Genomic DNA, 43,623 nt, shown 5'->3' with positions numbered 1-43,623 from the left:
CCTGGCCGGCGGCGCACGGCCCGCTGCGCCGCTGGTGGCAGCGCTGGCGCCGCTCAGGCGTCGAGGATGCCGCGCCGTAGCGCGATGGTGACGGCGTGGGTGCGGTCCCTGGCGCCCAGCTTGGCCAGGATGGTGCTCATGTGGGCCTTGACGGTTTCTTCCTTGATCTGCAGCAGGGCGCCCGTTTCGCGGTTGGAATTGCCTTGCGCGACCTGCTTGAGCACGTCCAGTTCGCGGTTCGACAGCACGTCGCTGCACGCATACAGCGCCAGTTCCGCCTCGATCTCGGGCGCGATGTGGCGCCGCCCCGCGTGCACGTTCTGTATCGCCGCCAGCAATTCGTGGCGCAGCGCGCTTTTCAGCACATAGCCGCACGCGCCCGCGCGGATGGCGCGCAGCACCTGCGTATCGCCCTTGTAGGTGGTCAGCACGATAATGCGCGCCTGCGGATGGCGCGCGCGGATGGCGCCGATGGCGTCAAGGCCGCTCATCAGCGGCATCTGCAAATCCATCAGCGTGACATCGGGCAGCAGCGCGTCGAATTGCTGCACCGCCTGCCGGCCATCGGTGGCCTGGCCCACCAGCGCCACGCCGGGAAAGGCGCGCAGCAGGGCCGTGATGCCGTCGAGCAGCAACTGGTGGTCGTCGGCGATGAGGACGCGTATCGGCGCCGTATCGCTGTGCATGATATTGCCTGGCAAAGAGGGGTTATCGATCAAGAGTCGTCGCAGCATGGTGAGCAAAAGGTATTTTACCGCAGCGCCCGCCCTCCTGCAGGAGGGATGCCGGGAGGCAACCTGCATGTCAGCCTATATTTAGATAGTGGTGCGGGCGCGCCGCCAGGCATACGATGCACGGCAGTACCCACTCAACCCCACTCTTCATGGATGACATCATGACCAATCCGAAACTGGAAGTCCTTACCCCCGACAATTGCCAGATCATTTTCATCGACCAGCAGCCGCAAATGGCGTTCGGCGTGCAGTCGATGGACCGCCAGGCGCTGAAAAACAATACCGTGGGCCTGGCCAAGGCCGCCAAGGTGTTCAACATCCCGACCATCATCACCACGGTGGAAACGGAAAGCTTCTCCGGCCACACCTATCCGGAACTGCTCGACGTCTTCCCCGGCAAGGATATCCTCGAGCGCAGCTCGATGAATTCGTGGGACGACCAGAAGGTGCGCGATGCGCTGGCTGCCAACGGCAAGAAGAAAGTCGTCGTCTCGGGCCTGTGGACGGAAGTGTGCAACAACAGCTTCGCCCTGTGCGCGATGCTCGAAGGCGATTACGAGATCTACATGGTGGCCGACGCCTCGGGCGGCACCTCGAAGGAAGCGCACGACTACGCCATGCAGCGCATGATCCAGGCCGGCGTGGTGCCCGTGACGTGGCAGCAGGTGCTGCTGGAATGGCAGCGCGACTGGGCCCACAAGGCGACCTATGACGCCGTCATGGCCATCGTGCGCGAGCATTCGGGCGCCTACGGCATGGGCGTCGACTACGCCTACACGATGGTGCACAAGGCGCCGCAGCGCATCCATGGCGAACACGCCACCCTGGCGCCGGTGCCGGCCAAGTAAACGCCGCGCGGCTGTGCCATGCGCCGCGCGCCTGACCGCGCGCGGCGTTTTTTTTCATCGAAAGGAATGCGCCATGAAGCTATATGTGATTTCGCTGGCCGTGGGCTTGCTGGTCGGCATCATCTACGCCGTCTTGCAGGTACGCTCGCCGGCGCCGCCCGCGATTGCCCTGATCGGCCTGCTGGGCATGCTGATCGGCGAGCAGATCGTCCCCAGCGTCAAGCGCCTGATGGCGGGCGAAGCCGTGACCGTGTCGTGGCTGCGCAGCGAATGCGTGCCGAAGATCAGCGGCGTGGACGCCAAGCCGACCTTGGCCAAGGCCGAGTCGCAGCAGCAGGAAGACAGCGCCGCCTGAACCCTGGCGGCCGGGTCCGGATAAATACGCTAGAACGCGCCCAGCAAGCCGCGCCGGGCGGCCACCGTGGCCGCCTCGGTGCGGCTTGATACGTTGAGCTTGGTCAAAATATTGTTTACGTGGAATTTGACGGTGCCCACCTCGATGCCGGCGCTGCGCGCGATCATCTTGTTGCTCTTGCCCGCGGACAGGTGCAGCAGGATGTCGTGCTCGCGTTTCGACAGGCGATTCGCCTCGATGCGGCCGGCCTGCTGCGCCGCCAGTTCCGGCGGCAGGTAGTGCCTGCCGCCGGCCACCTGGCCGATGCACTGCGTCAGTTGCAGGAAGCCTGAATCCTTCAGCAGGTAGCCGCGCGCGCCGGCGCGCAAGGCACGGTGCACGCTGTCCTCGCCCTGGTAGGTGGTGAGGATGACGATCTTCGCTTGCGCGTCGTCCGCGCAGATGCGTTCGATCGCCTCGACGCCATGCATTTCCGGCATGTTCAAATCCATCAGCACCACGTCGGGCCGCAGTTCACGGTATAGCTGCACGGCGGCGCGGCCCGTGCCGGCCTGGCCCAGCAGGCGCAAGCCTGGCAGGGATGCGATCAGCGAAGCCAGGCCGGCCAGGATCAGCGGGTGATCGTCGGCGATCAGCAGCGAGATAGGGGGAGCGTCGTCGTCGCGGGGCAGGGGCGTGTGCATGCTGGCTTTCATGGTGCTGGCAGGGTGAAGTGGAAGACGCTGCCGTGGGGCGCGCCGGGCGCATGCCACAGGCGGCCGCCATGCGCGTCGAGGATGCGGCGGCAGATGGCCAGGCCCATGCCCATGCCGTCCGGCTTGCTGGAATACAGGGCGTGGTACAGGCGCTCGGCCACTTGCGGCGCGATACCGGCGCCATTGTCGGCGATGCTGAAATGCTGCACGCCCGCATCCAGGCGCGAGGACAGCAGCACCGTGCGCGGCCGGCCGCTGGTGCCCTGCAGGGCTTCGATGGCGTTCATCAGCAGGTTCAGGATGACTTGCCGAAACTGCACCGGGTCGGCGCGCAACGGCGGGCGGCCCGGCGCCAGCTGCGTTTCCAAGTGAATGGCGTGGCGTTGCAGTGGCGCGCGCAGCAGCGGCAGCAGTTCCTGCACGGCGTCGTCGGCCACGAAATGAGCGTGGCTGCCCGGCGCATGGCAGGCCAGGCCATGCACGCTGCGCAGCACGGCGCTGGCATGGCTGCCGGCGCTGGCGACCAGGGCCAGCGCCGCGCGCGCCTCGTCGAGGCGGGGCGGATCGTGATCGAGCCAGCGCAAGGCGGCATCGGCATTGAGCGCGATGGCCGCCAGCGGCTGGCGCACCTCATGCGCGACCGATGCGGCGAATTCGCCGATGGCGCCCATGCCCTGCGCCTGCGCCAGGCCGGGGTCTTGCGTCTGAGGTAAATAATGCATGCTGGCCATCGCCGTGCTCCTGTCGCTGTCGCGGCGTATGCCGCATTGCAACAAGTATGCATGCCATCGCCGCCAGGGCACTTATACGAATGGGGGAGGCGGACGGTTTTTTTGCAAAGCAGGGGCGGGAAACACCGCCGGGCGGGCCGGCGGTGCGGGAAGCGAAGAGCGGATCAGGACTTGATAAAGGCCAGCAAATCTTCGTTCAGGCGGTCCTTGTGGGTGGCCGGCAAGCCGTGCGGCGCGCCTTCATAGATGACCAGCTTGGCGTTCTTGATGAGCTTGGCCGCGGCCTTGCCGGAAGCGTCGATCGGCACGATCTGGTCGTCGCCGCCGTGCACCACCAGGGTCGGCACGGAGATTTTCTTCAGGTCGGCCGTGAAGTCCGTCTCGGAAAACTGCTTGATGCAATCGTAGGCGTTCTTGATGCCGCACTGCATGCCCTGCAGCCAGAACGTATCGCGCATGCCTTGCGAGACCTTGTTGCCGGGACGGTTGGCGCCGAAGAACGGCACCGTCAGGTCCTTGAAGAATTGCGAACGGTCGGCCAGCACGCCGGCGCGGATGCCGTCAAACACGGACATCGGCAAGCCGCCGGGATTGGTGTCCGACTTGACCATCTGCGGCGGCACGGCGCCCACCAGCACGGCCTTGGCCACGCGCTTTTCGCCATGGCGGCCGATATAGCGCGCCACTTCGCCGCCGCCCGTCGAATGGCCGACCAGGGTCGCGCCCTTGATGTCGAGCGCGTCGAGCAAGGTGGCCAGGTCGTCGGCGTAGGTATCCATGTCATTGCCCTGCCATGGTTGGCTGGACAGGCCGTGGCCGCGGCGGTCGTGCGCGATCACGCGGTAGCCGTGGCTGGCCAGGAACATCATCTGGTCTTCCCAGGCGTCGCCCTGCAATGGCCAGCCGTGGCTGAAGACGACGGGCGTGCCTGTGCCCCAGTCCTTGAAATGGATGACGGTGCCATCCTTGACGGTGACGCTATTGACGGTGAGCTTGCCTGGCGCGGCGGCAGCGGCTGGCTTGGCGGCGGCGCTGGCGCCACCGGCGGCCAGCAGGCCCGCGCCGGCGGCGACACCGGCGACGCTGACGAGCAGCTTGCGGCGGGAGTTGACTTCTTCGGCTTCGATTTTTTTCGACATGATGCATTTCCTTCGGGGATGGGGGAGGGGCCGCTTACGGCCTGGACCAGTGATGGCAGCGGCCAGTCTAGGCCTTCGCGCGGGCCGGCGCCTCTGCCAAAAGACCAGTCGCGCGCGGGCATCCGCCTGCCTATGATGGCTATTTTCCCGGAGCGATCATGCATGTCAAAAAACTGATGGCGGCCCTGGCCGGACCTTTTACACCCGATGCGGGCCTGCTGTTCGCGCGCATCAGCGGCGCGCTGCTGGTGCTGCACGTGCACGGCTTGCCCAAGCTGCTGCATTTTTCCGACGAACTGGCGCACATCGACGACCCGCTGCACCTGGGCCGCGCCGTCACCCTGTACTGCGCCCTGTTCGCGGAAATCCTCTGCCCGTTGCTGGTCGCCGCCGGCTTGCTGACGCGCCTGGCCTGCCTGCCCCTGCTGTTCCTGCTGGGCGTGTCGATGCTGCTCGTGCACCCGGACTGGAGCATCGCCGACGGCCAGTTCGGCTGGCTGCTGATCATCGTCTTCGGCACCATTGCCATCAGTGGCGCGGGACGCCATTCGCTCGATGCGAAACTGCTGTCGCCATGAGATGACGCACTCCCGGCGCAGCGGCTGCATGGCTCACCGCCGCCGGGCATAAGCGCATGGGTGCGCTGTGCATCCCCGCCCACCCCACCAGGCCGGCGGGGATTGTTATTTCCGGCAGGAATTTAAGTCTGGTCTACAAGGTGAGCCAGCGCACGGTGGCGCGCGGTGCGTACGGTTAAGGTGGTGCCAACAGCTTGCTGCTGATCCAGAGTTTGATATGGCTCAGCCCGGCAGCGTTTAGCCGCTTCTTTTTCCCAGAAGCGAGGAGAATCATGATTCGGTCACGGCATCGAGCATGGTTGATTTATTCACCTTTGAAGGAAACCATCATGAACGCGATTGAAAAAACCAGCTCCGAGATGAACGGCACGGCCCAGGATACCCGCCAGGACTTGCACCGCACCATCGACAAGGTGGCAAGCCAGGCCCAGCCCCTGGCCGACAAGATGGCCACGCGCGCCCACGACGGCGTGGACCAGGTGGGCGACCGCATCGACCAGGTCAGCGACACCGTCAACAAGGCGTCCGAACGCCTGATGGCGCGCGGCAAGCAGTTGGGCGCCGCCTGCCAGCGCGCCGGCGAGACGGGCCGCGACTACGTGCGCGAACGTCCGGCCGTGTCCCTGCTGATTGCGGCAGCGGCCGGTTATGGCCTGTCGAAACTGCTGGCTTCGCGTAAATAAGTTTTACGCCTTTTTTGTAGGATTTGTCGTGGGCGCTGTTCCCGTCGCCGTGATGGCGGACCGGAGCCGCGCCCACGCACACAAGGTAGTAGCAAGCGGTAAAGGAGAGTGATGATGCGCTCCATTTTGTTGTGGTTGATTGGCATACCTATTCCCATCATTATTTTGATTGCCCTGTTCGTGCGCTGAATGAGGGAGTTGTAGCGTTCTCCCGGGGCAAATTACTCACAGGAGACGTAATGGCTACCAACAAGAAAACGCCGTCCACGGACGGTGCTGGTTCCGTATTGAGCAGCATGTCCGGCCCATCCGACAGCAATGCGCCGCACAGCCTGGGCGCGGACAATGACGTAACCCGCGCGCTGCTGCAAAAGACGGCCGCCGGGCAGCAATTGGCCGCCGCCATGGCCGTCAATCCCAAGGAAGCCGGCCAGTATGGCGAGGCGGCGCGCACGCCGATCGAAGGCGTGCATGTGGCGGCCGGCGAACCGCTGGCCACGGCCAGTACCACGGGCGAAACGCTAGCGTCGCCGAAGACGGGCGATGGCCAGCCCGCGCTGGGCGAGAATGCGCGCAACGCCTCGCTCGACGGCGCCCGCAGCGACGACAGCGGCTGCGTGCTGACGACCAACCAGGGCGTGCCCGTCGGCGACAACCAGAACTCGCTGAAGGCGGGCTTGCGCGGCCCCACCCTGATGGAAGATTTTATCTTGCGTGAAAAGCTCACGCATTTCGACCACGAGCGCATCCCCGAGCGCGTCGTGCATGCGCGCGGCTCGGCCGCCCACGGCTATTTCGAATGCTACAAGGAACAAAGCAAGCTGACGCGCGCCGCGCCGTTCGCCAAGGCGGGCAAGCGCACGCCCGTCTTCGTGCGCTTTTCCACGGTGGCCGGCGAGCGCGGCTCCACCGATACGGCGCGCGACGTGCGCGGCTTTGCCGTGAAGTTTTATACGGATGAGGGCAACTGGGACCTGGTCGGCAATAACATCCCCGTCTTCTTCATCCAGGATGCGATGAAATTTCCCGACGTGGTCCACGCCGTCAAGCCCGAGCCGCACAATGGCATGCCGCAGGCGGCCAGCGCGCACGACACCTTCTGGGATTTCGCCTCGCTGTCGCCGGAAATCACGCACATGCTGATGTGGGTCATGTCCGACCGCGCCATCCCGCGCAGCTATCGCATGATGCAGGGCTTCGGCGTGCATACCTTCCGCCTCGTGAACGCCAAGGGCCAGTCCGTATTCTGCAAATTCCACTGGTCGCCCATGGCCGGCACGCATTCGCTCGTCTGGGATGAAGCCGTCAAGATCAGCGGCGCCGATTCCGACTTCCACCGGCGCGACCTGTGGGAAGCCATCGAGTGCGGCGAGTATCCCGAGTACGAGCTGTCCTTCCAGGTCTTCACGGAAGCGCAGGCCGAAGCGTTTCCCTTCGACGTGCTCGACCCGACCAAGCTGATTCCCGAGGAGCTGGTGCCGCTGGTTCCGGTCGGCAAGATGGTCTTGAACCGCAATCCCGACAATTTTTTCGCCGAGACGGAGCAGGTGGCATTCTGTACGGCGCACATCGTGCCCGGCATCGACTTTTCCAACGACCCGCTGCTGCAGGGCCGCATCCATTCCTACATCGACACGCAGATCACGCGGCTGGGCGGCGCCAACTTCCATGAAATCCCCATCAATTCGCCGCTGGCGCCCGTGCACAACAACCAGCGCGACGGCATCCACCGCCAGGCCATCAACCGGGGCCGGGTCGCGTACGAGCCGAACTCGCTGGCGGGCGGCTGTCCGTTCCAGGCGGGGGCGAAGGGCTTTAACAGTTTTCCCGCCGCGACCGAAGGCGACAAGGTGCGCGGCAAGCCCGAGAAATTCGCCGAGCATTATGCGCAGGCGCGGCTGTTCTGGATCAGCCAGACGCCGGTCGAGCAAGACCATATCGTGCATGCGTTCCGCTTTGAGCTGAGCAAGGTGCAGACGGTGGCGATCCGCCAGCGCATCGTCGCCATGCTGCGCAATGTCGATGAGACGCTGGCGCAGCGCCTGGCCGACGCGCTGGGCCTGGCCTTGCCGCCGGCCATGCCGCTCGCCTCCATGCTGCCCATGCCCACGTATCCGCCATCGCCGGCGCTGTCGCTCTTTTTCCGCCCCGGCAAGACGGGCATCCATACCCTGCGCGTGGCCATCCTCGTCGGGCCGGGCAGCGATGGGGCGCAGGTGCGCAGCATCTATGCGTCCTTGCTGGCCGACGGCGCCGTGCCGCGCCTGGTGGGCAGCCACCTGGGGAAAGTCGACACCAGCGGCGGCGCGCCGCTCGACGTGGAAATCTCGCTCGAAACGGGACCGTCCGTGCTGTTCGACGCCGTCGTGGTGCCGGACGGCCTGGGCGCCGTGCAGCAGCTGGGCAGCGACGCGAATGCGCTCGACTTCCTGCGCCTGCAGTACCGCCACTGCAAGCCGATGCTGGCCATCGGCGCCGGCAAGGGCTTGCTGGACAAGGCCGGCGTGCCGACGACCTTGCCGGATGGGAAGCCTGATCCCGCCATCATCGTGGCGCCGTCCGCCGATGTCGTGAAAGCCGTGGCTGCCTTCAAGAAGCTGCTGGCCGCCCACCGCGCGTTCGCGCGCGAGACGGACCCGCCGCGGGTGTAAGCATCAACTGCAGCACAGGGGCCGGTTCCGCCGGCCCCGTTGCCTACCTCGTTTCCGCCACCTGTGCAACGCCATGCAACAATGTAAACAATAAAAACGTTCTGCGGTGATATGCTGCGCATGAGAACTGTTCATTTGCAACTGTTTGTATAACAGCAGCAAAGAACGGCTTCAGCAAACCGGATCGCGATTACCGCATGGACAAGTACACACCTCGCACCTGGGGGCCGGGCGAACGCCCGACCTTGCCCGGGTCGCCATCGATGCCCGAACATTCGACGCCCAAGCGTGTCGCGTATTTCATCGTCGGCCTGATCGTCGCGCTGACGGGAGGGCTCGGTAACGGCCTGGTGACGGCCAATTTGCTGAACCTGCAAGGTTCGCTGGCCGCCTATGCCTACCAGATGCAGTGGCTGCCGGCCGCCTACGTGATGACCATCGTGTCCATGAATCTGCTGCTGGTGAAGTTCCGCCAGCAATTCGGCCTGCGCCTGTTTACGGAAGCATTCCTGGTGCTGTATGCGCTGGTCACGTTCGCCCACCTGTATGCGAATACCCTGCCGTCGGCGATCGCCGTGCGCGCCGCGCATGGCATGGTGGGCGGCGCGCTGGGGGTGCTGGGGCTGTATTACACCCTGCAGGCGTTTCCCGCGCGGCACCGCCTGAAAGGCGTGGTGCTGGGCCTGGGTTTTGCCCAGCTGGCCTTGCCGCTGGCGCGCATCTTCACGTCAGAACTGCTGCAGATCGGCGAATGGCACGGCCTGTACTTGTTCGAACTGGGACTGGCCCTGCTGGCGCTGGGCTGCGTGCTGGCCCTGAAGCTGCCGCCCGGCGACCGCGTGCAGACGTTCGAGCCGCTCGATTTCCTCACCTTTATGTTGTTCGCGCCCGGCGTGGCCCTGCTGTGCGCCGTGCTGGCGCAGGGACGCACGGCGTGGTGGATGGAATCGGAGTGGGTGGGCGTGTGCCTGGCGTGCTCCATCGTGCTGATCGCCGCCTCGCTGGCCATCGAACATAACCGCGCGCGCCCGCTGCTCAACACGCGCTGGCTCACCACGGGCAAGATCGCCAAGCTGTTTTTATCGGTGCTGCTGTTTCGCATCGTGCTGTCCGAATCGACGGGCGCCGTGGGCTTTTTGCAGGCGCTGGGCCTGAACACGGACCAGATGCAGAACCTGTTCATCGTCGTGTTGCTGGGCAGCGTGGCAGGGTTGGTGGTCAGCGCGCTGACGATCAATCCCGCGACCCTGAACCGTTCGCTGATGTTCGCGCTGCTGCTGATCGCCTTTGGTGCCCTGATCGACGCGCACGCCACCAGCCAGACGCGCCCCGTCAACATGTATGTGAGCCAGTTCCTGCTGGCCTTTGGCGGCACGTATTTCCTCGGTCCCACCATGGTGGCCGGCATGGGCGCGGTGATCGCCGAACCGCGCAACCTGGTGAGTTTTTCCGTGATGTTTACCATGACGCAGAACCTGGGCGGCTTGCTCGGGTCGGCCATCGTCGGCACCATCCAGACGGCGCGCGAAAAATACCATTCCAGCTACCTGGTCGAGCACCTCACCATGCTCGATCCGCAGGTGGCCGCGCGCGTGCAGTCCGGTGCCGCAAGCTATGGCGGCGTGCTCATGGACCCCGCCCTGCGCAGCGCCCAGGGCGTGGCGCGCCTGGGCGCCGTCGCCACGCGCGAAGCCAATGTCCTCGCTTACAACGATGTCTTTTTGATGATCGCCGGCGTCGCCATCGCCACCCTGATCTGGATGCTGGTCAGCCAGTCCTGGACCCGCATCACCTCCGGCGCGCGCCGTCTGGTCGGCCCCGTGCGCGATGCGCAGACGGCCATGGCCATCGTCCCCATTACCAATTCGGAACCGAGCAATGACAGAAAATAACACCCCGCCGCCAGTACCTGCACCAGCTCCCGCACCCGCAGCGCCACCCGCGCCCGCGGCCAGCAGCACGCCACCGCAGCCGGACCGCCGCCACCAGTGGCTGTCCGCGCTGGCCTTTGCCGCCGTGGCCCTGGTGGGCGTGCTGATCGTGCTGTATGCGTGGCGTTTGCCGCCGTTCACCAGCCCCATCGTGACGACGGAAAACGCCACCGTGCGGGGGCAGGTGACCATCATCGGCACGCAGCTGTCGGGCTATGTGGTGGAAGTGACGGTGCAGGACTTCATGGACGTCAAGGAAGGCCAGCTGCTGGTGCGCATCGACGACCGCATCTACCAGCAGCGCTACGATCAGGCGCAGGCCCAGCTGGCCGCGCAGCAGGCGGCCCTGTCGAACTGGGCGCAGCAGAAGGCCAGCGCGCAGGCGGGCATTTCCGTCAGCGAGGCGGCGCTGGCCAACGCGGAAGCGCAGGCGAAAAAGGCCAGCGCTGACCTCAATCGCGTGGAGCAGCTGGTGGCCGACGGTTCGCTGTCGCAGCGCGAACACGACCAGTCGCGCGCCACGCAGGCGCAGATGGCGGCCGCGCTGGCGCAAGCCAGGGCCAATCTCGACATCGCCCAGCAAAGCGCGCATTCGGTGGTGGTCAACAAGCAGGCGCTGGAGGCTGCCGTGGCCAATGCGCAGGCGGCTGTCAAGGCGGCGAAGATCGACCTCGATAACACGCGCATCGTGGCACCGTCCGATGGCCAGCTGGGCCAGGTGACGGTGCGCCAGGGCGCCTACGTGAATTCGGGTGCGCAGCTGATGGCGCTGGTGCCACGCCAGATGTGGGTGATCGCCAATTTCAAGGAAACGCAGATGAACGGCGTGCAGGAAGGGCAAAGCGCCACCTTCCACGTCGACGCGCTCGACGGCGCCGTGCTGACGGGCCAGGTGGAGCGCATTTCGCCGGCCACGGGGTCCGAGTTTTCCGTGCTGCCGGCCGATAACGCGACGGGCAACTACCTCAAAATTGCCCAGCGCATTCCCGTGCGCATCCGCATCGATCCGGGTCAGGCGAATGCGCGCCGCCTGGTGCCGGGCATGTCGGTGGTGGTCAGCGTCGATACCTCCGCCGTGCTGAACGACTCGGCGGAGAATCCCGCGCCTGCGCCTGCGCCAAAGAAAGCCAAGCCATGACACGCCGCGCATTATTGATGGCCGCCGCGCTGGCGCTGGCAGGTTGCGCCGCCAAGGCGCCTTCGCAGCCCCCGTCATCTCTGCAGCTGCCGTCCGGCTGGCGCGCACAGGCCATCGGCGCACCGGCGGCAACGGGTGCCCATGTCGAGCAACTGTGGTGGCAAGCCTTCGGCGATCCGGTCTTGAGCGACCTGGTGGGCGAGGCGCTGGCGCGCAATGGCGACTTGCGCGTGGCGCGCGCACGGGTGCAGGAATACCGCGCGCGCCTGGCGCAGGCCGATGCGAACCGCGCGCCCAATTTGGCTTTCGACGGTTCGCCTACTCGCACGCGCACTTTGGCGTCCAGCGGCAAACCGTACGTGACGAATGTCTTCCAGGCCGAACTGCAGGCCAGCTATGAAATCGACGTGTGGGGCCGGCTGGCCAGTCTGAGCGACGCGGCCGCCGAGAGCTACCGCGCCGAGCAGGCCAGCCTCGATGCGGCGGCCCTGTCGATCGCCGCCAGCGTGGCGACAAGCTACCTGAATTTGCGCGGCCTCGACGCGCAGCTGGCGCTGGCGCAATCGACCCTGCAGCTGCGCGAACAGTCGCGCGAGCTGGCGCGCAAGCAGTTCGAGGTGGGCTACAGTTCGCGCCTGGAATGGCTGCAGGCGCAATCGGAATACCATGCGGCGGCCGAGCAGGTGCCGCAGCTGCAGCGGCAGATCTTCGAACAGGAAAATGCGCTGGCCGTCCTCGTCGGCGGCAATCCCGGCCCCATTGCGCGCGGCTTGCCGCTGGCCGAGCTGGCGGCGCCGGGCGTGCCGGCCGGCCTGCCGTCCGAACTGCTGCGCCGGCGGCCCGACATCGCGCGCGCGGAACACAACCTGACGGCCGCCAACGCCAGCCTGGCCGCCACGCGCGACCAGCTGCTGCCCTCGTTCAAGCTGACGGCGGCAGGGGGCGGGCAGGCGACGACCCTGACCGATTTCCTGCATGCGCCCACGGCCCTGTGGCGCCTGACGGCCTTGGCGGCCGGCCCCCTGTTCGATGGCGGCCGCGTGCAGGCGCAGACGGATGCGGCCGGCGCGCAGCGCGACCAGCTCGTGTACGCGTATGAAAACGTGGTGCGCAACGCCTTCGCGGAAACGGAGAACGGCCTGGGCGCCATCTACCGCCTCCAGCAGCAAGCCGTGGAAAACGATGCGCGCCGCGCCGCGGCGGCGGACACCCTGCGCATCGCGCACAACCGCTACCGCAATGGCTACGCCTCCTACCTGGAGGAACTCGACGCCCAGCGCACCCTGTACAGCGCCGACGTGGGACTGCTGCAGCTGAAGACGCGCATCCTCGTCGCTTCCGTCGACCTGTACCGCGCCATGGGCGGCGGCTGGTCGGCCAAGGCGCAATAGGCGCGTTTGCCCGGCGCTTTGCCGCCGCCAGTGTAATATTCTCACCGGGGAAAGCGGCGGCATGGTGCCAGCTGCTCCCGTCACGAACGAACGAGGTCGCAGCATGACGATTTTTGGCATAGGCATCCACATCCTGATCGCGGTATTTTTTGCGATCCACGTGGTGCGCAATGGGCAGCAGCTGTACTGGCTGCTCATTTTATTCATGTTCCCGCTGCTGGGCAGCGTGGTGTATTTCTTCGCCATCTACCTGCCCAATTCGCGCCTGCCGCAGGGCGCGCGCAAGGTCGTATCAAGCGCCGTGCAGGTGCTCGATCCGAACCGCGAATTGCGCGAAGCGAAGGCCGCTTTCGAGTACACGCCGACGGCGCAAAACCAGATGCGCCTGGCCAGCGCGCAGCTGGAGGCGGGCGACGCGAGGGAAGCGGCAGCGACGTACGAAGCCTGCCTGCGGGGCGCGTTTTCATCGGACCTGGAAATTCGCCTGGGCGCGGCGCGCGCCTATCTGGAATGCGCGCGCGGCGCCGAAGCGCTGACGCACCTGGAATTCATCCGCCGCAGCGACGTCCATTTCCGTCCCGAGATGGTGTCCCTGCTGACGGCGCGCGCGCTGGCGCAAAGCGGGCGCCAGGCGGAGGCGAAAGCGGAATTCGACGATGCGCTGACGCGCTACAACAGCTTCGAGTGCCGCGCCGAGTGCGCGATCTGGGCGCTGCAGCAGGGCGACAAGGTGCTGTCGGAACGCCTGCTGCTCGATATCGACAGCGCCATGGCCCGCTGGAGCAGCCATACGCGTTCGATGTATGCGCCGCTGCTGGCGCGCCTGGAAGCGGCGCGCCGCTGATGGCTTGCCGGCGCCTGGCGGTGATGCGCTTACACGCCAGGCACCGGATTCTTCCCTTCGATTAATTTGTAGCCCTTGCCATCGAAGCCGTAGCGCGCGTGGCCGTTCAGTGGCGTGGCGATGCGCGGCGGGTCTTCGTCCTGCTTGACCGCGACGCCCGGCTTGATCTTTTCGGAGGCGCCCTTGAAATCGATCAGCAAGTCATCGTAGGCGCCGCCATTGCGCGCTGGCGCGAAGCGCCAGTTCCCCTTGACCGTCCAGCACTCGTCCGTTTCAGGCCCGCAGGCCCCCATATTGTCCGAGTACAGGTCGATGGCGCCATCGAGCGAAGCGACCTTGCCGTCGCCGATTTCAAACAGGGCCAGTTGCGTGATGGTGTAGCCCTGGCCCGTATAGCCGTAACGGATCGCCAGTCCCGGCTTGTTCGCGCCCAGCATGACCCAGTGGACTTCGCCGAGCTGCCCCGACGAGCCCAGAGCGGCGATGTTTTCCAGGCGCTTCACGACTTGCCACTGGCCGTCTTCCGGCGTGCCCTTGGGCGCGAGGAAAAAGACATTCAGCAGCCCCGGCGAGGCATGCGCCGATTCGGCCGTGCCTTCCGTGTTGGCCGTTTCCGCGTTCGCCACCAGGATGGCGCTGCCATCGGGCAGCAGCTTGTGGCTGACGGCGCTGACGACGTAGCTGAGCTTGTCGACATGGTTGTCCGGATCGGGCAGGTCGGCCAGCGCATCGTCGCTGTCGCTGCGGTAGTCCTTGCCGAAGACGGCGCGCATCATGCCCACCTCGCGCTCGCGGGCCTGCGGCGTGTTCATCGCTTCCGTCCGTGGGGCGGTGGCGGACGGCGGCGGCACGTATTCGGCCGATGCGCTGTCTGCCGCGGCAGCGGCGGCGGGGACGGCGGCTGCCGCGTCAGCCGCCAGGTCGGCGCTGGCGGGGGCGGTCTTGTCCGAGCAGGCGCCAAGCAGCGCGGAGGCGAATAGCAGGACGAGCGGGGTGCGGTAATTCATAGGCAGGGCAGATTGCGTTCATGGAGAATGGGCGCAGTATGCCAGATAGATGAAAGCGAGGGAGCGCGGCCTGGCGGCCGGTCCCTCGCTTCCTTGCCCGCAAGGGGCGTTTTTGCAATCAGCCTTGGCGCTTATTTTTCCAGCGCCACCCTGTCATCGCGGCGCAGCGGCGCCTTCTGGCGGCGCAGTTTCGCCATGCCGCGCTTGAGCAGGTGCTCCAGGTCGTCGATGTAGGTGAACACGGCCGGCACCACCAAGAGGCTCAATAGGGTCGAGGTGATCAGGCCGCCGATGACGGTAATGGCCATCGGCGAACGGAAGCTGGGGTCGGCGCCCCAGCCCAGCGCCAGCGGCATCATGCCGGCGCCCATGGCGATCGTCGTCATCAGGATGGGGCGGCTGCGCTTGTGGCAGGCGTCGACCAGCGCATCGAAGCGGTTCATGCCGGCCTGGCGCGCCAGGATCGCATAGTCGACCAGCAGGATGGAGTTCTTCGTGACGATCCCCATCAGCATGATCAGGCCGATCATCGACGGCATCGACAGGGCGCTGCCCGTGATCAGCAGGGCCACGAAGGCGCCGCCGATCGACAGCGGCAGCGCCGCCAGGATGGTCACCGGCTGCATGAAGTCCTTGAACAGCAGCACCAGCACGCAGTAGATGCACAGCACGCCGATCAGCATGGCCAGGCCGAAGCTGGCGAACAGCGAGGCCATTTCCTGCGCGTCGCCCAGTTCCGCGATCTTCACGGATGGCGGCAGATTCTTCATCGACGGCAGCGCGCGCGCTTCCTCGTTCAATTCACCGAGGGTGCGCGAACCGAGTTCGACGTCGAGGGTTACGTTGCGGCTGCGGTTCAAACGGTCGATCTGCGCCGGGCCGCTTTCCATCGTCACCGTCGCCACGTTCGCCAGGCGCACGGGGCCGTTCTTGCCGGGTACGGTCAGGCGCTCGATGGCGGCCAGGTCGGCGCGCACGCTGTTCGGCAGTTTCACGCGGATCGGCACCTGCCGCTCGGGCAGGTTCATTTTCGTCAGGTCCGTGTCGTAGTCGCCGGCCGTGGCCACGCGCACGGTTTCGCCGATTGCTGCCGCCGTCACGCCCAGGTCGGCCGCCTTGGCGAAATCGGGGCGCACGATGATTTCCGGGCGCACCAGCGAGGCGCTGGAATTGACGTTGCCGATGCCTTTCAGGCCGCGCAGTTCGCGCTCGACCTTTTGCGCCGCCGCCATCAGTGCCACCGGGTCTTCCGAGCGCAGCACCAGCTGCATCTTGACGCCCGTGTCGGGCGGCCCCACCGTGAAGCGGGCGCCGGGAATCGCATCGAGCTTGTGGCGCAGCTGGGTTTCCAGCTGCGCCATCGACTCCTTGCGCTCGGTGCGGTGCACGGTGGTCAGGGTCAGCACGGCGCGGCGCGCCTCGGCCGCCGCGCCGGGGGCGAAGGCGTCGCCGCTCGAGCCGCCGCCGATCGAACTGAAGACGCCCTGGATGCCTGGCGTGCGCATGGCCGCATCGCGCGCCTGGGCCGTCACGGCCTGGGTTTCGGCCAGGGTGGAGCCAGGCGGCAGTTCCAGGTTGATCTGCGTCTGCGCGCGGTCGGCGGCCGGCACGAAGCCCGTCGGCAGCAGCGGCACGAGCGCGATGGCGCCGACAAAGAACAGGGCTGCGGCGATGGCCGTGATGCCGCGGTGGTTCAGGCACCAGCGCATCACGCGCAGGTAGCGCGTCATCAGCCAGCCATCCTGTTCTTCCTTGTGCGGCAGCGGTTTTAATATGTAGGCCGCCATCATCGGCGTGAGCAGCCGCGCCACCACCAGCGAGGCCAGCACTGCCAGCACGGCCGTCCAGCCGAACTGCTTGAAGAACAGGCCGGGAATGCCGCTCATGAAGGCCGTCGGCAGGAACACGGCCACCAGCGCGAAGGTGGTGGCGATGACCGCCATGCCGATTTCGTCGGCCGCTTCCATGGCCGCTTCCATCGGCGACTTGCCCATGCGCAGATGGCGCTCGATGTTTTCGATTTCCACGATGGCGTCGTCGACCAGCACGCCGACGACCAGGGCCAGCGACAGCAGGGTGACGGTATTGAGCGTGTAGCCGAACCAGTAGATGCCGAGGAAGGCCGGCATCACGGACAGGGGCAGGGCGGCGGCGGCCACCAGGGTGGCGCGCCAGTCGCGCAGAAACCACCACACCACCAGCACGGCCAGCAGCGCGCCTTCGTACAGCAGCTCCATCGAACCGTCGAAGTTTTCCTCGACGGGGAAGGCATTGTCGATCGACTGCTGCAGCACGACATTCGGGTTTTCCTTCTGCAGGTCGGCGATGGCGTCGCGCGCGCCCCTGGCGACAGCCACTTCGCTGGCGCCTTTGGTGCGGAACACCTCGAAGGCGACCACCGTCTTGCCATCCTGCTCGGCCAGCGCGCGCGGTTCGGCAATGGTGTCGCGCACGGTGGCTACCTGGTCCAGGCGTACATGGCGGCCGTCCGGCAGCGGCACTTCCACGCGCGACAGTTCATCGGCCGTCTTGACGGTGGCGATGGTGCGCACCGACTGCTCGGCACCGCTGATGTCGCCCCTGCCGCCCGGCGCTTCGCGCTGCACCAGGCGCAGCTGGCGCGAGACGTCGAGGGCCGACACTTTCAATGCGGCCATGCGCGCCTCGTCGAGTTCCACCTGGATTTCGCGGTAGACGCCGCCCACGCGGGTGACGGCGCCCACGCCGGGCACGGTCAAGAGGCGCTTGGCGACCGTGTTGTCGACAAACCAGGACAGGTCGGGAGAGTCGAGCGGGTTGTCCACGCCGGGTTTTGCCGTGGCGATAAAGGTCAGCACCACGCGCCCTGCGGTGGACGCCTTGGTGACGGTGGGATCGCGCAGCTCGGCCGGCATGTCCGCCTTGACCCGCGCGACGGCGTCGCGCACGTCGTTGACGGCTTCGGCGATCTGCTTTTCCAGAATGAATTCGACGGTGACCGTGACGACGCCATCGAGCACCTTGGTGTAGATGTTTTTCACGCCTTGCAAGGTGGCGACGGAGTCTTCGATCTTGCGCGCCACTTCTGTTTCCAGCTGGGCCGGCGCGGCGCCGGGCAGCACCGCGCTGACGGTGACGATGGGCAGTTCGATGTCGGGGAAATCCTGCACCGGATTGGCCTTGTAAGCCAGCAGCCCGGCCAGGGTCAGCAGCGCGAACAGCATGATGGCCGGGATCGGATTCTTGATCGAGAGGGAAGAAAAATTCATGGCTTGCCTTACTTTTTCGCTGCCACGGCGGCCGGCGCAGCGGGCTTGGCCGCCACGGGAGCGGCAACATTGCGTACCAGGTCGCCGTCATTGAGGAAGCCGGCGCCGCTGACGACAATCGTCGTGTCGGCCGTGATGCCGCTTAAAATTTCGATGCGGTCGCTCAGGCGCCGTCCGGCCTGCACCTTGATCTGGCTGACCCGCTGGTCGGCATTCAGGCGGAAGACATAACTGAAGCCATCGCGCACGGCAATCGCCTGCTGCGGTACCGTCAACGCGCCCGAGGTACCGAGTTCGAATTCGCCGCTGGCGTACATGCCGGCCTTGAACGGCGCATTGTTGCCCGTACTGGCCGGCAGGTCCACGTACACGAGGGCGGAACGCGTCTGCGGGTCGACCGTGGGGGCGATCATGCGCACCTTGCCCGTCAACACGCTGCCATTGGCCGCCTTCACCTGCGCCGCGGTGCCCGGTTTCAGGTTCAGCAGCTCGGTGGCCGTCACTTCGGCGCGCCATTCGAGGCGGCCCTGGCGGATCATGCGGAACAATTCCGTGCCGGCACCCACCACCGAGCCCACGGTGGCCGCGCGCGCAGAGATGATGCCGCTGTCGGGCGCCACCACCTGCGTGTATTTCAGGCGCAGCTGCTGCGACGCCAGCTGCGCCTTGCTTGAGGCGATGCGCGCGTTGGCCGTCTGTTCTGCCGTCAGGTACTGGCTGATCTGCTGCGCGCTGATGGCGCCCGTGCTTTGCAGCGAGCGGGCGCGCTGCGCGTTGGCGGCCGCCTCGGCCGCATTCGCTTCCGCTTCCAGCACGGTGGCCCTGGCCTGCGCCACGTCGGCGTTCACCGTGTCGTTCGAGAACACGGCCAGCACCTGGCCGGCGCGCACGACGTCGCCGACATTCACGCGCACGTCGGTCAGGCGCAAGCCGTTCGACTCGCTGCCGATGACGGCTTCCTGCCAGGCGGCGACATTGCCGTTGGCGCTCAGCTTGATGGGCAGGCTGGCTGTCTGCGGCTTGGCCGTGGTGACTGTCAGCGCGGGTTTTTGCGCCGCCTTCTTATCCTTCGCCTCGTCGGCTGCCGTGGAAGCCGATGGGTACAGGGCCACGCCCGCGCCCAGCATCACGCAAAGGGCGGCCAGGGCGAATGCCGTGGGTGTCAAAATCAGTTTTTTCATGTTGTCGTATCCGTCAAGGTGCGTTGTTGGCGATGGCGCTGCTGCCGTTCCAGCCACCGCCGGCGGCGCGGTACAGCGCCACCCAGGCAGCGCTGCGTTCGCGCTCGAGGTTGACCACCGTGTTTTCGGCGGCCAGGCGCGTGCGGCGGGCGTCTTCCAGTTCGATCAGGCTGGCCAGGCCGTTCTTGTAGCGGTCTTCGGTGGCGACAAACGACACGCGGTAGCCTTCCAGCGCGGTTTTGGCATGCTCGCTGCGCGCGTCCGTGCTGGCCAGATTGACCAGCGCTTCTTCCACTTCGCGCACGGCCTGGCGCACGCCGGCGCGGTATTTCACCACGGCTTCGTCGTAGCGCGCCGTGGCCGCATCGACCTGGGCGCGGCGGGTGCCGCCGTCGAAGATGGGCAGGCTGACGGCCAGCGGGCCGATGCTCCAGGTGCTGGCCGTGATGCTGGTGCCGCCTGCGCGGAGATTGCCCTTGCCGATCGAGCCGGCCAGGCTCAGGCGCGGATAGCGCTGCGCCTGCGCGCCGCGCACTTCGAAGCTGGCGGCCGCCACTTCGCGTTCGGCGCTGTAGATGTCCGGACGCTGGGCCAGGGTTTGCGCCGGCAATTCCGCGATCGCCACGGGTGAGGGCGCAACAAAGGGGCTGGCCGCCAGCTTCTGGCGCAGCGACGCTTCCGGCATGGCCGACAGGGCGACCAGCGCCTTGACATTCACGTCGCAGGCGGCGCGCTGTTCGATGGCGCGGCTGGCGCCTTCGGCGGCGCTGGCGCGGGCCAGGGCGGCGTTGGCGGGCGGCTGGAAGCCGGCGCCGGCGCTCAGCTCCGTCAGGCGCGCCGAGTCGCGGCGCGAGGCCGCATCCTGTTCGGCCACGGCCTGCAACTGCTGGCAGGTGCGCAAGGCGTAATACTGGTTCGCCACTTCGGCGGCCACCGAGACGCGGGCCTCATGCCAGAGCGCGCGGGCGCTGTCGTAGCGTTCCTGCGCCGCGTCGCGCGTGGCGCGGTTGGCGCCGAAGACGTCGATTTCCCACGACGCCTGCAGCGCCGCCTGCGAGGTGGTGCCGCTGGGCTGCGCCGATTGCTGGCTGGTGCGCACCACGCTGCCCGTCGCGTCGAGCTTGGGCGCCAGCGCGGCGCCGCTGGCGATGCTGTCCGCGCGCGCCTGCGCGATGCGCGTGCCGGCGGCGGCGATGGTGGGGCTGACCTGCTGCGCATCGCCGATCAATTCCACCAGCAGGCTGTCGCCCTGGCCCTGCCACCAGCTGGCCAGGTCCGTCAGCTTGCCGTTGTGCGGCAGCGGCGCCTGCCACTGCGCGGGTGCGCTGGCGGCCACCGCCGCGGGCGGCCCTTGCAGGGCGCAACCGCCCAGCGCCAGCACGATGCCGGCGGCCAGGGCGCGTTGAACGGTGCATCGAATAATCGTCATGCTGGTCCTTCTGCTTGTCGTTGAGTGGTAGAGGGGGGAGTGGCCAGGCGCCGGCGTTCCACGTCGGTCATGGCCAGCGCGTAGTCGGTCAAGCGCGCCAGCCAGGTGTCGATCGCGTGCGGCGATTCCAGCAGTTGCGGGCGCAGCGTTTGCAGCACGTCGGCGCCCACCATGTGCTGAAGGGCCAGCGAGGCGATGGAAAACGCCAGCCGGTGCATGTCGTCGCTGTTGGCGGGCGCGCCCMGGKGGCGCGCCAGCACGCGCGTGAGCGCCTCGTGTTCGGCACGGATGTTCTGGTCGACCTCGCGCGCCCACAGGCCCGTCGGTTCGAGCATCTCGCGGCACCACAGGCGCATGCAGTCGCGCGCGATGTCTCCCTGCTGCATGGGGGCGAGCAATTGCGCATAAAAGCCTTCCAGACTTTGGCGCAGGGTGAAATGCGCTTGCTCGTACAGGGCGATATTGTCTTGTGGATTCGATAGTTGATGGGAGAAGGCGGCGCGGTACAGGCCCGCCTTGTCGCCAAAATAATAGCGGATGGCCGCCGCGTTGGTGCCGGCCGCCTGCGCCAGTTCGCGCGTGGAGGTCTTGGCGTAGCCCTGCCCGGCAAACAGGCGGATGGCGCTATGCAGCAGGCGCTCGCGCGACTGCTCGCCATCGGAGCGGGGCTTGCGCCCGTCGTCGGCGCTTGGTGTTGGGGAAATGTTTTTTTCAATCATGTCGGAGATTTAATCATATATCTCAAACGATTGATATAACTAAATCGCTTGATTTAGTTAAGGAAAGATGAAGATGCGGTAAAACGCAGGCAAAAAAAAGCCCGCGGTTGTATTCGCGGGCTGAATCCAATGTTCGGAGAACGAATTGGAGGAGACAGGTCTACTATAGCGCTGAAAATGGTGCGGTGCAATACCGTAGAACTACTGTATCGCTCTCTCCTGGATGGCAAAAAATCAGCATTTCATGCTGCGGCGCACAGAAGTTCAGGCCTTGCTGCGCAGCGCCAGCGTAAACGTGCTGCCCGAGCCGTAGTCGCTGTTGAAGAACAGGGCGCCGCCGATGGCGTTGGCCAGGTTCTGGCACAGGTACAGGCCCAGTCCCGCGCCTTCCACATGGCGCGTGGAGGTCGAGTCGAGCTGCGAGAAGGCCTGGAACAGCTTGGCCTGGTCCTCCTCCTTGATGCCGGCGCCGCTGTCGGCGATGCTCATTTCCGTCACCAGCACGCCGTCTTCCTCGCGCTGGGCCAGGCTGATGCGCACCGTGCCCTGTTCCGTGAACTTGATGGCGTTGTTGAGCAGGTTGATGAGGATTTGCGTCAGCGCGCGGCGGTCCGTCTCGATGATGGCGGGCGGCTGGCCCGCTTCGCCCAGCGCCATTTCCAGCGCCAGGCCCTTTTGCTGGGCCAGCGGGCGCAGGGTGTCGGCCACTTCGGTCATCAGCTCCTGGCAGTGCACGGGTTCGATCGACAGGGTCAGTTTGCCCGCCTCGATCTTGGCCACGTCGAGGATGTCGTTGATCAAGGAGAGCAGGTGGCGCGCGCTGGCGCGGATGGTATTGAGTTGCTTGTCCTGGTCCGACGTCAGGGGGCCGGGCAGTTTCATCAGCAGAGCGCCCGTAAACCCGATGATGGCGTTGAGCGGCGTGCGCAGTTCATGCGACATGTTGGCGATGAAGGCCGATTTCATGCGGCTCGCTTCGGCCAGTTCCAGGTTTTTCAGGGCGATTTCGCGGTTGATGGTTTCCAGTTCGGCCGCATGGTGCGCCAGGCGCATGTTCAGTTCGATCACCTGGCGCTCGCGCGCCTGCAGTTCGCCGTTGACCTGCACCGCCTGTTCATACGTGGAGATCAGCAGGTCGAGGATCTGCTGGCGCTCCGCATTGATGAAATGCTTCTGGTCGCCCAGGTACAGGGCGATGCCGATTTCCACGTTCTGGTTCTTGCGCAGCTTCTGGTTCATCAGCATGTGGCTGATGCGGTTGAGCAGGTAGTCTTCCGCGTAAGGCTTGCGGATGAAATTGTCGGCGCCGCACTCGATGCCGCGGATGATGTCCTTCGGGTCGTTGAGCGAGGTGACGAGGATCACGGGGATGTCGCGCAGGGTCGGGTCGGACTTGATGGCGCGGCACAGGTCGTAGCCATTCATTTCAGGCATGACGATATCGGACAGCACCAGGTGCGGCTTGCGCTCGCGGATGGCGGCCAGGGCCAGCTGGCCATTCGCCGCCACGCGCGCATTGTAGTGCAGGGACTGGATCAGGCGGCGCAAGCGCTCCGCCTGGGTCGGGCTGTCCTCGACGATCAGGATCTCGATTTCGTCAGGCTTGATTTGGTTGTTGGAGTCCACAGACCTCTCCTAGGATTTCAGTGTGGTGATGCTGGGCGCGGTGAGCGCGCAATATCGACATCGTATGACTATATCGGATTTAGGTCTGTAAAAGTAACTTCCAAGTAACTATTTTGGCCACGCGGAATGTCGTGGCCGCCTGTCAGTTTTCGCCCTGAAACTGGCCGGCGCGATAGGTCAGCACGAGGGTGTCGCGGTGGCCGTGTTCGCCGATGGGCTGGATCGGCGTCGATTCATGGATCACGGCGGCATCGTCGAGCAGCAGCAGCGACCATGGCTCGGTCAGGGTAAAGCGCTTGCCGTTGGGACCGTCCGCTTCGAAGATGCGCGTCTCGCCGCCCTTGACCTGTTCGCGCCCGATCAGCAGCACGGCGACGAAATCGACGCCGTCGCGGTGCGCGCCTTCCGGCGTGGGGCGGCCGATGCCATCGGTCGTATCGATGCGGAACTGGTGCGCCTCGATGAACCAGGGCTGGCTGCCCTTGACCTGCGAGCAGGCGTCGCCCAGCGCGCGGATCAGCTGCTGCCAGGCCGTTTGCGCGACGATCGCCGGGTCGACCGGTTCGAACAGGCGGTGCATGCCGCCGTGCAGGGCGTTGTATTCCACCGGTTGCCAGTGCGGACGGTGCGCCGTCTGCGTCAGGCGTTCACCATCCTGCACGAAGCACGAGTGGCGCCGGCGGCGATAGCGGCCGCCATCCTTCAGGTAATTGTCCAGCGCCAGCGCATTCCAGCTCGGTTCGAGCGCGCGCAGCGCGTCGAGCGGGCAGCCGGCCAGCGCCGCCACGTCCTGCGGGCGCAGGACGGCATAGCCGTCATTGCGCAAGGCGTCCTTGAGACGGGACGGGTCGGTAAAGATCGGTGCGGAAGTGCTCATGGCGGTGCCGGCCGCAACGCGGCCTGTATCAGTTTATCCAGCCTGGCATTCTACGACTTCGCGGCGATTCCTGTGCAGTCCGATAAGAATTATTCTTGTTTACTTAGAAATTCTTTACCAGGGTCAGGCGCAGCGAGCGCGATTCCACCGGATGGAAGTGGATATCGTCCACGGGCTGCGCCTCGCCGGGCAGGCGCGAGGCATAGTAGTAATCGGTGGCCGAGTCGCGCCGGTTGGCCAGGTTGTAGCCTTCCAGCTCCACGCGCAGGGTCTTGTCGATCCGGTAGGCGATGCGCCCGTTCAAGCCCACGCTGGCGGCGGAGCGCACGCTGTTGTCTTCCACCAGGGGGCGCGGGCCGAAGTAGCGCAGGCGCAAGGCGCCCGACCACGGCCCCGGCGGCGTCACCGTTATGGCCAGCTGGGCCACGCCCTCGATGGCGCCGGGAATGAAGTCGCCCGCCGGGTCGCTGCCGCGCGAGCGTGCGCGCGCATATGCGAGGTCCAGGTCCAGCGACAGCCAGCCGGCCGCCTTGTAGTAGCTGGAAAACTCGATGCCATAGCGGCGGCTGGGGCGGCCCGCCTCCGTGGCGCCCGCGTCGCCGATGAACAGCAGCTCGGAATCGAAGTCCAGGCGGTACAGCGACAGCGACGTTTGAAGGCCGGCGATGGCGGCGCTGCGCACGCCCAGTTCCAGTCCGCGCGAACGCGCCAGGGGCGTGACCTTGCCGGCAGCCTCGCCCGTCCGCGGGTCGATCGTGATCGTCGTGCCGCGCGCGTCGTTGCTGTGAAAACCGTTGCCGATATTGAGATATGCTTCCGTCTCGCGCCACGGCCCCGCGATCACGCTCAGGCTGGGGCTGAACACATGGTCGCTGGCCGTGCCCGCATTGGCGGCGCGGTCGCTGCGCACGTCGAAGCGGTAGGCATCCGCGCGCAGGCCGGCCACGGTGCGCAGCGATCGCGTCCAGCGCGTGCTGTTTTCGGCGTACACGCCGAGACTCGATTCGACGATATGGTCTTGCCGCGTGGTCGACAGGATCTGGCGCCGGCGCGTGCGGTACAGGCCATTGTGGATATTGTCGTTCTGCAGCTGCAGGCCGATGGTGGTGTCGCTGCTGCCCCTGTCCGTGTGGCGGTGCCAGGTGTGGCTGGCGTCGAGGCCGGCCGTCACGCGCCGGTCGGGCTGAGCGAACTGGTCGCCGTTGAGCGGATCGTCCATCGCATACGTAAAATTCGAGAACAGGGCCAGTCGGTTGGCGATCACATAGGCGCTGACCCTGGACGAGATGTCGTCCGTCGTCTGGCGCCAGGCGCCCGACAGGCTGTAGCGCTGCGCCTTGCCGCCGTCGCTGGCATCGACGGCGCCGAAGCGGTCCAAGCTGCCGTCCTGCACGGCGCGCAGCGGAATCTGGTCGGTGGCGTTCCAGCTGGCGTCATACGCCATGGCCGTGACGTTGAAGCCGTTGTTGGCATAGCCTTCGCTGTAGCGCAGCACGCCATTGCGCTTGCGGTAGCGGTCCGGCTGCGTGAATGGACCATCGTTATGCTGCGCTTCGAGCGCGTACAGCAGGCTGCCGCCGCCCGCATCGATGGAGTCGGCCAGCAGCGCGCGGCGAAAGCCGTTTTGCCCGATGCCCGCGCTGGCGATGCCTTGCGTCAGGCGGTTCGCGTAAACGACGGAGGCCGCGCCGGCCGACGAAAAATCGCCTTGCGCCGCCGCATACGGCCCCTTCTTGTAATCGAGGCGCATGGCCAGTTCGGGGATCAAAAAATTCAGGTCCGTCCAGCCTTGTCCGTGGCCATGGCTGCGCTGGTTGACGGGCATCTCGTCGACGGTGGTGCGCAAGTCCGTGCCGTGATCGAGGTTGAAGCCGCGCAGGTAGAACTGGTTGGCCTTGCCTTCGCCGCTATGCTGGCTGACGATCAGCCCCGGCACGGCTTCGAGCAATTCGCCGGGCCGGTAGCTGGTGCGCGCGTCGAGCTGCTGTTGCGTGACACTGCCCGCGTTGGCCGAATCGGCCACGCCCAGCTGGTTCAGGCGCGAACCGTCGACCAGCACGCGCTGGAAGATGTCGTCGGCGTGGGCGGCGTTGGCGGAAAACAGCGCGGCGAGGAAGAGGGGAAGGGAGCGTGGCGTCATGGGGGGGGAGGGGATTATCGGATCGGCAATTCCGTGTTCTGGCGGTCGAAAATCAGCGTCTGGATGCTGCCGCTGTCCTGCACGTTGAGGGTGTTGCGCTGGCTGGGCAGAAAGTCGGTCAGCAACTGGTTATGAATGCGCGTGGCGGGGGCCAGGCGCGTGCGTTCGATCTCCTGGAAGATCACCACGTTGTCGGCGTTGACCTGCATGCCGACCCAGTTCAGGCGCAATCGCTTGCCATCCGGCCCCACGAGGTAAAACTGTTTTTCGACATAGCGGCGCAGCGCCGCTTCGCTGTCTTCCTGGCCCAGGTCGAACCGGCGCTGGTACAGATTCGTCAGCAGCGCCGCGACGTCGTGACCCGTGTAGGTGTGCACCACTTCCGTGCTGCCGCTGGCCGCGTTATAGCTGATGTCGGCGATACCCATGTGAAAATTATGGGCGCCTGCCGCCATGCTGGCGCAGGCCAGCGTGGCGGCCGCCAGCGCATGCCGGCGCTTCATGCCTCGTCGCCTTTGGCCGCGCCATTGCTCTTGCCTTTCAACGGCGGATGAAAGTCGCGCATCAGGTTCTCCTTGGCTGATTTTTCGCTCTTGAACAGGGATGATGGACCGGCTTTTGCCGGGCGCCGTCAGGGAGATGCTTTATCTGATTTTGGCCGGGAAAGCAGCGCTTTTACTCACTTTTCATCAGGCTGTCGCGCAACTGGTTCAGTTGTTGCTTCATGTCCACAACCTGCTCCACGCTGCAGTGGCTGGCCGTCAGGATGGCTTCGGGCAGCAGGGCCGCGTCGTGGCGCAGCTGGTCGCCCTGCTGCGTGAGGGAAATGATGACCTGGCGCTCGTCGCTGGCGGCGCGCGCGCGCGTCAGCAGGCCCGATTGCTCCATGCGCTTGAGCAAGGGCGTCAGGGTGGCCGAGTCCAGAAACAGGCGCTCGCCCACTTCCGACACCGTCAGGCCGTCGCGCTCCCACAACACCATCATCACCAGGTACTGCGAATAGGTCAGGCCGAGCTTGCGCAGGAGCTTGCGGTACAGCTTGTTCATGGCAAGCGAGGTCGAGTACAGCGCAAAGCACAGCTGACCGTCCAGGCGCGGCACCTGGTGCAAGGGGTTGGGGGCAGTGGTGGTATCCATGGGGACAGTATATATAGTGCGCTACTTAGTTGCAAGCGACCTCAATGCCGCCAATGCCGGCGCGTCGAGCCTGAGCGCGCCGGCCGCCACATTCTCGCGCAGATGCGCCACCGACGAGGTGCCGGGAATGACCAGTATATTCGGCGCGCGCTGCAGCAGCCAGGCCAGCGCCACCTGCATCGGCGTGGCCTGCATGGCGGCCGCCACCTGGTTCAAGGTATCGGACTGCAGCGGCGAAAAGCCGCCCAGGGGGAAGAAGGGCACATAGGCGATGCCTTGCGCAGCCAGGGTGTCGATCAGCGCATCGTCCGCGCGGTGCGCCAGATTGTAGTGGTTCTGCACGCAAACGATGGGGCTGATCGCCTGCGCTTCGGCCACCTGGCCCGCATCGACATTGGACAGGCCGATATGGCGCACCAGGCCTTCCCGCTGCAGCTGCACCAGCGCGGCCAGCGGCTCGGCAAGCGACGAGCCGTCCGGGCCGGCCATGCCCGGCGCGCGCAGGTTGACCACATCGAGCACGTCGAGGTCCAGGTTGCGCAGGTTGTCGTGCACGGCCTCGCGCAGTTGCCGTGGCGATGCGGCCGGCAGCCAGGACTGGTCGGGGCCGCGCATGAAGCCGATCTTGGTGACGATGGTCAAGCCGTCGCGGTAGGGATGCAGCGCTTCGCGGATGATCTGGTTGGTGACGTGGGGGCCGTAAAAGTCCGACGTATCGATATGGTTGACGCCCAGTTCGATGGCTACGCGCAGCACGGCAACGGCGGCGGCGCGGTCCTTTGGCGGGCCCCAGACGTGCGGGCCGGCCAGTTGCATGGCGCCGTAGCCGAGGCGCTTGAAGGCGATGTCGCAATGGGCGGGGGTGAATTGCTCGCGGGCGGGGGAATGCGTGTGCATGGCAGCTCCTGTGTGGTGGTCGAGTATGGGAGCAACTATCGTAAGGCCGATTGCGCTGTATGATAATCGGGTCAATCCGGCACAGGCTGTACTCATTTACGCACAATGAAAGCGCTCCTCATGCATGCAGACAATCCTTCCATGGCCGATTTGTCCGCCTTTGCCCTGGTGGCCCGGCACCACGGTTTTCGCCAGGCCGCGCGCGCCAGCGGCCAGTCCGCGTCCGCCATGAGCGAGGCGCTGCGGCGGCTGGAGCAGCAACTGGGTATCCGCCTGCTGGAACGCACCACGCGCAGCGTGACGCCGACGGCAGCCGGCGCGCTGTTGCTGACGCGTTTGCGTCCGGCGCTCGAGGAAGTGAGCAGCGCGCTCGACGTGCTGAACGACTTGCGCGACAGTCCGCGCGGCAGCTTGCGCCTGAACGTGCCGGTCAACGCGGCGCGCTTCTTTTTGCAGCCCATGGTCGACCAGTTCCTGCATGCCTATCCGCAGATCAGGGTCGAGCTGGTGGTCGATAATAATTTTGTCGATGTCGTCGCCAGTGGCTGTGACGCCGGCATCCGCTATGGCGAGCGGCTGGAGCAGGACATGATCGCCATCCCGATCGGCCCGCGCACGCAGCGCTTCGCGGTGGCGGGCGCACCGTCCTACCTGGCGCGGCGCGGCGTGCCCGTGCATCCGCGCGAGCTGCTGCAGCACGCCTGTCTGGTGGGGAAATTCCTCAGCGGCGCGATTCCTCCATGGGAGTTCGAGCGCGATGGACAAAAGGTGAGCGTGGAGCCGGACGGCCCCGTGATCGTCACGCCGACGGCGGCCGACTTTGCGGTCAGCATGGCCATCGCCGGCCATGGGCTGGTGTATCTGTTCGAGGAGTGGCTGCAGCCGCATATCGATGCGGGCCAGCTGCAATCCGTGCTGCAGGACTGGGCCATGCCCTTTCCCGGCCCGTTTTTATACTACGCGGGCCGGCGCCACCTGCCGGCCCCGCTGCGCGCCTTCATCGATTTCGTGCAGGCCAATTTTGCGCAGCATCCGCAGCTTCCCTAAGCGGCCGCATAGCGCGCGCGCAGCAGTTCGAGCATGGCGACATTCTGTTCCCACGCGTCGCTCACGGGCTGCTGCGTGTAGGGCAGCGTTTGCGAGTACGGCGCGGGGCCGAATTCCGGCGTGAACGTCATGCGCTCGGCGCCGGCCGCGCGGCGCAGCGCAACGATGGCATCCCACCAGGCCAGGTGGGCGTCGAGCGCCGGCTTGGCTTCCGGTGCGCGCAAGTCGGCTACCTGCGGACCCTGCGCATGGCCCACGCGCGCATGCACGTGGCGCACCAGCGGCAGTACTTGCGCCAGCGTGTGGGGCTGGTCTTCCAGCAGCGATTCGCAGGCGCAGCACCAGTGCGACAGGTCTGCCGTCAAGGGCAAATCCGGATACTGCTGCAGATACGGCAGCAGCAGCAGCGGGTGGCCGGAAAAGCGGCTGCGGTGGATTTCATGCACGATGGGCACGCCGTGCTTTTCCGAGATGGCGGCGGCCAGGTCGATCAATGCCGCGTTCTGCGCCGGGGTATAGTAATCCTTGCCCGTGTGGGTGTTGACCAGCACGGGGCGCGCCAGGCAGGCGTTTTCCAGCAGTTCCGCCAGGGCGGCGCGGTGCAGTGCGAAGTCGCTGTGGAACACGGTTTCCCATTGCGCGGCGATCAGGTCCAGGCCCGCATCGGCGATGCGCCCCGTCCACTCCTCGCGCAGGGCGGCGTCCAGCGGCAGCGACATCTCGATGCCGTCGAAGCCGGCCGCCAGTACCCTGTCGATGAAGACCTCGGGCGGCAGGTCGTTATTGCCCCAGTGGGCGGCATAGACATCGATGCGCATCAGACGAAGCCCCGCACGGGGAAGGCCGCATCGCGCTGTATCCAGTTGTGCGCCGCATATTCCGTCTGGCCGTCGGTGGCGTGCAAGGTGTAGGCGTGGCGCGAGACGGGCGAGCGGTTCGGCGCGCTGTAGTGGGGCAGCAAGCCGTGGAAGCAGACGAGGGCGCCCGCCTTCACTTCCAACGGCACGGCCGTGCTGTCGTCGGGCCAGGGCATGGCATCGAGCTTTTCCACTCTTACCTGGTCGCCGTTGCGGATGAAGCGTTCGCGCAGAGGGCCGCGGTGGCCGCCCGGTTCCGCCCACAGGCAGCCGTTGTCCAGCGTGGCGTCTTCCAGCGCGAACCAGAACGTGGTCACGCTGATCGGCGTGGTCTCGAAATACGTGGCGTCCTGATGCCAGCGCACTTCGCCGCCGATGCCGGGCTGTTTAAATATGTACATCGATTGCCATACCTGCGCGTCCATCAGGCCCAGGTCGCGCGCGACTTCGGCCAGTTTCCGGTCGGCCGAAAAAGCGCGGAAGACGGGGTCCAGGTCGTGCATGGCGTGGCCGATCTTGTTGATCGACAGGGACTTCGCCTGTTTTAACTGGCCGTCCGGGCCGAACGCCTCTTCCTCGAAGAAGCAGCGGATGGTGTTGTCGGAAGCGAGAAAATAATCGTTGGTGTTCTTCGCCTGGTCGCGCGTGGTGAAGATCGACTGGCTGACGCTGGGGTCGAATTCGTTGACAATCTGCTCGGCGCGCGCGCGCAGGGCGGCGATTTGATCCGCGTCCTTGAAATCGGGCAGGATGATGTAGCCGTCGCGTTGGTATTGTTCTTGTTGTTCGATCGTTAGCATGGCGGCGGCTCCGGAGATTGGTGGAAAACGCCATTGTAGGATGGGGACACTGCGCAAACAATCGCCCTGCGGTTGACAGATTGTCGCCAAAACGCAGACAATCTTTGACATGGATCAACTAAAAGCGATGGAAATCTTTGTCGAAGTGGCGCGCCAGCGCAGCTTTACGGTGGCCGGGCAGCGCCTGGGTTTGACACGTGCCATGGTCAGCAAGACCATCATGCAGCTGGAAGAGCGCCTGAATGCGCGCCTCCTGCACCGCTCCACGCGCGAAGTGAGTTTGACGGACGCGGGCCGCGCCTACCTGGCGCCGTGCATGGCCACTGTCAGCCAGGCGCAGGAAGCGGCGCGTATGGTGGCGCACGTGGCGCAGGCGGGAGCGGGGGCGGAGCTGGCCGGGCCGCTGCGCATCCAGGCGCCATCGAGCTTCGGCAGCGCGTGGCTGGCCGATGCCGTCGCCCGTTTCAGTTTGCTGCACCCGCAGGTGCGGGCCGAACTGTTTGTCGACGATGCGCTGCTCGACCCGATACGCCACGGCTTTGACTTGACGATACGCGTGGGCGGCATCCCGGACAGCAGCGCGCTGGCCATGCGGCCTTTGGCGCCGTGCCGCGCCGTGCTGTGCGCCAGTCCCGCCTACCTGGCGCAATGGGGCGTGCCGCAGGTGCCGCAAGATCTGTTGCAGCACCAGTGCCTGCATTTCAGCCACCTGACCGATGGCACGAACTGGCATTTCCAGCGTGGGGAAGGCGATAAGCAAGAGGAGGTGAGCGTGCGCGTGCAGGCGGGGTTGACGGCGAATAACGGGCTGGTGCTGCACCAGGCGGCGCAGCGCGGGCTCGGCATCGTCTACAGCACCACGTTTCTCGCCTGGCGCAATCTGCTCGATGGCAGCCTGCTGCCCGTGCTGTCCGGCTGGGACCTGCCCCTGAATCACTTGAGCGCCCTGTATCCGGCCAGCCGGCAAATGTCGCCGAAGGTGCGCGCGCTGATCGATTTCCTGGTGGCCGAATACCAGCCCGTGCCGCCGTGGGACCGCGAGCTGGCGGCGGCCGGATTTTTCAGCTGACGGTCAATTGAACGCGACGGGTTCCACCGTCCACGCGCCATCGGCATACACGCGCTCGTCATCAAGGTAGACGGCTTCGGTGACGGCGAAGATGTCGACGTGATAGCGCGCATCCTTGCGCTTGAATTGCGGTTTTGTATACACGCCGTGCTTGGCGCCCAGCGACAGATGGATGCCGCACATGCGCTCATACGTGCCGATGTCGTTGACCAGCTGTTCGCGCGAAAAGGCGCGGTTCATGCCGAAGCCCAGTTCGCGCACCCACACTTCGCCTTCATGCGCGCGGATGATTTCCAGCATGGCGGTAAATTCCGGCGTGGCGTGCTCCGTGCCCGTGACTCTGCCTTTGTCGATGATCAGGGTGATCGGCGTGTCGGGACGGTTGACCATGAAGTGCGTGTCGCCGAAGACGAAGATGCGCACGCGCCCGTTCACCGCTTCCAGGTCCTGCGCTTCCGTAAACACTTCGCCCAGAGGGAACTGGCCGCCGATATTGTTCATGCCGCTGTAGTCGCCGATATTGAGCTTGGCCGATTCGAACGGGGAAGCGAAGACCAGCTGCTCGCCGCCGCTCTCGACCATGCCATGGCGGGCGCCGTCGATGCGCGCCTTCAGTGCATGGCCGACGCCGCGGTAGTAGGCGGGATCGTAGGCCAGCGAGGCGATGTAGTGCAGCCCCTGCACGCCGGGCATGCGCGACAGGTGCACGTGCTCGATCACTTTCAGGCCACGCTTGAACAGTTCGATGCGGATGCGGAACGCTTCCAGGCGGAAGCTGGTCGACTGGATCAGCACGACGAGGCTGCCGGCCGGCAGGTCGGCAAACGCGGCCAGTACGGCCTCGGGCGTGACGTCGTCGAAATCGATGAAGGTGGCGTCCGGCAAGGCCTGGCGGTACGCTTCCGTCAGCACCACGTTGAGCCAGCTGCGCTTGTCGCAGACGATCAGGGACGGTTCGTCGGGGCGGTGGCGGATGGCCATGGCCAGCAGGTCGGCCACGTTTTGCGCGGCCACTTCGGTGGCGGCGGCGCTGATGGCGTCGAGCCGGCTGGTGTCATTCTCGGGAAGCGTCATGGTGCGAAGGTGGGGGCGTGAAGTAATCGCAGCATTATAAGGCGATTGCCTCGGCCGTCACCATTCCCCATCCGGCGGAGGACAGGCGGCTGCCGTGCCCCTGATTATCTTGTGCAGTGCTTTCCGGCAATGTATTATTTGAAAAATGGTATGAATCGGTATGACAGGGCATGGCAGCGAGCCTGGAAGCGGCCTGGCGCAGCGGCAAAGGCGCGCATGTGCACGGTGGCATGCTTTCAGTGAAGCAGGGACAACAAGCCAACAGGCGAAGACTAAGAGTGTGATGTGATGAGCATAATCGGACAAGATATTCCCATGGAGCGGCCGGATGCGGATGGCCGTGCTGCCGTGTTCGTACCAGTCACAGGCGTCAAGGAAGATGTCCTGTTGACCATACGCAAAGGTGCGGCCATCGTCGGCTTTGCCAACCACGACCGCACCATTACCGTGTATTTTGAAAGCAACCGCTTTGACGACCCCGCGCTGGCCAAGTGGGAGCACAAGGCGCGCAAGGCCTACGACCGCCTGGTCGACAATGCGCCCACCGTGTCGAAGCTGACCACCAATCCCGCTTATTTCGAGCAGATCGGCTATATCAATGGCAAGGGCATCACCATTCGCCGCATGGAAAGCCTGCAGCGCTGGCTTGCGTATTCGGATGCGATGGATACGTGCCCGACAACGGATATCATTCCGCGCACGGTGATTGCCAAGGCCGACGCGGTCAAGGTGTAAGAGCGGCTGATAAAACGCCCAAGGCGTTGTTGCCTGCCTCTCGCTGTACTGACGTACTGTCTTCGAGGCGGCGCTTGGCCCTGCATGCTTGCGCGGCCACTGTCGCGTGGGCTTGGAGTCAACAATGTGTCGGATTACGCGGGGCGTTGCCCCGCTAATCCCACCTACGCGACCTACGCCTGACATCGCCTCTTGCGTCTCGCTCCTTGTTACACCACGACGATATTCGCCTGCGCCTTGAGCGGGCAGGGCAGGGTATCGTCGAAGGTGATCTCGATGGCGCTGGCGACGAACATGCCGCCGATGTGCTGGGCGGCGATTTCGGGCGGCGTGCCCGGCTTGGTCAGGTTGACGTCCTGGGCAAAGACGAAGACTCTCCAGGTGCCGTAGACTTTTTGATCATATTGCAGCAGGGTGCGGTAAGCGCGCTTCAAGTCCAGGCTGCCTGCATAGACGCCGTCGTTGGCGCCTGGGTCGAAGCCCAGGCCGTCATCGGTCAGCGATGCCACGAAATACAGGCCCTGCGGCGCCTGGAACAGTACGAACGCATACAGCTCCGTGCCGCGGAATACATTGCCGTTGTCGCGCTTGAAGCTGGCGCGTATCCACAACGGTTCGTAGGCTTGCACGACGGCGGGCGTATCCGTTTCCACCGGTCCCGCCAGGTGGATGTTGACTTGCGTTTCGGTAACCGCATGCTGGTAGGTGGCGCCTGTGGTGAAACGATCATACTCCCAGCTGATGTCGGCCGTATAGGGCAGGCCCGCATTCGGCGCTTCCGGCAACACCCACTGCGCCACCACGCGCTCGGCCAGGGTCAGTTCGCCGGCGGCCGGTGGTGTTGCTTCCTGACCACGCCAGAACGGGTCGGCGATATCGGAGCAGGCGACGGCGATGGCGCCCGAAGCGATGGCCGAGGCCACGCCCGCCACCGTAAACTCGGGCTGGCCGGAGCCGGCCCCTTCCAGCGAACAGCAATGCACGTCGGGTTCCGTTTCTTCAAAGCTGCCGCCCACGCTGAAGCTGGCCTTGCCGGAGCCAAGCGCGGCGGCAATGATGGCCACCAGCGCGGCGATGATGGCGATGATGATGGCGAGAACCTTCCACCACGGGTCGGAAAACGGCAGCTCGCCATGCGTGCCCGCGTAGGCGGGGTTCGGCGTCCAGACGAGGGTCATGCCGGTCGGTACGATGGGCCCCAGGCCGGGCGGGCAGCGGCACTCCTTCCCATCCGTGCCCGTGCTGCCCCAGCGCTTGCCCGGCAGATGGCCCTGCGGCTTGGACAGTTCCAGCGTGCCTTCCTCGACCGTACACGTGTAGGTGTTGGTCGTGCTGTCGAAGCGCGTCTGCGACACGAAGATTTGCTGGATCGAACGGTGCGGCGTGTAGCCGTCCGCCTTGGCGACAAAGCTGACCAGGCGCTTGCCGGGCGCCGCATGCTGGAAGTCGGCATCCCACATGACGAGCATGGCCGCGCCGGCGGGAATGCTGGCAAAGAAAAAGGTGCGCGCCACGGGCACGATACCGGGGTCGCCCACGCTTTCCAGGTACACCGTGACATTTGTCAGGGCGCTGCCGGACATATTGGTGACGTGGGCGGCAATGCGCAAGCCATAGATGGCATTGTCGAAGATGCCATCGGGCAGCATGATATTGGTGACGGGCTCGATCGCGAACGGCCGCGTCAGCACCTGCAGGGGTGTGTCGCTCATGATGCTTGCTCCTCGGGGCTTTGCTGTTCTTGCGCCTGCTCTTTCTCCAGATCGATAACGACATACGTGACGCCGCCCAGCAGCTTGCCATCCTGGGTTTCCAGCACGCGCAGCAGCGCATACTGGCGTGGCGGCAAGGCTTCGGCGCGCACGCTCAGATACACGGCCTGCGCCTGGCCGCGCGGCACTTCCAGCAGCAGTTTTTGCTCGCCGGGCGCGTCGCCATTGCAATGGGGCGTACGCGCCAGGCCTGCGACCAGCTGTGCGTCCCTGGCCGGCTGCCATCGCTCAAGCCCGAGGGTGGCCAGCAGGCGCTCCGGCAGCTCGCCGCCATACTCCAGTTGCAGTTCCACTTTTTTCGTCTCGCGGGGCAGGGCCGCCACCGCGATGGCCAGCAATTGCGCACGCCTGGCCGCCAGCACCACGTTGACATTGCGCTGGGCAATCTGCTCGTGCTGCTTGGGCTGGAAAGGGAAGCCGTTGGGCAGCGGGTCGGGCAGCGGGTTGACGTCGCCAGACCCGTGGGCCACGGCCAGCAGGCATTCGTGGCCGCCATTGACGATGACGGGGACCCATGGCACCAGGCACAGCACTTCCTGCGTGGCGCCCGGCGGCAAGTCGGCAAACGCGGAGCCGATCTGCGTGGCGGCGCCGACGGCGATCTGGCCGGAAGGGTCGGCCCAGTAAAAATCCACGCGCACGCCGTTCGAGGCGCTGTTGCCCGTGTTGTGCACGCGGCCCCACAGGTAATTGCTGGTGCCGGCAATGGGGGCGCCGGGCGGGCCATTCGGATCATTGCCGGGCACGACCCAGATATCGGCGCTGTCCCACCAGGGCTGGCCGTCTTCGATGATCAGGTGGGCTGACATGGCGTTCTCCTTGTCCTTGGCCTGTGCTTGTAGCTTAGGCCGCGGCGGCGGAGGCTTTTTGATCGGTATCAAGGCCGTGGAACACGGGGCCGGTGCGCCGTTGCCGTGCCCGCGTAAGGTAATATTGCGGCAGAATGCAGTGGAATGACTCCAGGAAAAGGTTGGAATGTGCTTGAAACAGTGAATGACGTTTGCATCGACGCCGCTTGCGGTCGGACCTTGCCGCTGCGCGTGGTGTACTGTCCGTTTTGCGGCGCGCGCCAGGTGGCGCAAGCGCCTGTTCTGGAGAAGGTAGTGGCGCCGCCGTCGGTGCCGCGCATGCCGCCGCCGGTGTTCACGCCGCAAGCCGTGCCGCAACCCGCGCCTCAGCCAGCTTCCGCTCCCCAGCCCGTCGCGCCGCTGGCTGCCGCACCGGCCAAGGCGCCGCCCGCCAAACCTGCCGGCAGGGGTTCGGTGCCGCCGCCACGCCCGCCCGTGCGCTTGCGCACGTGGATCGCGGCGGCCGTGGTGCTGACCGGTATCTGGTTTTATAACAAGCCGGCCGACAAGCCGGCCAGCGTGGCGGAACAGGTCGAGGCCGCCACTGCATTGGCGGCGCAGTGCGACCTGGACGGGGCGCGCAGCGCGCTGGCCGTGCTGAAAAGCGCCAAGGCGCCCGCCGCGCAGATCAAACGTTTACAGGCGAGCATCAGCAAGTCCGCCGCCGCGTGCGACAGGCAACAGCAGCGGGCGCAGGCGTGGACGGCGCTGCAAGGCAGCTTCCAGCAGGCGCTCGATGCGGGCAAGCCGGAGCTGGCCGCCGCGCGCCTGGCCGCCTACGTGAAGCGCTGGGGCGACGATCCCGACACCCTGGAACTCGACGCCAAGGTGAAAGTGGCGCAAGCCAGCGCCCAGCTCGACCTGGCCGACGCCTGCCTGGCCAAGGGCGACCGGGTCTGCCTGGAAAACAGCCTGCTCGCCGCCGAGCGCTACAAGCGCCCGGAACTGGCGGCGCGCACGCAGGCGCTGCGCGCGGCCTTGTCGCAATTGCTCGAGCGCTCGCTGCTCGATGCGGCCCCGGGCCAGTAGCGCCAACATATAAAACGCCCGCCGCGGCCAGGCCGGGCGGGCGCGTTTTACTCAGCCCTACTCTTGCGGCAGCAGCGCCAGCGCCGCGCTGAAGTCGCCCATCGGCTTGCCGCCGTTGGCCACCAGCGCCTTGTCGCGCGTGCTCAGGCCGTCGAGCACGGGCAGGGCGAAGCGGTGCGTGATCGCGCGCAGGATCGAGGCCGAATCGTATTGCGTATGGTCGACCAGGCCCTTTTTCACGTACGGCGAGACAAGGATGGCCGGCACGCGCGTGCCCGGACCCCAGCGGTCGCCTTTCGGCGGCGCGGCGTGGTCGTAGAAGCCGCCGTTTTCATCGTAGGTAACGATGACCAGCATGTTCTTCCACTGCGGACTTTTCTTCAGCTGGGCGATGACGCTGGCGATGTGCGCGTCGCCGCCGGCCACGCTGGCGTAGCCCGCATGCTGGTTCAAATTGCCCTGCGGCTTGTAGAACGTCACGGGCGGCAACTTGCCGGCGCCCGCGTCGGCCAGGAACTGGCTGTCGAAGTCGCGCAGGTGGGCGGCGCGGTAGGCGGGCGCCTTCACGGGGTCCATGTTGGCAAAATAGTTAAACGGCTGGTGGTGGAACTGGAAGTTCGGCGGATTCGGGAAGCTGCCGGCGCGCGCGCTGGCCGTGGCCAGGGCCGTCGTGTCCTTCCAGGCGCCCGCATACCAGGCCCAGTCGATATTTTTTCCTGAGAGCAAGTCGCCGATATTCGTCTGCGTCTGCGGCGGCAGCGTGTTGGCCTTGCCCGTGTCCGCATACAGCTTGCTGCTGTCGGCCGATGCCGGGGCGTTGCTGCTGGGCTGGAACGGCGGCTGCATGGTGTTGACGGCGTAGAACATGCCCGTGCTGTCTGCCGGCGTCAGCGCGCCGTCGTTGGCGTAGGCGGGCGCGCCGTTCAGGACCGTGGTCGGCGCCGTGGCGGACGGCGTCAGGCGCACGAAGTTGCCGTTGGCGTCGACATCGATCTTCGCGATCGAGCCTTTCGCCACCGAGGTGTCGGCGTTCGGATACGTGGGCGCGCAGGCGCAGATCAGATACTGGTGCGTGAGGAAGGAGCCGCCGAAGGCGCCGATGAACAGGTTGTCGGCCAGCGCATATTGTTTGGCGATGTCCCACAGCTGCATCTTGCTGCCGTCGTAGTAACCCATGGACAGGCCGCCCGCATCGGAATACGCGGCGAATTTGTCGTTGGCGCCGCCGTTGATCTGCATCTGGTTGTTATAGAAACGGTGCACGAGGTCGCGCGTGATCACCGATTGCGGCAGGTACAGAGGGCTGTTGGCATCGTCGATCTGGAACGGCTTGTTCGGCAGGTTGGCCGATTGCGCCTGCGTGATGACGGTGCTCTGGCCGGCCGCCGTCATGCCGCCCCAGGTGGGCGGCAGCACGGGCAGGGTGCTGCCGTCAAAGTCTTTCTGCGGCACATAGGCTGAAGTCGACGTGGGATTGACGCCCGGCACGCCGTTGGCGCCCGGGAAGAGGCCGTACAGATTGTCGAAGCCGCGGTTTTCCGCGTAGATGACGACGATGGTCTGGATATTGTTCAGCGCCAGGGCGCCGTTCAGGGCGGCCAGCGCATCGGCCGGCGCCGCCTGCGCGCTGGCGCTGGCGATCAGGGCCGTCACGCTGGCGTTTTCCGCCTTGAGCTTTGCCAGCTCGTCGCCGCCGGCCTTGTTGAAGTCGGACGCCAGGCCCGCTTCGGACACGCCCAGGCGCGCGGCCAGCTTGCTGCTGGCGGCCGCAAAGTCGCCGCCGTTGCCATCCATGACTTGCGCCAGTTCCGTCGACAGCGCGCTGACGAAGGCGCCGTGCCCTGCGGGAGCGCGCAGCAGCAGTTTTTGCGTGACCTTGCTGCCCGCGTCGCCGATGGCTTCATGGCGGATGGCGTCCGTGCCGACGGTCACCAGCACGGCGCCCTGGCCGTCGAGCGTGTAGCTGCCGTCGGCGGCCGTGCGCACCGTTGGCGAGCCGCTGTCGCACGTCAGTTTGGCCGTGGCGCTTTCCAGGCATACCTGGGCGTTTTCATAGTAGCTGCCGATCACCTGGCCCGTGGTGCTGGGCGTGATCGCATAGTTGCTGCCGCAGGCGGCCAGGCCCAGCGACAGCAAGATTGGCAGAGGACGTAAGACGGGAGCTAAGGTAATGCTGGCGTGCGGTTTCATTGTTCATGCCTTCTGGGTGGAAAACGTCGCATGCTAGGCAGGCAATATGTCAGCTGCGTGACATGTCAGCGCCTGTTACATGACGTAATGTACGGACTTGATACATTACGTTTTGCAGGGGCTTGTCACGCAGCGGTCACATACCGTTGCTACGCTGCCAGCCCATGATGAAAACGAACCCCTCACTGCTGCTTGCCTTTGTAGCCGCCTGCCTGCTGGCCGCCTGCCATCCGGCAGCGGAAAAGGAAGCCGCAGCCAAGCCCGCCTATTTGTCCGGCGCGTACGCGCCCACCCTGCCACGCCAGCCTTCCGTGGCCCAGATGACCGCCATGGGCCGCGCCATGTTTTTCGCGCCCAGCCTGTCCGTGTCGGGGAAGATGTCGTGCGCCAGCTGCCACAGTCCCGAGCACGCGTATGGCCCGCCGAACGGGCTGGCGGTGCAGCTGGGTGGCCCGGAACTGAAGGACGCGGGCACGCGCGCGGCGCCCTCGCTGCGTTACCTGCAGACCGCGCCGGCCTTTACCGAGCACTATCACGACGACGATGGCGACGACAGCGTCGATGCGGGCCCCACGGGCGGGCGCAACTGGGATGGCCGCGCCCAGTCCGGCCATGAGCAGGCGCTGGCGCCGTTGCTCTCCAAACGCGAGATGGGCAACCGCGACGCGGCGGCCGTCGTCGCCAAATTGCGCGCCGGCCCCCTGGCGTCGCAGTTCCGCCAGACGTATGGCGCCGATATCTTCGAGCAGCCGGGCCAGGCGCTGCGCTGGGCGCTGATGTCGCTGGAAGTATTCCAGGAAAGCCCGGCCGACTTCTATCCGTACACGAGCAAGTATGACGCCGTCTTGCGCAAGCAGGCCGTTTTGAGTCCGCAGGAAGCGCGCGGCCTGGCCCTGTTCAACGATGAGCGCAAGGGCAATTGCGCGTCCTGCCACATCAGCCAAATCTCGTCCGGCGGCGCCTTTCCCCAATTTACCGATTACGGCTTGATCAATATCGGCGTGCCGCGCAATGGCAAGCTGCCGGCCAACGCGGACCCGGCGTTTTTCGACATGGGATTGTGCGGCCCGGATCGCACCGACTTAATGGAACACAAGGAATATTGCGGCAGCTTCAAGACGCCGACCCTGCGCAATGTCGCCCTGCGCAAGGTGTTTTTCCACAACGGCAGTTTTGACAGTCTGGAGCAGGTGCTGCGCTTTTACGTGCAGCGCGATACGTCGCCGCAAAAATGGTATCCGGCAGATCGAAACGGCAAGGTGCGCAAATACGACGATTTGCCGCCGGGGCTGGAGGCGAACGTGAACGTGGAAGCGCCGTTCGACCGCCAGCCGGGCCAGGCGCCGGCCCTGAACGAAGCGGAGATCGCCGACGTGATCGCCTTCCTGCATACCTTGACGGATGGCTATCGGCCGGCCCCTGCGGCACACTGAACGCATGCCAAAAAAATATCAAGATACCATTGCTTACAACTACGCTACAAAAGCCCTGTTTTTATGTGCGTTAGCGCACGCTAGAAAATTTTAGGCAGGTGTATATTGCGAACTGATCTGTGTCTTTTGATAACAATGAAAGGGAATATCATGAAAGTAAGCAAAAATTGGATGACCGTGTGCGCCGCCGGCATGATGGTTGTGGCACTGGCTGCCTGCCAGAAGAAGAGCGATGTCGCCGCCGGTCCTGCGGAACAAGCTGGCCAGAAGATCGATGCGGCCGCTGCCAAGGCTGAAGCCGACATCAAGGCCGCGGCTACCAAAGCTGACGCCGCCGTGAGCCAGGCCGCTTCCGAGACGGGCGCCAAGATGGACCAGGTCGCCGCTGACGCCGACAAGAAAATGAGCGAAGCGGCCGATGCCGTCGGCAAGAAAGTGGAAAAAGCCGGTGAAAAGATGCAGGACGCCGCGCACAAGTAATCGCCGTCATCACCGCGCCAGGACCAGCTAACGCCGGTCCGGTTCCCGCGGCTGTCGTCAGGTGACGGCAGCTGCGGCAACGCCATGGCCCGCTTGGCCGCCTGGCGTCAACGTCTGCGTTCCCGTCGTCTCCGTCCTGTCCGCCTCGTCCGTCCCCCCCAGCACCACGCTCAAATCGACAAAGCCGTCGCGCCACGCGCGTTCCAGGTCTTGCTCCACCGCTTCCAGGGTCGTTCTTTCCACATGATGAAAACCGCGCAAGCCATACGCCCGGTTGCGCCCGTGCGCCTTGGCCAGGTACAGCGCCATGTCGATCAGGTTGACGCTGCGTTCCCAGGTGAGCGGCCGTCCCAGCAGCGCCAGCGGATAGGGCGCAAAGCCCACGGACACGTGCACGGCGATGGTCTGTCCCTGGTAGTCGATGCTTTGCGCCGCCATGCCGTTCAGGATGCGCCGCGCGATCTCGTCGAGCCCGTCGCGCGCGACGGCCGGCAGAAAGGCAAGGAATTCCTCGCCGCCCCAGCGCACGATCATGTCCGTTTCGCGCAACACGTCGTGCAGGGTTTCGGCGATCGTCGTCAGCACCAGGTCGCCCGCCGCATGGCCGTAAGCGTCGTTGATGTGCTTGAAGTGGTCGACGTCGAGCAGGAACAGCGCGCCCACGACATCGTCGCCGGCATAGGAGGGTTGCGGCTTGCCCGCATGGCTGCGCATGAATTCCTGGAAATGGCGGCGGTTGTACAGGGCCGTCAGCGGGTCGCGCGAACTCTGGCGCTTGAGTTCCTGGTTTTTCACCTTCAGCTGCACGTTCGCATGGCGCACCTTGCGGTACAGCAAGCCAACGATGGTGGACGCCATGGCCAGTACCAGCGCCAGCAGCCACCACACGCGCTGCTGCAGGCGGCGGTTGTCGATTTCGGTGCTCTTGAGCTGATTTTCGCGGCTCAGCAGCTCGATCTGGCGCTGTTTCTTTTCCGCCTCATACTTTTCTTGCAGTTCATACACGGCCTTTTGCCGCTGCTTTTCGAACAGCTGGTTGGAAATGCCGCGCTCGCGGTGGTACGCGGTGACGGCGCCGCGCAGGTCGCCCGCCTTTTCCAGCGCCATGCCGTATTCCAGCAGCACGGCCTGCATTTCCGGCTGGTTGGCCGTGCGTTCGTAGTAGGCCAGGCCCGTGGCCACGCTTTGCTTGCCTTCCTGCAGCCGTCCCTGGCCGATCAGCGCCTGGCCGATGTTCAGCCGCGCCGTCGCCTCCACCTGTTCATCGTTGACGAGGCTCGCCGCCGTGATCGCTTCATTGGCATAGCGCAAGGCGCGCGCGTAGTCGCCTTCCTTGAGATAGCTGTCCGACAGGTTGACGAGGGTGACGGCCACCATGCCGCGCGCGCCCAGCTGGCGTTCCAGCGCCAGGGCCGCCAGCAGGGCGCGCTGGCCCCGCTGCGGCTGCTGCGCGTCGAGCGCCAGCCCGTATTCCGTATTCTTTGCCTGCGCCATGCGGCCCGGTGACGCCAGTCTCGCGGAGACTGCCAGCAACTCGTCGAGCACCTCGAAGCCCTTGTCGTATTCGCGCATCTGCGTGTACAGCAGGGTGAGGGCATTCAGGGCGGCGGCCAGGCTGGACGGGGATTTGCTCTGGCGTGCCAGGTCGACGGCTGCCTGCAGCTTGGCCAGCGCAAACGGAAAATTGCCTTCCTCGGCCCACGACTGGCCCGCGCTGATGGTCGCTTGCACGCGCACGGGCAAGTCGTCCGTGCCATTGGCGATCTTTTCCGCCTCAAAGGCCAGCAGGTGCGAGGCACGGCGCTCGTTGCGGGCAAACGTGATGTAGGCCTTGTTGAGCATGCCTTTTGCCAACGCCACGTCGCTCTTGTTCATGCGGGCGTAGGCGATCAGTTCCTCGGCCAGCTGCATGGCGATGTCATTCTGCCCCAGGCGCATGCGGGCGTTGCTCAGTTGGGTAAGGAATTCTGCGCGCACGGGCAGGGGAGCGCTGCGCGCCTGCGTTTCGACTTCCTGCAGGCGCTGCAGCGCGCGCGCGGGCACGTAGCGGCCATCGTCGCGCACGGCGGCAAGATACTGCTCAAGGTCGCCGACCTGGGCGTGTGCGGCAGGCGGCAGCAAGCAGGCCAATACCAGCAGCCAATGCGCCTTTCGCCATGATACCCGTCTCTGTCTGCCTGCCAACGTCCCGCTCCCGCAATGACCACCTGTCTGTAACAGATTATATTCTGTTGCAATCAAGAAATATCATGCGGTGCGCGGAAATTTGCGAAAGTGCACACTTTGGCTGTGCGTCAGCGCAGGGGCAGG

38 protein-coding genes (1 of these 38 only partly in view) are annotated in these 43,623 nt (G+C 65.6%); 15 read left to right on the top strand and 23 right to left on the bottom strand.

Annotation, left to right across the window (positions count from 1 at the left end):
- Positions 1-53 precede the first annotated feature (53 nt).
- Entirely contained in the window at positions 54-686 is a 633-nt protein-coding gene (locus CBW66_RS19670) for a response regulator transcription factor (protein ID WP_086138981.1), read from the bottom strand.
- 209 nt (positions 687-895) lie between these two features.
- Here CBW66_RS19670 and CBW66_RS19665 point away from each other — a divergent pair, with 209 nt between their 5' ends.
- Together CBW66_RS19665 and CBW66_RS19660 are read left to right on the top strand one after the other, a co-directional pair.
- Positions 896-1,582 (top strand): hydrolase, encoded by a 687-nt coding sequence (locus tag CBW66_RS19665; RefSeq protein ID WP_035828118.1) that lies wholly within the window; start codon positions 896-898, stop codon positions 1,580-1,582.
- Between the two features lie 73 nt (positions 1,583-1,655).
- The gene (locus CBW66_RS19660; RefSeq protein WP_086138980.1) at positions 1,656-1,937 is read left to right on the top strand and encodes a XapX domain-containing protein; all 282 of its coding nucleotides are present in this window, start codon (positions 1,656-1,658) and stop codon (positions 1,935-1,937) included.
- A gap of 29 nt (positions 1,938-1,966) precedes the next feature.
- Here the strand turns inward: CBW66_RS19660 and CBW66_RS19655 are convergent, their stop codons facing one another.
- The 3 genes from CBW66_RS19655 to CBW66_RS19645 form a co-directional block, all read right to left on the bottom strand.
- A complete protein-coding gene (locus CBW66_RS19655) occupies positions 1,967-2,620 on the bottom strand; it encodes a response regulator transcription factor (RefSeq protein WP_086138992.1) in 654 nt (217 codons plus the stop codon).
- 8 nt (positions 2,621-2,628) lie between these two features.
- On the bottom strand, positions 2,629-3,354 hold the full coding sequence (locus tag CBW66_RS19650) for a sensor histidine kinase (protein WP_170933143.1): 726 nt from the start codon (positions 3,352-3,354) through the stop codon (positions 2,629-2,631).
- 173 nt (positions 3,355-3,527) lie between these two features.
- Positions 3,528-4,502, bottom strand: coding sequence for an alpha/beta fold hydrolase (locus CBW66_RS19645; RefSeq protein WP_086138978.1), 975 nt, complete (start codon positions 4,500-4,502; stop codon positions 3,528-3,530).
- 158 nt (positions 4,503-4,660) lie between these two features.
- Between CBW66_RS19645 and CBW66_RS19640 the strand changes: the two genes are divergently transcribed.
- The 7 genes from CBW66_RS19640 to CBW66_RS19610 all read left to right on the top strand — a co-directional run bounded on the left by CBW66_RS19640 (position 4,661) and on the right by CBW66_RS19610 (position 13,718).
- Entirely contained in the window at positions 4,661-5,080 is a 420-nt protein-coding gene (locus tag CBW66_RS19640) for a DoxX family protein (protein ID WP_205701236.1), read from the top strand.
- 329 nt (positions 5,081-5,409) lie between these two features.
- A complete protein-coding gene (locus CBW66_RS19635) occupies positions 5,410-5,763 on the top strand; it encodes a YqjD family protein (RefSeq protein ID WP_086138977.1) in 354 nt (117 codons plus the stop codon).
- Between the two features lie 239 nt (positions 5,764-6,002).
- Positions 6,003-8,414, top strand: coding sequence for a catalase (locus CBW66_RS19630; protein WP_086138976.1), 2,412 nt, complete (start codon positions 6,003-6,005; stop codon positions 8,412-8,414).
- A 197-nt stretch (positions 8,415-8,611) separates the two neighbouring features.
- Positions 8,612-10,306 (top strand): MFS transporter, encoded by a 1,695-nt coding sequence (locus CBW66_RS19625; RefSeq protein ID WP_205701237.1) that lies wholly within the window; start codon positions 8,612-8,614, stop codon positions 10,304-10,306.
- Entirely contained in the window at positions 10,293-11,483 is a 1,191-nt protein-coding gene (locus CBW66_RS19620) for an HlyD family secretion protein (RefSeq protein ID WP_230492048.1), read from the top strand. The genes CBW66_RS19625 and CBW66_RS19620 overlap by 14 nt, the downstream gene beginning before the upstream one ends.
- On the top strand, positions 11,480-12,874 hold the full coding sequence (locus tag CBW66_RS19615; protein WP_086138974.1) for an efflux transporter outer membrane subunit: 1,395 nt from the start codon (positions 11,480-11,482) through the stop codon (positions 12,872-12,874). Before CBW66_RS19620 ends, CBW66_RS19615 begins: the two co-directional genes overlap by 4 nt.
- Positions 12,875-12,977: 103 nt before the next feature.
- Positions 12,978-13,718, top strand: coding sequence for a hypothetical protein (locus tag CBW66_RS19610; RefSeq protein WP_170933149.1), 741 nt, complete (start codon positions 12,978-12,980; stop codon positions 13,716-13,718).
- A 29-nt stretch (positions 13,719-13,747) separates the two neighbouring features.
- On the opposite strand, the gene CBW66_RS19605 is transcribed toward CBW66_RS19610, so the two are convergent.
- The 11 genes from CBW66_RS19605 to CBW66_RS19555 all read right to left on the bottom strand — a co-directional run bounded on the left by CBW66_RS19605 (position 13,748) and on the right by CBW66_RS19555 (position 27,979).
- Entirely contained in the window at positions 13,748-14,725 is a 978-nt protein-coding gene (locus CBW66_RS19605; protein WP_086138972.1) for a hypothetical protein, read from the bottom strand.
- A 131-nt stretch (positions 14,726-14,856) separates the two neighbouring features.
- Positions 14,857-17,973, bottom strand: a complete 3,117-nt coding sequence (locus CBW66_RS19600) for an efflux RND transporter permease subunit (RefSeq protein WP_086138971.1) — start codon at positions 17,971-17,973, stop codon at positions 14,857-14,859.
- Positions 17,974-17,981: 8 nt separating this feature from the next.
- Positions 17,982-19,154 carry an efflux RND transporter periplasmic adaptor subunit gene (locus CBW66_RS19595; RefSeq protein WP_086138970.1) on the bottom strand — a complete coding sequence of 391 codons (1,173 nt, stop codon included), beginning with the start codon at positions 19,152-19,154 and terminating at the stop codon, positions 17,982-17,984.
- A gap of 13 nt (positions 19,155-19,167) precedes the next feature.
- The gene (locus CBW66_RS19590; RefSeq protein ID WP_230492049.1) at positions 19,168-20,583 is read right to left on the bottom strand and encodes an efflux transporter outer membrane subunit; all 1,416 of its coding nucleotides are present in this window, start codon (positions 20,581-20,583) and stop codon (positions 19,168-19,170) included.
- The gene (locus CBW66_RS19585; protein WP_086153660.1) at positions 20,580-21,302 is read right to left on the bottom strand and encodes a CerR family C-terminal domain-containing protein; all 723 of its coding nucleotides are present in this window, start codon (positions 21,300-21,302) and stop codon (positions 20,580-20,582) included. The genes CBW66_RS19590 and CBW66_RS19585 overlap by 4 nt, the downstream gene beginning before the upstream one ends.
- A gap of 264 nt (positions 21,303-21,566) precedes the next feature.
- The gene (locus CBW66_RS19580; protein WP_086138967.1) at positions 21,567-22,928 is read right to left on the bottom strand and encodes a hybrid sensor histidine kinase/response regulator; all 1,362 of its coding nucleotides are present in this window, start codon (positions 22,926-22,928) and stop codon (positions 21,567-21,569) included.
- Positions 22,929-23,070: 142 nt separating this feature from the next.
- Positions 23,071-23,805, bottom strand: coding sequence for a 2OG-Fe dioxygenase family protein (locus CBW66_RS19575; protein WP_086138966.1), 735 nt, complete (start codon positions 23,803-23,805; stop codon positions 23,071-23,073).
- Between the two features lie 103 nt (positions 23,806-23,908).
- Positions 23,909-25,945 carry a TonB-dependent receptor gene (locus CBW66_RS19570; RefSeq protein ID WP_086138965.1) on the bottom strand — a complete coding sequence of 679 codons (2,037 nt, stop codon included), beginning with the start codon at positions 25,943-25,945 and terminating at the stop codon, positions 23,909-23,911.
- 14 nt (positions 25,946-25,959) lie between these two features.
- Positions 25,960-26,448, bottom strand: coding sequence for a DUF6702 family protein (locus CBW66_RS19565; RefSeq protein ID WP_086138964.1), 489 nt, complete (start codon positions 26,446-26,448; stop codon positions 25,960-25,962).
- Between the two features lie 172 nt (positions 26,449-26,620).
- Positions 26,621-27,082, bottom strand: a complete 462-nt coding sequence (locus CBW66_RS19560; RefSeq protein ID WP_086138963.1) for a MarR family winged helix-turn-helix transcriptional regulator — start codon at positions 27,080-27,082, stop codon at positions 26,621-26,623.
- Between the two features lie 21 nt (positions 27,083-27,103).
- Entirely contained in the window at positions 27,104-27,979 is an 876-nt protein-coding gene (locus CBW66_RS19555) for an oxidoreductase (RefSeq protein WP_086138962.1), read from the bottom strand.
- A gap of 120 nt (positions 27,980-28,099) precedes the next feature.
- Here CBW66_RS19555 and CBW66_RS19550 point away from each other — a divergent pair, with 120 nt between their 5' ends.
- Positions 28,100-29,026, top strand: coding sequence for a LysR family transcriptional regulator (locus tag CBW66_RS19550; protein WP_086138961.1), 927 nt, complete (start codon positions 28,100-28,102; stop codon positions 29,024-29,026).
- Here CBW66_RS19550 and CBW66_RS19545 read toward each other — a convergent pair.
- Together CBW66_RS19545 and CBW66_RS19540 are read right to left on the bottom strand one after the other, a co-directional pair.
- Entirely contained in the window at positions 29,023-29,844 is an 822-nt protein-coding gene (locus CBW66_RS19545; RefSeq protein WP_086138960.1) for a xylose isomerase, read from the bottom strand. The two genes, CBW66_RS19550 and CBW66_RS19545, sit on opposite strands and share 4 nt — an antisense overlap.
- Complete coding sequence (locus CBW66_RS19540; protein ID WP_086138959.1) at positions 29,844-30,683, bottom strand: phytanoyl-CoA dioxygenase family protein; 840 nt, start codon at positions 30,681-30,683, stop codon at positions 29,844-29,846. Before CBW66_RS19540 ends, CBW66_RS19545 begins: the two co-directional genes overlap by 1 nt.
- 109 nt (positions 30,684-30,792) lie before the next feature.
- Here CBW66_RS19540 and CBW66_RS19535 point away from each other — a divergent pair, with 109 nt between their 5' ends.
- Positions 30,793-31,752, top strand: coding sequence for a LysR family transcriptional regulator (locus tag CBW66_RS19535; RefSeq protein ID WP_230492050.1), 960 nt, complete (start codon positions 30,793-30,795; stop codon positions 31,750-31,752).
- Positions 31,753-31,755: 3 nt separating this feature from the next.
- On the opposite strand, the gene CBW66_RS19530 is transcribed toward CBW66_RS19535, so the two are convergent.
- Positions 31,756-32,826: a hypothetical protein gene (locus tag CBW66_RS19530; RefSeq protein WP_086138957.1), complete on the bottom strand. Its 1,071-nt coding sequence runs from the start codon at positions 32,824-32,826 to the stop codon at positions 31,756-31,758.
- 387 nt (positions 32,827-33,213) lie between these two features.
- On the opposite strand from CBW66_RS19530, the gene CBW66_RS19525 reads away from it, so the two are divergent.
- The gene (locus CBW66_RS19525; RefSeq protein ID WP_329957609.1) at positions 33,214-33,561 is read left to right on the top strand and encodes a hypothetical protein; all 348 of its coding nucleotides are present in this window, start codon (positions 33,214-33,216) and stop codon (positions 33,559-33,561) included.
- Between the two features lie 209 nt (positions 33,562-33,770).
- Here CBW66_RS19525 and CBW66_RS19520 read toward each other — a convergent pair whose 3' ends face one another.
- Together CBW66_RS19520 and CBW66_RS19515 are read right to left on the bottom strand one after the other, a co-directional pair.
- Positions 33,771-35,273, bottom strand: coding sequence for a hypothetical protein (locus CBW66_RS19520; RefSeq protein ID WP_086138955.1), 1,503 nt, complete (start codon positions 35,271-35,273; stop codon positions 33,771-33,773).
- A complete protein-coding gene (locus tag CBW66_RS19515; RefSeq protein ID WP_086138954.1) occupies positions 35,270-36,142 on the bottom strand; it encodes a hypothetical protein in 873 nt (290 codons plus the stop codon). Before CBW66_RS19515 ends, CBW66_RS19520 begins: the two co-directional genes overlap by 4 nt.
- A 180-nt stretch (positions 36,143-36,322) precedes the next feature.
- Between CBW66_RS19515 and CBW66_RS19510 the strand changes: the two genes are divergently transcribed.
- Complete coding sequence (locus CBW66_RS19510) at positions 36,323-37,210, top strand: hypothetical protein (protein ID WP_139841683.1); 888 nt, start codon at positions 36,323-36,325, stop codon at positions 37,208-37,210.
- A 57-nt stretch (positions 37,211-37,267) separates the two neighbouring features.
- Here CBW66_RS19510 and acpA read toward each other — a convergent pair whose 3' ends face one another.
- Positions 37,268-39,400 (bottom strand): acid phosphatase, encoded by a 2,133-nt coding sequence (gene acpA, locus CBW66_RS19505; protein ID WP_230492051.1) that lies wholly within the window; start codon positions 39,398-39,400, stop codon positions 37,268-37,270.
- A gap of 167 nt (positions 39,401-39,567) precedes the next feature.
- On the opposite strand from acpA, the gene CBW66_RS19500 reads away from it, so the two are divergent.
- Positions 39,568-40,833, top strand: coding sequence for a cytochrome-c peroxidase (locus CBW66_RS19500; protein WP_086138988.1), 1,266 nt, complete (start codon positions 39,568-39,570; stop codon positions 40,831-40,833).
- Positions 40,834-40,983: 150 nt separating this feature from the next.
- A complete protein-coding gene (locus CBW66_RS19495; protein ID WP_086138952.1) occupies positions 40,984-41,313 on the top strand; it encodes a hypothetical protein in 330 nt (109 codons plus the stop codon).
- Positions 41,314-41,370: 57 nt separating this feature from the next.
- Here the strand turns inward: CBW66_RS19495 and CBW66_RS19490 are convergent, their stop codons facing one another.
- Together CBW66_RS19490 and CBW66_RS19485 are read right to left on the bottom strand one after the other, a co-directional pair.
- Positions 41,371-43,434, bottom strand: a complete 2,064-nt coding sequence (locus CBW66_RS19490) for a tetratricopeptide repeat-containing diguanylate cyclase (RefSeq protein ID WP_329957610.1) — start codon at positions 43,432-43,434, stop codon at positions 41,371-41,373.
- A gap of 173 nt (positions 43,435-43,607) precedes the next feature.
- Positions 43,608-43,623, bottom strand: partial view of a methyl-accepting chemotaxis protein gene (locus CBW66_RS19485; RefSeq protein WP_086138951.1) — the end only. The gene runs 1,685 nt beyond the window's last position; the window shows 16 of its 1,701 coding nt (coding positions 1,686-1,701); its start codon lies beyond the right edge, outside the window; its stop codon occupies positions 43,608-43,610.

Origin of the sequence: Janthinobacterium sp. GW456P, assembly GCF_002127655.1 — a bacterium.
In the GTDB taxonomy this organism is placed as follows: domain Bacteria; phylum Pseudomonadota; class Gammaproteobacteria; order Burkholderiales; family Burkholderiaceae_D; genus Janthinobacterium.
The sequence above is the reverse complement of the archived record's forward strand: the minus strand, read 5'-3'. Positions and strand labels throughout refer to the sequence as shown.

What these genes read in the sequence shown, in the direction of transcription:
- CBW66_RS19500 (WP_086138988.1), top strand. Translation starts at nt 39,568, where the DNA reads ATGAAAACGAACCCCTCACTGCTGCTTGCCTTTGTAGCCGCCTGCCTG.
- CBW66_RS19615 (WP_086138974.1), top strand. Translation starts at nt 11,480, where the DNA reads ATGACACGCCGCGCATTATTGATGGCCGCCGCGCTGGCGCTGGCAGGT.
- CBW66_RS19595 (WP_086138970.1), bottom strand. Translation starts at nt 19,154, where the DNA reads ATGAAAAAACTGATTTTGACACCCACGGCATTCGCCCTGGCCGCCCTT.
- CBW66_RS19610 (WP_170933149.1), top strand. Translation starts at nt 12,978, where the DNA reads ATGACGATTTTTGGCATAGGCATCCACATCCTGATCGCGGTATTTTTT.
- CBW66_RS19545 (WP_086138960.1), bottom strand. Translation starts at nt 29,844, where the DNA reads ATGCGCATCGATGTCTATGCCGCCCACTGGGGCAATAACGACCTGCCG.
- CBW66_RS19515 (WP_086138954.1), bottom strand. Translation starts at nt 36,142, where the DNA reads ATGTCAGCCCACCTGATCATCGAAGACGGCCAGCCCTGGTGGGACAGC.
- CBW66_RS19630 (WP_086138976.1), top strand. Translation starts at nt 6,003, where the DNA reads ATGGCTACCAACAAGAAAACGCCGTCCACGGACGGTGCTGGTTCCGTA.
- CBW66_RS19650 (WP_170933143.1), bottom strand. Translation starts at nt 3,354, where the DNA reads ATGCATTATTTACCTCAGACGCAAGACCCCGGCCTGGCGCAGGCGCAG.
- CBW66_RS19575 (WP_086138966.1), bottom strand. Translation starts at nt 23,805, where the DNA reads ATGAGCACTTCCGCACCGATCTTTACCGACCCGTCCCGTCTCAAGGAC.
- acpA (WP_230492051.1), bottom strand. Translation starts at nt 39,400, where the DNA reads ATGAAACCGCACGCCAGCATTACCTTAGCTCCCGTCTTACGTCCTCTG.
- CBW66_RS19625 (WP_205701237.1), top strand. Translation starts at nt 8,612, where the DNA reads ATGGACAAGTACACACCTCGCACCTGGGGGCCGGGCGAACGCCCGACC.
- CBW66_RS19570 (WP_086138965.1), bottom strand. Translation starts at nt 25,945, where the DNA reads ATGACGCCACGCTCCCTTCCCCTCTTCCTCGCCGCGCTGTTTTCCGCC.
- CBW66_RS19495 (WP_086138952.1), top strand. Translation starts at nt 40,984, where the DNA reads ATGAAAGTAAGCAAAAATTGGATGACCGTGTGCGCCGCCGGCATGATG.
- CBW66_RS19645 (WP_086138978.1), bottom strand. Translation starts at nt 4,502, where the DNA reads ATGTCGAAAAAAATCGAAGCCGAAGAAGTCAACTCCCGCCGCAAGCTG.
- CBW66_RS19620 (WP_230492048.1), top strand. Translation starts at nt 10,293, where the DNA reads ATGACAGAAAATAACACCCCGCCGCCAGTACCTGCACCAGCTCCCGCA.
- CBW66_RS19670 (WP_086138981.1), bottom strand. Translation starts at nt 686, where the DNA reads ATGCACAGCGATACGGCGCCGATACGCGTCCTCATCGCCGACGACCAC.
- CBW66_RS19535 (WP_230492050.1), top strand. Translation starts at nt 30,793, where the DNA reads ATGGATCAACTAAAAGCGATGGAAATCTTTGTCGAAGTGGCGCGCCAG.
- CBW66_RS19520 (WP_086138955.1), bottom strand. Translation starts at nt 35,273, where the DNA reads ATGAGCGACACACCCCTGCAGGTGCTGACGCGGCCGTTCGCGATCGAG.
- CBW66_RS19550 (WP_086138961.1), top strand. Translation starts at nt 28,100, where the DNA reads ATGCATGCAGACAATCCTTCCATGGCCGATTTGTCCGCCTTTGCCCTG.
- CBW66_RS19600 (WP_086138971.1), bottom strand. Translation starts at nt 17,973, where the DNA reads ATGAATTTTTCTTCCCTCTCGATCAAGAATCCGATCCCGGCCATCATG.
- CBW66_RS19540 (WP_086138959.1), bottom strand. Translation starts at nt 30,683, where the DNA reads ATGCTAACGATCGAACAACAAGAACAATACCAACGCGACGGCTACATC.
- CBW66_RS19560 (WP_086138963.1), bottom strand. Translation starts at nt 27,082, where the DNA reads ATGGATACCACCACTGCCCCCAACCCCTTGCACCAGGTGCCGCGCCTG.
- CBW66_RS19640 (WP_205701236.1), top strand. Translation starts at nt 4,661, where the DNA reads ATGCATGTCAAAAAACTGATGGCGGCCCTGGCCGGACCTTTTACACCC.
- CBW66_RS19655 (WP_086138992.1), bottom strand. Translation starts at nt 2,620, where the DNA reads ATGCACACGCCCCTGCCCCGCGACGACGACGCTCCCCCTATCTCGCTG.
- CBW66_RS19665 (WP_035828118.1), top strand. Translation starts at nt 896, where the DNA reads ATGACCAATCCGAAACTGGAAGTCCTTACCCCCGACAATTGCCAGATC.
- CBW66_RS19605 (WP_086138972.1), bottom strand. Translation starts at nt 14,725, where the DNA reads ATGAATTACCGCACCCCGCTCGTCCTGCTATTCGCCTCCGCGCTGCTT.
- CBW66_RS19555 (WP_086138962.1), bottom strand. Translation starts at nt 27,979, where the DNA reads ATGCACACGCATTCCCCCGCCCGCGAGCAATTCACCCCCGCCCATTGC.
- CBW66_RS19565 (WP_086138964.1), bottom strand. Translation starts at nt 26,448, where the DNA reads ATGAAGCGCCGGCATGCGCTGGCGGCCGCCACGCTGGCCTGCGCCAGC.
- CBW66_RS19660 (WP_086138980.1), top strand. Translation starts at nt 1,656, where the DNA reads ATGAAGCTATATGTGATTTCGCTGGCCGTGGGCTTGCTGGTCGGCATC.
- CBW66_RS19530 (WP_086138957.1), bottom strand. Translation starts at nt 32,826, where the DNA reads ATGACGCTTCCCGAGAATGACACCAGCCGGCTCGACGCCATCAGCGCC.
- CBW66_RS19635 (WP_086138977.1), top strand. Translation starts at nt 5,410, where the DNA reads ATGAACGCGATTGAAAAAACCAGCTCCGAGATGAACGGCACGGCCCAG.
- CBW66_RS19590 (WP_230492049.1), bottom strand. Translation starts at nt 20,583, where the DNA reads ATGACGATTATTCGATGCACCGTTCAACGCGCCCTGGCCGCCGGCATC.